At 44.4% G+C, this 57,671-nt stretch carries 48 protein-coding genes, 1 tRNA gene and 1 riboswitch (2 of these 50 cut by a window edge); of the genes, 14 read left to right on the top strand and 35 right to left on the bottom strand.

What is annotated here, in order from left to right; translation table 11 throughout:
• Window positions 1-744, bottom strand: the 5' portion of a protein-coding gene (locus D8S85_RS11035; RefSeq protein ID WP_106480761.1) for a phosphoglycerate kinase. 450 nt of this gene lie to the left of the window's left edge; the window shows 744 of its 1,194 coding nt (coding positions 1-744); its start codon is at window positions 742-744; its stop codon lies beyond the left edge, outside the window.
• Between the two features lie 16 nt (window positions 745-760).
• On the opposite strand from D8S85_RS11035, the gene D8S85_RS21510 reads away from it, so the two are divergent.
• The 7 genes from D8S85_RS21510 (at window position 761) to D8S85_RS11005 (ending at window position 7,351) form a co-directional block, all read left to right on the top strand.
• On the top strand, window positions 761-898 hold the full coding sequence (locus D8S85_RS21510; RefSeq protein ID WP_158641556.1) for a hypothetical protein: 138 nt from the start codon (window positions 761-763) through the stop codon (window positions 896-898).
• Window positions 899-991: 93 nt separating this feature from the next.
• Entirely contained in the window at window positions 992-1,426 is a 435-nt protein-coding gene (locus D8S85_RS11030; RefSeq protein ID WP_106480760.1) for a nucleoside deaminase, read from the top strand.
• A gap of 160 nt (window positions 1,427-1,586) precedes the next feature.
• Window positions 1,587-2,612 carry a Holliday junction branch migration DNA helicase RuvB gene (ruvB, locus tag D8S85_RS11025; protein ID WP_106480759.1) on the top strand — a complete coding sequence of 342 codons (1,026 nt, stop codon included), beginning with the start codon at window positions 1,587-1,589 and terminating at the stop codon, window positions 2,610-2,612.
• Between the two features lie 209 nt (window positions 2,613-2,821).
• Window positions 2,822-4,366 (top strand): sensor histidine kinase, encoded by a 1,545-nt coding sequence (locus D8S85_RS11020; protein ID WP_127075059.1) that lies wholly within the window; start codon window positions 2,822-2,824, stop codon window positions 4,364-4,366.
• Window positions 4,367-4,422: 56 nt separating this feature from the next.
• A complete protein-coding gene (gene rprY / locus D8S85_RS11015) occupies window positions 4,423-5,112 on the top strand; it encodes a response regulator transcription factor RprY (protein ID WP_106480757.1) in 690 nt (229 codons plus the stop codon).
• A 142-nt stretch (window positions 5,113-5,254) separates the two neighbouring features.
• Window positions 5,255-5,686 (top strand): ribose 5-phosphate isomerase B, encoded by a 432-nt coding sequence (gene rpiB / locus D8S85_RS11010; protein ID WP_106480756.1) that lies wholly within the window; start codon window positions 5,255-5,257, stop codon window positions 5,684-5,686.
• A gap of 321 nt (window positions 5,687-6,007) precedes the next feature.
• Window positions 6,008-7,351 carry a TlpA family protein disulfide reductase gene (locus D8S85_RS11005; RefSeq protein WP_106480755.1) on the top strand — a complete coding sequence of 448 codons (1,344 nt, stop codon included), beginning with the start codon at window positions 6,008-6,010 and terminating at the stop codon, window positions 7,349-7,351.
• 4 nt (window positions 7,352-7,355) lie between these two features.
• On the opposite strand, the gene mutL is transcribed toward D8S85_RS11005, so the two are convergent.
• From mutL to aspS, 10 genes are all read right to left on the bottom strand, one after another.
• On the bottom strand, window positions 7,356-9,221 hold the full coding sequence (mutL, locus tag D8S85_RS11000) for a DNA mismatch repair endonuclease MutL (RefSeq protein ID WP_127075058.1): 1,866 nt from the start codon (window positions 9,219-9,221) through the stop codon (window positions 7,356-7,358).
• A 10-nt stretch (window positions 9,222-9,231) separates the two neighbouring features.
• A complete protein-coding gene (locus D8S85_RS10995) occupies window positions 9,232-9,540 on the bottom strand; it encodes a hypothetical protein (RefSeq protein ID WP_106480753.1) in 309 nt (102 codons plus the stop codon).
• Between the two features lie 27 nt (window positions 9,541-9,567).
• Window positions 9,568-10,662 carry a lysylphosphatidylglycerol synthase transmembrane domain-containing protein gene (locus D8S85_RS10990; protein WP_106480752.1) on the bottom strand — a complete coding sequence of 365 codons (1,095 nt, stop codon included), beginning with the start codon at window positions 10,660-10,662 and terminating at the stop codon, window positions 9,568-9,570.
• A 292-nt stretch (window positions 10,663-10,954) separates the two neighbouring features.
• Window positions 10,955-11,028 (bottom strand) — tRNA-Ala (locus tag D8S85_RS10985).
• Window positions 11,029-11,094: 66 nt separating this feature from the next.
• The gene (locus D8S85_RS10980; RefSeq protein WP_228423193.1) at window positions 11,095-12,117 is read right to left on the bottom strand and encodes an endonuclease/exonuclease/phosphatase family protein; all 1,023 of its coding nucleotides are present in this window, start codon (window positions 12,115-12,117) and stop codon (window positions 11,095-11,097) included.
• Between the two features lie 22 nt (window positions 12,118-12,139).
• Entirely contained in the window at window positions 12,140-13,066 is a 927-nt protein-coding gene (locus D8S85_RS10975) for a rhomboid family protein (protein ID WP_106480749.1), read from the bottom strand.
• A 12-nt stretch (window positions 13,067-13,078) separates the two neighbouring features.
• On the bottom strand, window positions 13,079-13,720 hold the full coding sequence (locus tag D8S85_RS10970; RefSeq protein WP_394345045.1) for a rhomboid family intramembrane serine protease: 642 nt from the start codon (window positions 13,718-13,720) through the stop codon (window positions 13,079-13,081).
• 179 nt (window positions 13,721-13,899) lie between these two features.
• Window positions 13,900-15,321 (bottom strand): PSP1 domain-containing protein, encoded by a 1,422-nt coding sequence (locus D8S85_RS10965; protein ID WP_106480747.1) that lies wholly within the window; start codon window positions 15,319-15,321, stop codon window positions 13,900-13,902.
• Between the two features lie 107 nt (window positions 15,322-15,428).
• Complete coding sequence (locus D8S85_RS10960; RefSeq protein WP_106480746.1) at window positions 15,429-16,553, bottom strand: DNA polymerase III subunit; 1,125 nt, start codon at window positions 16,551-16,553, stop codon at window positions 15,429-15,431.
• 101 nt (window positions 16,554-16,654) lie between these two features.
• Complete coding sequence (gene aspS, locus D8S85_RS10955; RefSeq protein ID WP_106480745.1) at window positions 16,655-18,400, bottom strand: aspartate--tRNA ligase; 1,746 nt, start codon at window positions 18,398-18,400, stop codon at window positions 16,655-16,657.
• 224 nt (window positions 18,401-18,624) lie between these two features.
• On the opposite strand from aspS, the gene D8S85_RS10950 reads away from it, so the two are divergent.
• Window positions 18,625-19,122: a CvpA family protein gene (locus tag D8S85_RS10950; protein ID WP_106625078.1), complete on the top strand. Its 498-nt coding sequence runs from the start codon at window positions 18,625-18,627 to the stop codon at window positions 19,120-19,122.
• Between the two features lie 77 nt (window positions 19,123-19,199).
• On the top strand, window positions 19,200-20,492 hold the full coding sequence (tyrS, locus tag D8S85_RS10945; RefSeq protein ID WP_106480744.1) for a tyrosine--tRNA ligase: 1,293 nt from the start codon (window positions 19,200-19,202) through the stop codon (window positions 20,490-20,492).
• Between the two features lie 50 nt (window positions 20,493-20,542).
• Here tyrS and D8S85_RS10940 read toward each other — a convergent pair whose 3' ends face one another.
• Complete coding sequence (locus D8S85_RS10940) at window positions 20,543-21,253, bottom strand: energy transducer TonB (RefSeq protein WP_106480743.1); 711 nt, start codon at window positions 21,251-21,253, stop codon at window positions 20,543-20,545.
• 797 nt (window positions 21,254-22,050) lie between these two features.
• On the opposite strand from D8S85_RS10940, the gene D8S85_RS10935 reads away from it, so the two are divergent.
• Window positions 22,051-23,049 carry an IS110 family RNA-guided transposase gene (locus D8S85_RS10935; RefSeq protein ID WP_106625029.1) on the top strand — a complete coding sequence of 333 codons (999 nt, stop codon included), beginning with the start codon at window positions 22,051-22,053 and terminating at the stop codon, window positions 23,047-23,049.
• 127 nt (window positions 23,050-23,176) lie between these two features.
• On the opposite strand, the gene hflX is transcribed toward D8S85_RS10935, so the two are convergent.
• From hflX to D8S85_RS10920, 3 genes are all read right to left on the bottom strand, one after another.
• A complete protein-coding gene (gene hflX / locus D8S85_RS10930) occupies window positions 23,177-24,409 on the bottom strand; it encodes a GTPase HflX (protein ID WP_106480742.1) in 1,233 nt (410 codons plus the stop codon).
• A 62-nt stretch (window positions 24,410-24,471) separates the two neighbouring features.
• Window positions 24,472-25,164: an energy transducer TonB gene (locus D8S85_RS10925; protein WP_106480741.1), complete on the bottom strand. Its 693-nt coding sequence runs from the start codon at window positions 25,162-25,164 to the stop codon at window positions 24,472-24,474.
• Window positions 25,165-25,434: 270 nt separating this feature from the next.
• Window positions 25,435-26,133, bottom strand: coding sequence for an energy transducer TonB (locus D8S85_RS10920; RefSeq protein ID WP_106480740.1), 699 nt, complete (start codon window positions 26,131-26,133; stop codon window positions 25,435-25,437).
• A gap of 221 nt (window positions 26,134-26,354) precedes the next feature.
• Here D8S85_RS10920 and D8S85_RS10915 point away from each other — a divergent pair, with 221 nt between their 5' ends.
• The gene (locus tag D8S85_RS10915) at window positions 26,355-27,035 is read left to right on the top strand and encodes a 4'-phosphopantetheinyl transferase family protein (protein WP_106480739.1); all 681 of its coding nucleotides are present in this window, start codon (window positions 26,355-26,357) and stop codon (window positions 27,033-27,035) included.
• A 21-nt stretch (window positions 27,036-27,056) separates the two neighbouring features.
• On the opposite strand, the gene D8S85_RS10910 is transcribed toward D8S85_RS10915, so the two are convergent.
• From D8S85_RS10910 to cobI, 13 genes are all read right to left on the bottom strand, one after another.
• Window positions 27,057-28,133: a thioredoxin family protein gene (locus tag D8S85_RS10910; RefSeq protein ID WP_106480738.1), complete on the bottom strand. Its 1,077-nt coding sequence runs from the start codon at window positions 28,131-28,133 to the stop codon at window positions 27,057-27,059.
• Window positions 28,134-28,135: 2 nt separating this feature from the next.
• Window positions 28,136-29,029: a TlpA family protein disulfide reductase gene (locus tag D8S85_RS10905; protein WP_158641555.1), complete on the bottom strand. Its 894-nt coding sequence runs from the start codon at window positions 29,027-29,029 to the stop codon at window positions 28,136-28,138.
• Between the two features lie 279 nt (window positions 29,030-29,308).
• Window positions 29,309-29,833, bottom strand: a complete 525-nt coding sequence (locus D8S85_RS21505) for a hypothetical protein (protein WP_172726505.1) — start codon at window positions 29,831-29,833, stop codon at window positions 29,309-29,311.
• Between the two features lie 11 nt (window positions 29,834-29,844).
• On the bottom strand, window positions 29,845-30,144 hold the full coding sequence (locus D8S85_RS10900; RefSeq protein WP_172726504.1) for a FliH/SctL family protein: 300 nt from the start codon (window positions 30,142-30,144) through the stop codon (window positions 29,845-29,847).
• A 421-nt stretch (window positions 30,145-30,565) separates the two neighbouring features.
• Entirely contained in the window at window positions 30,566-32,131 is a 1,566-nt protein-coding gene (locus tag D8S85_RS10895; RefSeq protein WP_127075057.1) for a RagB/SusD family nutrient uptake outer membrane protein, read from the bottom strand.
• An 11-nt stretch (window positions 32,132-32,142) separates the two neighbouring features.
• On the bottom strand, window positions 32,143-35,733 hold the full coding sequence (locus D8S85_RS10890; protein ID WP_106480734.1) for a SusC/RagA family TonB-linked outer membrane protein: 3,591 nt from the start codon (window positions 35,731-35,733) through the stop codon (window positions 32,143-32,145).
• A 47-nt stretch (window positions 35,734-35,780) separates the two neighbouring features.
• Window positions 35,781-36,911 (bottom strand): FecR family protein, encoded by a 1,131-nt coding sequence (locus D8S85_RS10885; protein WP_127075056.1) that lies wholly within the window; start codon window positions 36,909-36,911, stop codon window positions 35,781-35,783.
• Between the two features lie 82 nt (window positions 36,912-36,993).
• Complete coding sequence (locus tag D8S85_RS10880; protein WP_106480732.1) at window positions 36,994-37,560, bottom strand: RNA polymerase sigma factor; 567 nt, start codon at window positions 37,558-37,560, stop codon at window positions 36,994-36,996.
• A 97-nt stretch (window positions 37,561-37,657) separates the two neighbouring features.
• Window positions 37,658-39,022 carry a peroxiredoxin family protein gene (locus D8S85_RS10875; protein WP_127075055.1) on the bottom strand — a complete coding sequence of 455 codons (1,365 nt, stop codon included), beginning with the start codon at window positions 39,020-39,022 and terminating at the stop codon, window positions 37,658-37,660.
• Window positions 39,023-39,191: 169 nt separating this feature from the next.
• Complete coding sequence (locus D8S85_RS10870; RefSeq protein WP_106480730.1) at window positions 39,192-40,181, bottom strand: aspartate-semialdehyde dehydrogenase; 990 nt, start codon at window positions 40,179-40,181, stop codon at window positions 39,192-39,194.
• 167 nt (window positions 40,182-40,348) lie between these two features.
• Complete coding sequence (locus D8S85_RS10865; protein ID WP_106480729.1) at window positions 40,349-42,109, bottom strand: lipid A phosphoethanolamine transferase; 1,761 nt, start codon at window positions 42,107-42,109, stop codon at window positions 40,349-40,351.
• A complete protein-coding gene (locus D8S85_RS10860; protein ID WP_106625076.1) occupies window positions 42,054-43,226 on the bottom strand; it encodes a BamA/TamA family outer membrane protein in 1,173 nt (390 codons plus the stop codon). Before D8S85_RS10860 ends, D8S85_RS10865 begins: the two co-directional genes overlap by 56 nt.
• Window positions 43,227-43,284: 58 nt before the next feature.
• Complete coding sequence (cobI, locus tag D8S85_RS10855; RefSeq protein WP_127075054.1) at window positions 43,285-43,989, bottom strand: precorrin-2 C(20)-methyltransferase; 705 nt, start codon at window positions 43,987-43,989, stop codon at window positions 43,285-43,287.
• Between the two features lie 185 nt (window positions 43,990-44,174).
• Window positions 44,175-44,361: riboswitch (cobalamin riboswitch) on the top strand.
• Window positions 44,362-44,382: 21 nt separating this feature from the next.
• Here cobI and D8S85_RS10850 point away from each other — a divergent pair.
• Genes D8S85_RS10850 through D8S85_RS10840 form a run of 3 tightly spaced genes read left to right on the top strand, consistent with a single transcriptional unit; the run spans window position 44,383 to window position 47,629 of the window.
• Complete coding sequence (locus D8S85_RS10850) at window positions 44,383-45,534, top strand: ABC transporter substrate-binding protein (protein WP_106480727.1); 1,152 nt, start codon at window positions 44,383-44,385, stop codon at window positions 45,532-45,534.
• Between the two features lie 4 nt (window positions 45,535-45,538).
• The gene (locus D8S85_RS10845; protein WP_127075053.1) at window positions 45,539-46,585 is read left to right on the top strand and encodes an iron ABC transporter permease; all 1,047 of its coding nucleotides are present in this window, start codon (window positions 45,539-45,541) and stop codon (window positions 46,583-46,585) included.
• A 24-nt stretch (window positions 46,586-46,609) separates the two neighbouring features.
• The gene (locus tag D8S85_RS10840; protein WP_106480725.1) at window positions 46,610-47,629 is read left to right on the top strand and encodes an ABC transporter ATP-binding protein; all 1,020 of its coding nucleotides are present in this window, start codon (window positions 46,610-46,612) and stop codon (window positions 47,627-47,629) included.
• A gap of 37 nt (window positions 47,630-47,666) precedes the next feature.
• On the opposite strand, the gene cbiD is transcribed toward D8S85_RS10840, so the two are convergent.
• The 7 genes from cbiD to D8S85_RS10805 form a co-directional block, all read right to left on the bottom strand.
• Entirely contained in the window at window positions 47,667-49,457 is a 1,791-nt protein-coding gene (gene cbiD / locus D8S85_RS10835) for a cobalt-precorrin-5B (C(1))-methyltransferase CbiD (protein ID WP_106480724.1), read from the bottom strand.
• Between the two features lie 92 nt (window positions 49,458-49,549).
• Entirely contained in the window at window positions 49,550-51,361 is a 1,812-nt protein-coding gene (cobM, locus tag D8S85_RS10830) for a precorrin-4 C(11)-methyltransferase (RefSeq protein WP_106480723.1), read from the bottom strand.
• Window positions 51,354-52,562, bottom strand: coding sequence for a precorrin-6y C5,15-methyltransferase (decarboxylating) subunit CbiE (gene cbiE / locus D8S85_RS10825; protein WP_127075052.1), 1,209 nt, complete (start codon window positions 52,560-52,562; stop codon window positions 51,354-51,356). Before cbiE ends, cobM begins: the two co-directional genes overlap by 8 nt.
• A gap of 69 nt (window positions 52,563-52,631) precedes the next feature.
• Window positions 52,632-54,038, bottom strand: coding sequence for a precorrin-3B C(17)-methyltransferase (gene cobJ, locus D8S85_RS10820; protein ID WP_106480721.1), 1,407 nt, complete (start codon window positions 54,036-54,038; stop codon window positions 52,632-52,634).
• A gap of 40 nt (window positions 54,039-54,078) precedes the next feature.
• Complete coding sequence (locus tag D8S85_RS10815) at window positions 54,079-55,572, bottom strand: PepSY domain-containing protein (protein ID WP_106480720.1); 1,494 nt, start codon at window positions 55,570-55,572, stop codon at window positions 54,079-54,081.
• 6 nt (window positions 55,573-55,578) lie between these two features.
• A complete protein-coding gene (locus D8S85_RS10810; protein WP_106480719.1) occupies window positions 55,579-56,505 on the bottom strand; it encodes a sirohydrochlorin cobaltochelatase in 927 nt (308 codons plus the stop codon).
• Between the two features lie 8 nt (window positions 56,506-56,513).
• Window positions 56,514-57,671 carry the 3' portion of a TonB-dependent receptor gene (locus tag D8S85_RS10805; RefSeq protein ID WP_106480718.1) on the bottom strand. It continues 1,083 nt past the right edge of the window, so only the last 1,158 of its 2,241 coding nucleotides appear in the window; its start codon lies off the right edge, out of view — the gene reads right to left on this strand; the stop codon is at window positions 56,514-56,516.

Genomic DNA, 57,671 nt, shown 5'->3' with positions numbered 1-57,671 from the left:
AAGAGCCAAGTCGAGTTTGTCTTCTTCGCAAATGGAATTGCCGACATGACCACCCATTGCTTTTTTGAACGTGTAAGTCATTCCTCCGCCTAGGATGAGGTTGTCCACCTTGTCCATGAGGTTCATGATGATGTCGATTTTGGATGAGACTTTGGAACCTCCCATGATGGCCGTGAACGGGCGGGTGGGGTTGTGCATTACTTTGTCCACGCTTTCCAGCTCTCCTTGCATGACGTAGCCGAATAGCTTGTCGTTCGGGAAAAATTTGGCAATGACAGCGGTAGACGCGTGAGCCCGGTGGGCTGTCCCGAATGCGTCGTTGATCCAAACATCGGCCAAGGATGCCAATTTGTGGGCGAAATTTTCGTCTCCCTTTTCTTCCTCTTTGTAAAAACGAAGATTTTCCAATAGAAGAACTTCTCCCGGTTTTAGGTCTGCAGCAGCTTTCACCGCGCTTTCCCCGATGCAGTCATCGGCGAATTGCACGGGAGTCCCTAGCAGTTCTTCCAGGTGTTTCTGGATATGTTTTAATGAAAATTTGTCTTCTGGTCCGTTTTTCGGGCGTCCGAGGTGAGACATTAATATTACGGAACCTCCTCCCGCCAGCACTTTCTTGATCGTGGGAACGGCTGCCCGCATACGGGTGTCGTCAGTGATCTCGAACTTTTCATTTAAAGGTACGTTAAAGTCTACGCGGATAAGCGCCTTTTTGTTTTTAAAGTTGTAATTATCAATTGTCTGCATAGCAATTGTTATTTTAATGAGTAAATTACTTATATTAAAAGCTAAAGGTAAGGATAAAATTATTCAAACCAAAAAATATGAAGGATGGAATTTCACGTGTAGTGTCTTGGTTGATGTAAGTCAAATGTTGATCGTGCTTGTCGCGTACGTGTAAGAAGAAAAAATGTGGAAGAAAATTTGTAACCTTCACGAGAAATGTGGATTTTTGTTCTCGTTGTCTTCTTGTCGGAGAATAAAAATAGTATTTATGGATAAACACGAGATGTTCATGCGGAAAGCCTTGGAGGAAGCCCACTTGGCAGAAGAAGAGGGGGAAATCCCGGTTGGAGCGGTAGTCGTTTGTAAAGGTCGGGTGATTGCCCGGGCTCATAATCAAACCGAGCGACTGAATGACGTGACCGCACACGCGGAGATGCTTGCCATCACGTCGGCAGCTTCTTTGTTGGGAGGGAAGTATTTGAATGACTGCACGTTGTATGTTACGTTGGAGCCATGTGTCATGTGTGGTGGTGCGCTCGCTTGGGCTCAAATCGGAGAATTGGTGTACGGGGCAGCCGATCCGCATCGGGGATATGCTCGGCTTTCACCATCCGTGTTGCACCCGAAAACGAACGTGGTTGCCGGTGTTTTAGATGATGAGTGTGGGGAGTTGGTGAAAAGCTTTTTTGCCAGGAAAAGATAGTTCGTGATTCTTGGTTTATGACGGCATCCCGCGGATTTGCATTTGTTTATCCGTGAATTGGAATTCGTGAATCGTAAATTAATTAATTCGTCATTTTCAATTTTCAATTGTTTTGTTGTACATTTACGAATTGAATAGATTGTTATAAATAAAATAGTACATGGGTAATTTCGATATAAGGACCGGGAATGTGCCAGATAGTGAGAAAGAGCTGGAGAAGGCTTTGCGTCCGCTGAGTTTTAGTGATTTCCAGGGGCAAAAGAAGATCGTGGACAATTTGGAAGTTTTCGTGAAGGCGGCGAAGATGCGGGGTGAGTCTCTGGACCACGTCCTGTTGCACGGCCCTCCCGGGTTGGGCAAGACAACGTTGTCGGCTATTATTGCCAACGAGTTGGGGGTCGGGATTAAGATTACCTCCGGTCCGGTGTTGGACAAGCCGGGTGATTTGGCCGGGTTGTTAACGAATCTGGAGCCGAATGACGTGTTGTTTATTGACGAGATTCATCGGTTAAGTCCGATCGTGGAGGAGTATCTTTACTCGGCGATGGAGGATTTCAAGATTGATATTGTGATAGATAAAGGGCCGGCAGCCCGATCCGTGCAGATCCAGTTGAGTCCTTTCACGTTGATTGGGGCAACCACCCGTAGCGGGTTGCTGACGGCACCGTTAAGGGCGCGTTTCGGAATCAATAGCCATTTGGAGTATTATGATCTCGACGTGTTGACGGGAATCGTGGAGCGTTCGGCAGCTATTTTAAGAACGAAGATCACGAGTCAAGCCTCGAAGGAAATCGCGTCCAGGAGTCGCGGAACTCCTCGTATTGCTAATGCCTTGTTGCGTCGGGTACGGGATTTTGCCATGGTGAAGGGAAACGGGGTAGTTGATCTCGAGATTACGACTTTCGCGCTGGAGGCATTGAATATTGATAAGTTCGGGTTGGACGATATGGATAATAAAATATTGTTGACGATTATTGATAAGTTTAAGGGAGGGCCTGTCGGTTTGACGACGATCGCTACCGCGGTCAGCGAGGATCCGGGAACCTTGGAAGAGGTGTACGAGCCGTTCCTGATCAAGGAAGGTTTTCTGAAAAGGACTCCCCGGGGGCGTGAAGTGACAGATTTGGCCTACAAGCATTTGCGGAAGAATCGACGAACAGATGACTGGCAAGCCACGTTGTTCTAGGTGATTCCGGTGGGTCGGGGAAACGGGAAGTGTTGGATAAAATAATAAATTCAAAAGTTTTATTAACGTTAAAAGAGAGTGGAAGCGGGGACTTGATTGGGTTGATTGGGGGGATTGAATGAGATTTTAAAGAGGATCAATGAGTTATATTTTTGTTAAATAGTATTAAGCTTGCTAATTGTTAAAATGGATTTGTTAAATTTGCATGTATGAGAAAGCAACAGATAATCATATTAGGAATTGTGTTTGGTATATCCTTGCTGGGATTGATTATTCTCCAGACCAGTTATTTCCAAACGGCCTACGAGGTGAAGAAGGAGCAATTTTTCTACTCGGCTAACCGGGCGATGGATGATATGGTTGATTATATCCGCAAGCAGGAAGAAGCGGGCAGGCTTTCTGAAAACGGGAATCTGACAGAGGTTAAAAATCGGGGAGTGGAGATTGATGCCCCGATCTATATTGATCCGAAACGTCCGGTTGCCGTGAAAAATGACCCGTCGGCGGTTGCCAACTCCATGCTTAATTTGATTGATGACGATTCGGAGGTGAGGGATGTCAGTGAATTCATGGGAAGTAAATTCAAGGAAGATAATTTGGCTACTTCTATCTCCAAGTTGCAACAAGCTATGAAGGAGCGAACCGGGGAGAATTATAGGTTCGTGCCGGAAGGGAAAGAGGATAAGCACGTGATCGAGGGACGGGTAAATTTGAATAATCTATACGGTTTTATCGGTAACACGCTGACGGATGCAGGAATTCGTTCCCGGTTTGAATTCGGTATCAAGGAAAATGGTAAATTTATTTTGTCATCCAAGAATTTTTTGAGTCATATGTCCGATGATGTGACTCTTAGCCGGAAGATATTCCCCGGTGAAAGTTCTTCTGCCATCTTGTACTTGAAATTTCCGGATGCTTCTTCCGACACGGCAGGTTCCGTGTGGATGGTTCTGCCCGGGGTGCTGATCACGATTGCTATCGTGTTCTGTGCCGTGTTCTGTCTGATCGTTATTGTTCGACAGAAGAAGTTGTCGGTTATCAAGAATGATTTTATTAATAATATGACGCACGAGTTCAAGACTCCGATCGCGACAATTTCTTTGGCATCGCAGATGTTGAAGGACGGGGCGGTGACGAATACCCCGGAAACGATAGACCGGGTGGCCACGATTATCCGAGACGAGAGTAAGCGTTTGACATTCCAAGTGGAGCGCGTGTTGCAAACGGCCTTATTCACGGAGACTCGGATGAAGTTGAAGCTAAAGAATATAAATATGAATCAGTTGATTGAAGATTTATTGCCTAAATTTAGCTTACGCGTGGAGGATAAAGGGGGAAAATTCTCTGCTTATCTCGAGGCGGATCAAGATGAAGTGCTTGCAGATGAGGTGCATATAACAAACGTGATTTCTAATCTCGTGGATAACGCGATAAAGTATTGTGTGAAATCACCGGAAATTACCATTTACACTCGTAATAAAGATAAAGAAATTGTAATAAGTGTCATTGATAATGGCATAGGAATTGCTAAGAAAGATCAGAAGTTGATCTTTGAAAGATTCTATCGTGTATCCACGGGGAATTTGCACGACGTGAAGGGATTCGGCTTGGGGTTATCATATGTGAAAAAAATTGTTGAGGCTCATGGAGGGAGAATAGATGTGGAAAGTTCTCTTGAGAAGGGAAGTTGTTTTGACATCATTTTACCTTTAACCGTGAAAAAACAAAAAATAAAGAGAACCTTATTTTTTTAAATTCGTATATTTTTACTGAGAATTAAAGAATAAGAATTATTTAAAACAACATAGCTATGGATGAGAAAATTAAAATTTTATTGGCAGAGGATGATACCAACTTGGGTATGCTTCTTAAAGAATATTTGAGAGCTAAAGGTTTTGAGACCGTTTTATGTGAGGATGGAGAGATTGCATATGAAAGGTTTTTGAACGAACCGTTTGACATTTGCATTTTCGACGTGATGATGCCTAAAAAAGATGGTTTTACGCTTGCGAAAGAAATCAGACAGATCAATAGCGAAATTCCAATTATTTTCTTGACAGCTAAGTCGATGAAAGAAGATGTGTTGGAAGGATTCAAGTTGGGAGCCGATGATTACATGAGTAAACCTTTCAGTATGGAAGAGTTATTGCTGCGTATCGAGGCTGTCCTGAGAAGATCAACCGGGTTGAAGCCGGAAGATGAACAAGAAATCTTCAAGATTGGTAAGTTAACATTCAATTCTAAGAAACAGACTTTGTTTGACGGGGAAGAAGAACAAAAATTGACCACGAAAGAGTCTGAGTTACTTCGTTTGTTGTGCTTGAATGTGAACAAGGTATTGGAGAGAAACTACGCTTTGAAGAATATCTGGGCTGATGACAATTACTTTAATGCCAGAAGCATGGATGTTTATATCACGAAATTGCGTAAACACTTGAAGAAAGATCCGTCGGTGGAAATTATCAATGTTCACGGAAAGGGTTATAAATTGATTCTTTGATGATAAAAAGGGGGTTCGGAAGAGTCCCTTTTTTGTTAGAAGTTGGCAGGTTACAAGTTGCAAGTTAAAAAGTTTCTATGTAAACTTGCAAATTATAACAAGTCAACTTTTATTTTGTAGTTAAGGTAATAATTTTAAAGAGATGAAAATAGCGATAGCATGTGACCATGCCGGTTACGAGTATAAGGAACGGTTGGTAAAATATCTTCGAGAAAAAGGTCATGAAGTAAAGGATTTTGGTGCTTATTCTGCCGAGAGTATGGATTATCCGGATACGGCTCATCCGATGGCTGTGGCCGTTGAGTCCGGCGAGTATGAAAGGGGAATTGCTATTTGCGGAAGTGGCAACGGAATTTCTATGACAGCCAATAAACATCAAGGCATCCGTTGTGCTTTGTGTTGGAATATGGAACTTGCCGCTTTGGCCCGTCAGCATAATGATGCAAACGTGGTGGGATTGCCTGCTCGTTTCATTGCTTACGAAGAGGCCCAAAATGTGGTAGACGTTTTCTTGTCAACCGATTTTGAAGGTGGTCGTCACCAGAGAAGGGTAGAAAAGATTCCGGTAAAATAATTTGTGATTTCAGTTTTAAAAACATATCCAATTTAAAAACATATCCAAACACCCTCCCCCTTTCGGGCATTGATTCCGGAAAGGGGGAGGGTGTTTGTTCATACGGAAAGTTGGTGGGGGTAGTCATTCTTTCCTAAAGGGATTTTTCCATTGCTTTCGCGAATAGGCTCGTGAAAGATCATTTTAAGCGTATGTAAATCTATTTCGGATTTGATTTAAATGATGGGATGCAATACGTTAATAAAAAGTTAAAGTCTTCATATCAACTCGGGTTAAAAGAATTTATAATTAATTTAGCAAATTGTAACATTGGCGCATTAGATGATGGGAAAATTTGGTGGTATAATATTGATCTTGATATTATTGATGTGGTGTTGTAATACCCGGAAAACAGTTGTGGAATTTAATCTTATCGGGTCTTCGGGGGTGCAGCCAGAGTTGGTAGTTAACGGGGAAGAACGGGAAATTGGAGTGGATGATTCGGGGTATGCCAAATTGATGCTGACAGAAGGCGAACATGGGTATGCAACGTTAAAGTATGGAAAGGATCGTCTCCCATTGTTTATCGAAGACGGAACAACATTACGTATATATATTTACGGGGATCATGCTAAAGGGAATATTCGTTTTGAAGGAGACGGCGCTCCCAAGAATTGTTATTTGAACAGCCAGATCATGAAGAATCTGTCCTTCGATTACGAGCTGGATGGTCCGGAGTTTTTAGGGCAGTTGAAAGACTTGATTCAAGAGCAGTTTCATTATTTGGATACCATGGGATTTGATACCGCTTTTACTGAAATGGAACGAAATAGAATTAAGTTTTCTACTTATAAAGCATTGGAAAATTATCCCTTGTATCACGCTTGGAGTACGGGAAATATGGATTATCAACCGGATACCGTTTATCTTTCTTGTATCAGGAAATTGATTAAGGAAGATGAGAAGTTATTAGTGCTCAAGGAGTATCAAGAAGGGATGGCGTCCTTGGTTTCGTTGATCAGTACTTACCATATGAAGGAGCTGGATGCCTACAAGCAGGTGATGGCGCAGTTTGATTACGTGATTCACCATTTGACAAATGAAACGTTGGTAGAGTTTTTGATCGATCATTACGCTTGTGTCTATTTGCTTGGTGTAGGAATTGACGAGCATATTGATGATGTATTGCGTGTGTATGATTTTTACGTGAAGGATCCGGTATTACGGAAGCGGTTTCAAGAGATTTATGACCGTTGTGCAAAGATTGTTCCCGGTAGTCCCGCCTTTGATTTTATGTTTACGGATATAGCCGGACAAGCTGTCAAATTGGAAGATTTTAGAGGAAAATATTTGTTTATCAACGTGTGGACAACTTGGGGTGTGCCTTGTCGTAATGAAAATGTGGCTTGGGAGAAACTGGAAAAAGAGTTTGAAGATGATAATATCGTGTTCGTGGCTGTTTCTTGTGATAATGACCGGGCAGTTTGGGAAAAGCGGGTGCGGGAGAATCCCAAGGGAGAGGTGCAGTTATATATGGGGAATGATCATTCTTTCATGGATTTTTACATGATCCGCGGAATCCCTCGTTTCATTTTGATCGCTCCGGATGGACGTATTATTAACTCGGATATGTCGCGACCTTCTGATCCCGAAACGACTAAAACATTGCGAACTTATCTGAAGTAGTTTTTTATTTAAACCACTGGGTTACATCCTCGTTTTTAAGGATATGAATGATTATTTTGCCGTCAGCCGTGTAATTGGGGTGTTGGCAAGCGAACAGGTTGTCAAATAGGTCGTTCATTTCTTGCTTGTCCAGTGAGGTATTGTAATCCAGTGATGCCGCCTTCGCGAGAGAGAGGGCTATGCGCTCCCTCATTTTATCCCGGATTGAACCTTCCGTGTTCTTGTAGTGTTCAATCAGGCTGATAAGTACTTCTTTCCCGCGAGAAGTGGATAGATCGGGTGGCGTGGCGTAGATGGCGTAACAATTCTTTCCGAATTCCCCGAGTTCAAAACCTAGCATGGCAAGATCATCCATGATCTCTTTCACGAGCAAGAAATCTTCAGCCGAGAGTTCCAGTGTTTCGGGAAACAAGCTTTTTTGTCCGCAGATTTGTTGGTGTGACAAGGTTTCTAGATAACGCTCGTATAGCACTCGTTCATGTGCTCGTTTCTGATCGATAAACATTAAACCGGAATGAACTGGTGTGACGATAAATCTGCCTTTCATTTGTACGAAAGAGATAATTCCTTCGTGATCTTCTTGTTTTGCTGCCATTTCAGGAATTTCTGTTTGTACTTCTTCTGTTTTATCTTCCAATCCGGCAAAGAGAACATCCCAGTTTGCGGGAACTTGTTCCTTGTGTCGGGGTTCGAAGTTTGGGCGGAAACTGTTACTGCCTGACTGTTCGAAGTCTGAATCCTCTTTCGAGATCGAGGAGGAATAGTTAAACGGGTTGTAATGGGGGTTATAACTAACCTTGGGGACCTTTGGGAGAATCGGCGAGTCTGGAACTGTAAAATCGACTTTATCTTCCGTGTCAAAGTCTATTGTCGGGGTTACGTTGAATTTTCCCAACGCTTCTTTCACGCTCGCCAGTATAATTTGAAATATGGCGCTCTCGTCTTGAAATTTGATCTCCGTTTTTGTCGGATGGATATTCACATCGATGATGGAAGGGTCTACCGTGAAATAGAGAAAATACGAGGGAATCATGTCCCCGCTAATCAGTCCGGCATAGGCTTCCGTGATTGCTTTGTGGAAAAAGTTGTGTTTCATGAACCGGTGGTTTACGAAAAAATACTGTTCCCCGTAAGTTTTTCGGGCGTGTTGGGGAATGCATACAAAGCCGTTGATGGTGACGATTCCCGTTTCACAATTCACCGGGAGTAATTTGGTATTGATCGTTTTCCCGAAAGCATTTACGATTCGCTGGCGTAATCCGGATGCCGGTAGGTTATATATTTCATTTCCGTTGTTGACAAGCGTGAATGCGATGTCCGGGGTGGTGAGGGCTACCCGTAAGAATTCCGTGGTAATGTTACGGAGTTCCGTGGTATCCGATTTTAGGAATTTTCGCCGGGCGGGGATCGTGTAGAACAAGTTTTTAACCAGCATGTTCGTTCCCCGGGAACAATTAATGTTCTCTTGTTTTTTTAGTTCTGAGTCCGCCACGAAAAGATAGGTGCCCAGTTCGTCCTCTTCCCGTTTGGTACGTAATTCCACCTCTGCCACGGAAGCAATCGAAGCAAGGGCCTCTCCGCGGAATCCCATCGTGCGGATGTTGAACAAATCCTGTGCGTTGGATATTTTGGATGTGGCATGACGTTCAAAAGCCATACGGGAATCTCTTGGGGACATACCTTTTCCATCGTCAATGACTTGGATAAATCCTTTGCCCGCATTTTTCAAGATAACCTGTACTTTTGTTGCCCCGGCATCAATGGCATTTTCCATCAATTCCTTCACCACGGATGCCGGACGTTGTACGACCTCTCCTGCCGCAATCTGGTTCGCTACCGAGTCGGGTAATAATTGAATCACGTCTGCCATGCCGAAATCCTTAGAATAATTTCATGATAAGATCAATCTTGTATGTCGCCAGGTAGAAAATCCCGATCAGTATGATAATAAGAATCATAAAAAGCCGGGTTGAGTAACCGAGGCGCAGACCGGCACGATCGCCTTTACGTTTGGCATATTCTTTTTGTAAGCTGGCTCTAACATCGGGAATGTATTCGTTCCCGTCTTCCGCGAGGCCTAATTCCGCGCGGATGCGTTTTTCCCGTTCTTTTCGAGCCTCGGCTTCCGGATCCCAGTAGCGGGGTTTCAAGTTGAAACGGCGATATTCAGGTTGTTTAAATAGTCCCATGATTTCTATTCCTTAACGCATTAATCTTTAATTGTTCGTTTTCGTTTGTTTCGATGTCTTGCCAAAACTACGGGCAATCCATTTCGGTACGATAAATGCCCCGATAAACAGGTAAGGGTAATAGCTGATGAGTCTCCATAAAATAGCCATCGCTATGGCAACCCCGGCGCTCGGAAGAAATTCCCCTAGATACTTGGAGAATACGAATTCCGCAAAACCGCTACCACCTGGTGTCGGGCTTACCAGCATCATGATCCACATGACGAGTTGTCGTGCAAAGATAAGAAAATGTTGCGCCCAATCATAACGTCCGAACCAAAAAGCCACGAGAATGGCATTCACCACCCAGTAACGTGCTGTCCACGAGAAGAAGGTGGCCCCGAATGTTTTTAGCCAAAAGGAGAACGGCATACTTTTTAATTCATGAGAATTCCGGATAATATCGGTCCCTGCTTCATTGGCATCATGACGCCATTTCCGGAGAATGCGCCATTTGAATAGTTTCATGATCAGCCATTTTAATCCTCGCGGATTCATGAATAGTCCGTAACTTAGCACAAGCAGGTAGGCGAGCTTCACGCAGTATCCAATGACAGCCACGAGAATCAACCCGTTGGCCACGGCTTTCGTGGTGTCCGGCATTTCCCATAAAGCCTGGTGGTTGACGAACAGTAGTATGAGTGGAAACATGATGATGAAATATAATTCATCAAGAAAAGAGGTTGCCATGACCATAGCAGAACTTTTCCCGACCCCAATTCCTTCTTTATGCACGAAAAGAATAGCTAGGCTGGTACCTCCGATAGCGGAAGGGGTCACTGCCGAGGTGAATTCCCAAAGGAATATAATTCGGAGAGACTGAAACCAGTTTAGTTTTCCTCCCGATAGAATCTTGATTCGAATCACATATCCGAAATCCCGAATAGCCATGCATAGAACAGCAACAAATAACCAAAACACGGTACTCCAAGTAAAGGTGATCAGATCAAATGCTTTGGGGTCAAATTCTTTATATAACATGTAAGAGACCACGGCCAACCCGATAATGATAGGATATATGATTTTGTATGGGCTGATCTTCTTTGTCAGTTCCTGGTTCTCTTCTTGTCGCTCCTGTTCCATAAAATCCGTTTTTTATTTGTGGCTAATTTACAAAAAAAAGGGCAACGTGTTTAATACGCTCTCCTTTTTTTCGGGAAAGAGTCGTTAATTAGGTTACGATGATTCTTTCACGATGGGAGAGATTCTCGTGGAAGCAAAGGGACCACCTACTTTTTCACGTGGGACGATAAAAATGACGATTATCGAACTTTTTCAGAGAATGAAGTGTTTCGTTTATTTCGTAAAATATCAACGACTTACAAGTACGAAAGCAAAAAAAATACTCCACTTTTCAGTGAAGTATCCGCTTTAGTGGAGAATATCGGAATCGAACCGACGACCTTTTGAATGCCATTCAAACGCTCTAGCCAACTGAGCTAATTCCCCATTTCCGGTTGCAAATATAGATAAATATTTGAAAATAAGAAATGGTTGTGGGGTGAAATTATAAATCTAAAAGCGAATATCGCTTTGCACCGGGTAATGATCGGAATATTTGACGGTATCGCGGGTATAGGATACGGTGCTGAGTGTTGGTGCGTGCAGAATATGGTCGATGCGGAATGAAGGAAATTCCCCGATATACGTGTTGCCGAGACCTCGTCCTTTTTCGATGAAACTATCTTTCATCCCCTCGGACAACGTGTGGTAGGCAAAGGAAATAGGGGTATCGTTAAAGTCTCCGCAAATAATAACCGGGTAAGGGGATTGTTGTGTGTGGTCTTTTATTATTTGTGTTTGTTTTGCCCGGTTACGGTTGGCTGTAACCAGACGAGAGGATATGGTCTTGACACCTTGAGTGGCATTTTGTGTATTACCACTGGTGAGCTCCTTGTATATCTGTTGTTCATTTTTACCTAACCGGTAAGATTCAAGATGCACGGAATATACCCGAATCGTGTCTTTACCGATGGCAATATCTCCATAAATGCAGGCAGCCGAGTGTCCCTTGGCAAAATTGATTTCGCCCTTATTAATGATAGGATAGCGGGAGATGAGTGCTACATCCCGATGACGATAATGGTACGGATAGGATGGAAATTTTTGAAAAGAAGCTTCTCGTTGGGGAAATTCTTGTATACAAACAATATCATTACCACTATTATTAATATAATCCACAATTTTTGAGCTAGCATCCTTCCCGGGAGCCCTTAGCATCTGGATATTGTAAGTCATGATGGAAAGATCGTGGGGAGCATTGGGAGTGGTTTTGGAATTCAACCCATAGTAAGTACTAATTAACGGGTACCCGGCAGCAATGATCAAGATAGACAGGATGGCTATCTTTTTCAAACGAGCTATCCAATAGAGTAATAGAATAATATTTACAATCAATAGATAATGGTAAGTATACCCTAGCAGGGACGATAAATAAAACACATTAGGATTGACATAGGGGGCCGTGTAACTCCCAAGTAATCCGATCATGGCAATGATCGTGACAATTCTCATAATAATATCAAACAATCGACCCAATTGATTTTAGATTTATGATTTTTCAATTGTTTTTTGATTTGAACAATATCTCCTTTTCCTCTCTCGTCAGACTTTCATAGCCGTATTTGGAGATTTTGTCTAAAATGCTGTTGATACGGTCACCTTTTCGTTTTTTATATTCATTGTATTCCATGTCATTCATCTCGGAAACTTTCTTTTTGTATTTGACTCTCATCGTCTTCTTCCGGAACAGGAGGCTGTTACCTAACTTGGTGAAGAGCAATGACAATCCTTTGGTCAAGTCGAGATTGCGGCGGAGAGACAAGGTGAAAAGATAGCCAAACAAGGCTCCCCCCAGGTGGGCAATATGCCCTCCCGCGTTACCGCTGGGGATACTTAGAAGGTCTATCACTGCCGTGAAGAGTGCCAAGTGAATAAGTTTCACAGAGCCGATCAGAAACACGTATATCTTGTAGTTCGGGTGATAAGTACACACGGCGAACACGATCGCCATGACGGATGCCGAGGCCCCGATGGCCCACGACTGGTAACGTTCAATCTCGAAAGCGGGAAACAAGGCGTAGGCTGCCATGTAAATGATTGCCCCGGTAATTCCCCCAAGGAGATACACTCCCGTAAGTTTCTGGCTGGAAAACGTGTTTTGGAAGATAGAACCGAACCAATACAACCAAAGCATGTTAAACAGCAAGTGTAGAAAACCGAACTGGGTGAACATATAGGTAATGATTGTCCACGGCGTGTAAAGCAGACGTTCCGGCAGCGCGGGAACACCCACGTAAGGCAACAGGAATTGTTCGAATCCCCGTTGTCCGGCCAGCACGAAGAATACCTCCAATATCTTGATGATGATAAATACACCGATGTTGATATAGATCAGGCGGGTAAGTGCCGTTCCTTGTTTGAACGAGTTCTTTATCCCATTCCAGATTCCACCTGAAAAATTCGATCCATATGCCCTGTTGTACATAACCTGTCTTTTCTAGTAAAACTTCTTGCTGTGTTTTCGCCAGTAAAGGATTAGGAAGAAACCGAAAAGCATACCACCCAAGTGTGCGAAGTGAGCCACGTTGTCACCTACCGAATTCTGTAAACCGAAGAACAATTCGGCAGCACCGTACAAGAGCACGAAATACTTCGCTTTAATAGGGATCGGGATGAACATCAAGTACAACTCCGTGTTCGGGAACAACATACCGAATGCTAGCAATATGCCGAAGACAGCACCGGATGCTCCGAACGCCGGGGCATTGGTGTAGACTTGAATTATACCTTGCATATAATATTCTGCCTGTCCGGCAAATTGGGCACTGGCAGGAGCGGCATTCCAGGCATCAACGAATTGCATGAGTTCCGAGAGCAATTTAGGATTACTTACATGAGAACGCACGAATTCCGCGAAGACTCCTGCATCGGGAGTACTTTGGAATGCGTAGAATTGTTCCTGCATATTGTGCAGACCGTACAAGCTTACCAGCGAGTGGAGTGCGGCAGCGCCTAATCCGGTAACAAAATAGTAAATAATAAAACGTTTGGTACCCCATACCGATTCCAATATCCGCCCGAACATGAACACCGCAAACATATTGAAGAAAAGGTGAGTAAGACCTTCCTGCGTGAACATGTGCGTGATATACTGGTAGATATGGAAATACTGGGATTGCGGCAAGTGCATTCCAAGTATATAAACCAAATCGACATCCGACCGTTTACCGATCATGTTAATGGCCAGAAAAACGAGCACGTTGATAATGATGATGATTTTTACCGCCGGAGTGATCCCGGCGAAGGGCCTATAATTGTTCATTGTTCAGCAGGTTTATTATTTTCCTTGTTTTCCGGTTTATTGTTTTTGTCTTGTTTACGCAACACTTTCGATCCCTCCGGACGATTAGCCGGTTTCTCGTTGGAACGATTGCCCTGTTGATTGTTATTCCGGTTTTCGGGCCTGCGCTTAGGTCTGTTGCCTTGCCTGTTTTCGTTTCTGTTTTCAGGTTTGTTTCCCGTATTGTTCCCCGGATTCTCCTTGGGTTTGTTCTCGTTATTCGTGTTACTGTTTTCCTTCTGGTTATTTTTTCGATTATTACGATTTCTCGAATGATTTCGTTTGCTTTGATTTTGTTTTTTCTCGTCAAAACGATTCAAACTTTCTTCTCCCACCCCGTCCGTGTAGCCGATACTCACTTGTTCCTCTTTTTCCGCTTCGATGGCTTTTGCCGGAATTTGTCCCCGTTTATTCATGGCAATGATCTCCTTCACGCGGGCAACGGACAATTTGATCAGCGTACCGCGTCCTTCTTTGTCGAAAGAGTAGGACATATTGCGACCAAAAATATCTGTTTTTTGGTGATAAAGCATCCCTTCACCCGTGTTCAGCCAGATGTTGGTGGACGGGAAATCTTTTTGCTCGTCAATATAAGCGTCTACCTCGTAGTTCAGACAACATTTCAACTTGCCGCATTGGCCTGCCAGCTTTTGCGGGTTCAAGGAGATGTCCTGATAACGGGCGGCTGAAGTGGAAACGGAAATAAAATTCGTGATGAACGTGGAACAGCATAATTTACGTCCGCACGACCCGATTCCCCCGATACGTCCCGCCTCCTGACGGGCTCCGATCTGCTTCATCTCGATCCGGATGTGGAAAGTTTCTGCCAGAATCTTGATCAACTTCCGGAAATCCACGCGGTCATTGGCAATGTAGTAAAAGATGGCTTTTGTCTTGTCCCCTTGGTACTCCACGTCCCCGATCTTCATGTCGAGTCCTAAATCGGCGGCGATGACACGTGACCGGATCATCGTGTCGTGTTCCAAGGCGATAGCCTGTTGCCATTTTTCGATGTCGTGAGGTTTTGCCTTGCGGTATATTTTCCTCAAGGGATTACGTTCCAGATCAATTTTTTTCAGCCTCATCTGTTCCCGCACGAGTTCACCCGTGAGAGATACGATCCCGATGTCATGCCCCAAGGCGGCTTCCACGGCCACGATGTCCCCGATGTTCAGCTTCAGGTTGCTGTTGTTTAAATAAAAACCCTTCCTTGTATTCTTAAACCGGACTTCCACGATGTCAGAAGGAGCGCATCCTTCCGGGGTATCTTCCATCCAGTTATAGACCGTGAGTTTCCCTGCCAGCAGGCGGTGGTCAATCACGGGGACAACCTGTGGTTGTTGCTTTATATTTTTATTTTCGGAGTTATTTTGTACTTCTTCTTCGTTAATCTCGCTCATACTGTATTCATTGAAAATTGAAAATTGAAAATTGAAAATAGTGTGATGTTTATTTTCGGGTTTCAATTGTTCAATTTTAGTTTATATCTTTTCATTCTTTATGTTTCTCACGGTCTGATGTTTTGCATCACCTTGATACAAAGATCCGTGAAAATTATTTTCCCGTTCCCGTTCCGGATGATGTCGCTGTATGCGCGTTCGAATTCATCGAAAAGGGGAATGATGTTGCCTTCATGAACGTAGGGAGAGAATCTCGTGGAGAAAGTTTTCTCCCGTTCCGTCATGTATACTATTTTTTCAATACCAAAGTTTTTGACAAAGTTTTCCCGTAACATACGGATGCAGTGCATCAGGAAACTTTTTTGCTTTTCTCTTCCGAGAGAAGCGAGTTCGTTGACAAATTCGTTGACGGGAAGCATTTTCCGTTCCCAGCAGAGACGCATCATCTGCACGAATTTCTCTTGGTTGTATATAGATTCGTCGGTCTCGTTCAGCATACGGAGGGCTCTCAACCAGCTACCGGATGCCACGTGAGCGACTTGGTCAGCCGACTCCCGAACCAAGTGTTTTTGAAGAACCAGTTGTTCCGCTATGTCTTCTTGGGTCAGAGGGGGTACATTAATCCGCTGGGTACGCGAGAGAATCGTGGTGATAATCTCCTCGGCGTGTTCGGTGACTAACAGAAATAGCGTGTTTGGATAGGGTTCTTCCAATATCTTTAAAAGCTTGTTGGAACATTCCGTTTTCATCTTTTCGGGTAGCCAGATGATCATAACCTTGTAGTCCGATTCGAAGGATTTCAAGTTGAGTTTTCGGAGAATATTCCCGCTTTCTTCCGTGTATATCAAGGCTTGGGCATTTTCGTCGCCCATCGCTCCCAACCACTCTTCCATGTCGATGTATGGACTTTTGAGCAGAAGATTGCGCCATTCGTTGATATACTCGTCACTGATCGGTGTTTTTATTTTGGCAGATTTTACCACGGGAAAGACAAAATGTAAATCCGGGTGGATCAATTTCTGCATCTTCTTGCACTCCGGACATACCCCACAAGCATCTTCATGTTTGTCGCCCGTGCAGAAAAGGTATTGCGTGAAAGCTAACGCCAGGGCCAGCGACCCCGCTCCCGTATCGCCGGAAAAGAGTTGTGCATGACTGATTCTTCCCGTTTGCAGGGAAGTAATCAGTCGTTGCTTTATCTCTTCATGTCCTATGACGTCTTTAAAAAACACCGCTTATCAATTTTAGATTTAATGATTTTAGATTTTAGATTGGGGAATCAGTAATTTTCGATTTAGTGATTCTATTCATTCTAAATTCTAAACTCTAAATTTTAAATTTCTAATTTAATTCCCAGTTCCTTGAACTGCTCCGGAGAGATTTCAGCGGGGGAATCAATCATCACGTCACGCCCGGAATTGTTCTTCGGGAAAGCAATCACGTCGCGGATGGAATCCAACCCGGCAAACATCGAGGCTAACCGGTCGAAACCGAACGCGATACCACCGTGAGGAGGCGCCCCGAACTTGAATGCTCCCATGAGGAACCCGAACTGAGCCTGTGCGGCCTCGTGAGTGAAACCCAGGCAATCGAACATCTTGGATTGTAATGCCGAATCGTGAATACGGATAGAACCGCCACCAACCTCCACGCCATTGATGACCATGTCGTAAGCATTGGCTCGAACCTTACCCGGATCGGTATCCATTAATGGAATATCCTCCGGCTTCGGGGAGGTAAACGGGTGGTGCATGGCATAGAAACGCTGGGTTTCCTCGTCCCATTCCAACAAGGGGAAATCTACCACCCACAAGGGTTTGAATACATCCTTATCCCGTAATCCCAGCCGGTCCCCCATTTCCAAGCGTAATTCGCACAATTGGGGAAGAGTCTTGAATTTCGGACCGACTAGAATCAGGAGCAAATCCCCCGGTTCTGCCTCACAGGCTTCTGCCCATACTTTCAAATCGGCTTCCGTGTAAAATTTATCAACAGAAGATTTGAAAGTCCCGTCCTCGTTGTATTTCACGTAAACCAAACCTTTGGCCCCGATTTGCGAGCGTTTCACGAAGTCCGTCAATTCATCCAGTTGTTTACGGGTATATCCGGCACATTTAGGTGCGCGGATGGCCCCGATATATTCTGCATCGTTAAACACGGCAAAATCCTTCCCTTTGGCAACAGCGGTCAAATCCACGATCTTCATCCCGAAACGAAGATCCGGTTTGTCGCAGCCGTATTGTTCCATGGCATCCATCCAGGTCATTCTCTCCAATTTGGGAATGTCAACACCGCGAACTTCTTTGAACAAGTGACGGATCAAACCTTCGAAAATCTCCAACACGTCTTCTTGCTCCACGAATGACATCTCGCAGTCGATCTGCGTGAACTCGGGTTGACGGTCAGCCCGTAAATCCTCGTCCCGGAAACATTTCACGATCTGGAAATAACGGTCGAAGCCGGAAACCATCAACAGTTGCTTGAACGTCTGCGGACTTTGCGGCAGGGCATAAAATTGACCTTGGTTCATACGGGAAGGTACCACGAAATCACGGGCACCCTCGGGCGTACTCTTGATCAATACCGGGGTTTCCACCTCGATAAAGTTCAAGTTACTCAAATAATTCCGGGTCAATTGTGCCATGCGGTGGCGTAATTCCAAGTTCTTGCGAACACAAGAGCGACGTAAATCCAGGTAACGGTATTTCATCCGGATTTCATCTCCCCCGTCGGTTTGATCCTCGATCGTGAAAGGCGGAACTTCCGATTCGCTCAGAATATTCAATTCTTTCACGATAATCTCGATATCGCCTGTCGGTATTTTATTGTTTTTGCTGGCTCTTTCAATCACCGTACCCTTTACCTGGATCACGAATTCACGTCCGAGCCTTGCCACGTTAGCTTTAATCTCTTCGGGAGCCGACTCCTCGACCACCAATTGGGTAATCCCGTAACGGTCACGAAGATCCACGAAGGTCATGGCTCCAAGTTTCCGTACTTTCTGTACCCATCCGCTAAGACAAACGCTTTCATTCACGTTCTCCATTCTTAGCTGCCCACAAGTATGTGTTCTATACATAAATTCTCAATTTTAATTCTGGCATAAACATTGTGCGAAAATAGTAAGAATTTGTCAGTTTAAGGCATAAATAATTGAAAATTGAAGTATGGATACTGAAAATGAAGTGATCAGTGAAAGATCGACAGAAGCTGAGAAGGAAATGTTGTCGGATTTTTTCAATATTATTATCCCGATTTTGTGTTGAAACGTGGACAAATGCTTATCTTTGAAATTTGAATAAAGTGATTAATAATTTAACGGTGAATTACATTGATGTGATTATATTGCTGCCGTTGCTATACGGGGCGTATAAAGGCTTTAGCCAGGGGTTGATTATTGAAATGTCAACGTTATTTGCGTTGGTGCTGGGAGTTTTTATCTCGTTGAGATATGCCGTGAACGTGGAGAATTTTTTGAAAGATTTCGTGGTCTTGCCGGAATCTTATGCCTATTACATCGCTTTTGCCGTGACCTTCCTGCTGGTTATTATCTTGATGCACCTGCTTGGGAAATTGTTGACCAAGTTGATAGATATGGTTTCATTGGGATTGTTTAACAAGTTGTTCGGGATCGTGATGGGGGTGTTGAAAGCGGCCATCGTGGTGAGCGTGGTACTTTTCATCGTGAACGCGCTGGACGTGCGTTATGATTTTATTTCGGCAAAAACGAAAAGTGATAGCTTGTTGTACAAACCTTTTGTTAACTTTGCAAATGGTGTTTACGAAAACACGATAAAATAAGATAAAAGATAAGAGTTGAAAAACGCATAACTTGTTAACCTATAACTCGCCAAAGGCGAATTAAAAATTAAGAATCGATGAATTTTGTTGAAGAACTAAGATGGAGAGGGATGATCCATAACATCATGCCGGGAACCGAAGAACAATTGGCAAAAGAGCAAACGACGGCTTATGTCGGAATTGACCCGACGGCTGATTCCTTGCATATCGGTCACCTCGTGTCGGTTATGATGATGAAACATTTGCAGATGGCCGGGCACAAACCGATTTTCGTGATAGGTGGAGCGACGGGCATGATTGGAGATCCCAGCGGTAAATCCTTAGAACGGAATTTGTTGGACGAGGATACCATTCAGAAAAATATGGCGGGAATTAAAGCCCAGTTGTCCAAGTTTATTGATTTCAATTCCAGCGAGTCGAACGCGGCAATCATGGTGAATAATTATGACTGGATGAAAAACTTCTCTTTCCTCGATTTTATTCGGGAAGTGGGAAAACACATCACCGTGAATTACATGATGTCAAAAGATTCCGTGAAAAAACGCTTGAGTGCCGATTCAACGAACGGCATGTCGTTCACGGAATTCACTTATCAGTTGGTGCAAGGGTATGACTTCTTGTACTTGCGTCGTAATTATAACTGCTTGTTGCAAATGGGTGGTTCCGACCAATGGGGGAATATCACCACGGGAGGAGAGTTGATTCGCCGGAAAGATGGCGGAGAAGCTTATGGTTTGACTTGGCCATTAATGACCAAGAGTGACGGGAAGAAATTCGGGAAAACAGAGTCCGGTAACGTGTGGTTAGACCCGCGGCGCACGTCTCCATACAAATTCTACCAGTTCTGGCTGAACAGCACGGACGAGGATGCTGCCCGGTATATCAAGATTTTCACGATATTGCCACCGGCCGAGATTGATGCCTTGATTGCCGAGCATCAAGAGGCCCCGCATTTAAGAAAACTGCAGAAAGTGCTGGCAAAAGAAGTGACTTGCTTGATTCACGGGGAAGAAGCTTATAATTCGGCTTTGGAAGCCTCGCAAATCCTTTTCGGTAACGCGACATCCGACGTGTTGAAACGTTTGGATGAAGACACGCTATTGTCCGTTTTCGAGGGGGTTCCTCAATTTGAGGTGGCACGAACGGATTTAGAGGCTGGGATTCCTATCGTGGACTTGATGGCAGAGAAAACTTCCATGATGTCTTCAAAAGGCGAGGCTCGGCGAGCTTTGAAAGGAAACGCGATCAGTATAAATAAGGAAAAAGTGCAGGATCAAGAATTAGTCGTTACTCCCGAATATTTGATTGACGGCAAATTTATCCTTCTACAGAGTGGAAAAAAGAATTATTTCTTGATTACGGTAAAGTAAGCGAGTTGATGGGATAAACGAACAAAGGCTGCAACGCAGCCTTTGTTCGTTTATTGTAATTGGAAATTAATAGGAACCGTGAAAGACACTCTCACCGGTTTCTTTCGTTGCTTTCCGGGAATCCATTTCGGCATGGATTGAATGACACGAATGGCCTCCTTGTCGAGGGAAGGATCCACGGATCTGGTGACATTCACGTTTGAAACGCTACCGTCTTTCTCGATGACAAATTGTACAAAAACTTTGCCTTGGATATTATTTTCCTGGGCAACCATCGGGTATTTGATGTGTTTGGTAATCCATTTCTGTACATTGCCTCCCGGGAATCTCGGCATCTCTTCAACAACCGCGAATACTTCGGATTCTCCGGAATATTCATCTCCATACCCGTATTCACCCTCGTACCCGCTACCCGTACCGCTAAAGTCGTAGACTCCGTGATTGGCAACGTTGGCTTCCGCGTCTATGATGTCCAGGTTGTCATCTAGATTTATCTCTTCATCTACGATCTCTATCAAGTCGGTTAACCGAGGTGCGGGAGGTGGTGGCGGAAGTGCTTGTTGCATCCGTTGCGTAACGGGTATGATTTCCTCGTCCAACTGTTCTTCCGTGTTTATTACTATGAAGCCTTCTTCCATCTTCACGTCGACTTTCCACTCGAAAGCAAGGAATATGCAGGCTAACGCTACGATTAGTCCGATCTCGAAGAAGATTCCTTTTTTGTTTTCGAGGTTTGCCTTTGATGATTTTTTCACTTCCATAATGTTTATTTATGATGGTTAAGCTTATACCTCTAAGGTACAAAAAAATAGCTGAAAATCAAAATGAATGAATGGGAGTTTATCGGGAAATAATCCGGTATTACATCCGATTTAACACGCGATGTCAGGATTAATACATACTTGCATCCGGATCACTACCGTGTAAAGCGCTATTAAAACGCTATTAGAACGCTATTAAAACGCTATACGGAATAGCGTTTTAATAGGGTTTTATAAGCATACTGAAAACTTTATATTCGGAAGTGATCCACTAGTAATAATGATTTGTAATTCTATTGTCCAATTAGAAGTTCATTGTAACCCAAGATAATGCGATTGATATTGAATACTTTTAGTGCTATATCCGTAATACTCTAGAAAGTAATTTACGTCTTCTATTGAATTTGCATTAATTATATATGCGGTTGATTTTCAATATAAAAAAAAGGTGTGTATAACAAGTCAGTCTTTTAATGACTACCTCCCCTAACCCCTCCTTGCACAGGAGGGGAAACCGCTTGGTAATCAACGCTCCCCCTGTGTAACCTTAGCTTTGTATCATGAAAAGTAAATGGAATAAAAAAGTAATATTTATATTTGTAAAGTATGAACTAATTTGAAAGAAAGGAAACCGAGGTGTGAACCGTGAGCTGTGTTTGAAAACAGCTTCATCCCCCTATTTGGACACCTTGGCTTTCTTGAACGGGGACCTGTATAAGAAATTAACTTTCTTGTTGTTAAGGTTTTTAGGTGACGTTCAATATCCTTTCCCTCTTCAAATTGCTAAACACAAAGATATGGAAAACTTTTATTTTATCGGGGTAGACGTTAGTAAAAAGAAACTTGATTTTTGCGTGTTGCTAAACGGCACGATAGTTCTTGAAGAAGTAGTAAACAATAACATCCCGTCGATACGTCGTTTCCTGGAAACGTTCTTGGTTGATTTTAAAACCTCGATCGATAACCTGCTAGTCTGTGCCGAGCACACGGGGCAGTACACCTTCCCCCTGTCAATCGCTTGCCAGTCTCTCTCTTGTGGTTTATGGCTTGAAAATCCAGCGCAGATCAAGTATTCTTCGGGCTTCTCACGTGGGAAGAATGACAAGGTCGATGCTCACCGAATCGCTCGCTACGCCTCTCGTTTCAGTGACAACGCTCGTTATTACCAGCGTCCTCGGGAAGAGATCGAGCGCCTCAAGCAGTTAAGGAACGAGCAAGACCTTTACAAGTCGGACTTGGCCAAGTACAAGGGGCAACTCTCCGACCAACGAGAGTTCATGCTTGATCGAGTCTATCAAGAGAAGGCTCAAAGACTGGAACGGTTGATAGAAGAGCTGGAAAAATTGATCAAAGATATCGATCTACTCGTCGAGACAATTATCCGTTCCTGCCGTGTTCTCTGGCGTCAGCGGGAGTTGTTGCTATCAGTCGAGGGGGTTGGGCCGAGTGTCGCCCTTTGCTTGATCATCGAGACAGAAGCGTTCACGCGCTTCGATGATCCCCGCAAGTTCGCCTGTCATGCCGGGGTAGCACCTTTCCGTTACACCTCGGGAAGCAGTCAACATTCCAGGAACAAGGTATCCCAGCGGGCGAACAAGCAAATCAAGACGTTGTTACACATGGCTGCCTTGTCGATCACGGGAAGGAAGTCTGGTGAGTTAAAGGCGTATTACGAGAGAAAGGTTAAGGAAGGAAAGAACAAGATGACGGTCATTAACGCGATCAGGGCAAAGCTGATCGCGAGAATGTTTGCTGTCATCAAAAAAGATCAATTTTATACCCCTGTTTATTCATGAAATATTTGCATAAATCATAAGAATAGGGGGAGTTGGAGGGGGTAGCTTGTTGATAGGAATAAGACTTGTTAGACTGTCCCTTGAAGGGGGAATGGTCAAATCCCTCTGTTTTTTGTCTTGTTCGTGCTTACTTGCCCTCTTCGTCCAACTCGAAGTCTTGATACAAGAAATCGTTGAACGGGAAGCGTGCCGAATGGATGTCTTTGACTATATCGTATAGCTTTTCTTTCAATTCCTCGATATTTTCTTTGGATTTAGCCGAAATGTACACGGTTTCTCCCTCCTGTTTGGACATCCACATTTGTTTCAGGTCCTCCAGGCTATAGTTTTTCCGTTCCATGGGGGTGAGGTCGTCCTCGTCTTTTTTCGTGTACGTGAAGGCATCTATTTTATTGAATACCGTGATCGTGGGTTTGGAGTGATTCATTAATTCGCCCAGAGTTTCGTTCACGACCCGGATCTGATCCTCGAACTGGGGGTGGGAGATGTCGACTACATGCAAAATGACATCCGCTTCTCTTACCTCGTCGAGCGTGGATTTAAATGATTCTACCAGGTGATGGGGAAGTTTACGGATGAACCCGACCGTGTCGGCCAATAATAGCGGAACGTTCTTGATGGCGATTTTTCGTACCGTGGTGTCCAGGGTTGCAAAAAGTTTGTTCTCGGCGAATACTTCCGATTTGCTTAGCAGGTTCATGAGCGTGGATTTGCCCACGTTGGTGTATCCCACTAAGGCTACTCGCACGAGTTTCCCGCGGTTTTTACGTTGCGTGACCATCTGTTTGTCAATCTTGGCCAGTTGTTCTTTCAAGCGAGTAATTTTGTCCCGGATGATACGTCTGTCGGTTTCGATTTCGCTTTCTCCCGGACCGCGAAGTCCGATACCTCCTTTTTGTCTTTCCAAGTGGGTCCACATACCCGTCAGACGAGGAAGTAAGTATTGGTATTGTGCCAGTTCAACTTGGGCTTTTGCTTCCGCCGTACGGGCTCTTTTGGCGAAAATATCCAGGATAAGGTTGGTACGGTCAAGGACTTTTCTTCCTTTTAGTTCTCTTTCAAGATTTCTGATTTGTGTCGGGCTTAATTCGTCATCAAAGATGATCAAGTCGATGTCGTTTTCTTCGACGTATGTTTTGATTTCTTCCAATTTCCCTTTACCGATAAAGGTGGCCGTTACCGGCTTATCCAAGTTTTGCGTGAATATTTTCACGGTTTCCGCTCCTGCTGTTTCCGCTAGGAACGCGAGTTCGTCCAAGTATTCACACATTATGTCATAGCTGATGTTTTCTGATTGTAGCGCTACACCTACAAGAATGGCTTTTTCTGCTTCTTTCTTCGTATAAAAATATTCGCTCATAAATAGGAAAAGAAGGGGCTGACGATGATCGACAGCCCCTTGTTATGATTTAACATGTCTTTTTACTGTAACTGGAAGTTGATAGGTACAGTGTAAGATACTCGAACCGGTTTACCTCTCTGTTTTCCAGGTTTCCATTTCGGCATGGCTTTCACCACGCGAATGGCTTCTTTGTCCAAAGATGGGTCAACGGATCTGGCAACTTTCACGTCGCTAACACTACCGTCTTTTTCGATCACGAATTGTACGAAAACTTTACCCTGAATGTTATTCTCTTGCGCGATCATCGGGTATTTTACGTTTTTCGCGATCCATTTTTGCACGCTACCTCCGGGGAATTGCGGCATATCTTCTACTACTTGGAAGATGTCAGCTTCTCCGTCGCTCTCTTCTTCACCCCAGCTGTCTCCGTCGTAATCAAAGTTGTAATTGCTTTTGTTTTCAACATCAGCTTCCGCATCGTCGATTTCAAGTTCCTCGTCAATACTTAATTCGTCTTCCACGATCTCGATCAAGTCCGTCAATTTAGGGGCTGGAGGAGGTGGTGGGGGTGGTTTCATCATTTGTTGAGTAATAGGAATGATTTCCTCCTCAACCTGCTCTTCTTGGGTAATAACAAACCCTTCTTCTACTTTCGTGTTGGTCTTCCAGTTGAAAGCACTCAGTAGAATCCCTAGAGCTATAACAAAACCGATCTCAAGAAAAATGGTCTTTTTCCCTTCAAGATCTGCTTTAGGTGATTTTTTTACTTCCATGTTATTAGTTTAATATTATAGTCTTGTTTTTCTCACAATTTGCGTGGGTAAAAATAGTCAAATTCATAATAAACCACAATATTTCTCCCCTTTTTTTTGAAGAAAATGTTAAAATGATCACTAAACTTCATTAAAATCTTCTTAAAAGTTTTGATTGTTGTTTTTGTTTCGAGTGGGGTGATGCACGATGTTTAGTGAAAAAAAGGACAACCTTTGCAGGCTGTCCTTTTTCGGGATGTTCGTATTGTATGTAAATCACTGTATGTTTTCTTATCTTAATTGGAAGGTAATCGGGATGGTAAACCGAACTCTCACGGCTTTGTCCCGTTGCATTCCCGGAATCCATTTGGGCATGGCTTTTACCACGCGAATGGCTTCTTGTGATAAATCCGGGTCGGCAGAACGAACGACGTTGATGGAACTGATGCTACCATCTTTCTCTACCACGAATTCAATAAATACTTTCCCTCCGATGCCCATTTCCGCGCATCTTGCTGGGTATCTTAAATTTTTCCGAAGCCATGTGTTCAAATCTCCGTTGAAACGAGGCATTTTTTCAACTGTAATAAACGGTATGTCTCCATCTCCTTCTCCCGTTTCATCCGTGTTACCGTATTCACTTTGCCAATCGGTAGCCTTACCTGTCAAAGAACCTTTCGTGTTCTCGTTATCATCCACAACGTCCATCTCGTTTTCGAAATCCATTTCGTTCTCCACGATTTCGATGAAATCCAACGGTTTCACGGAAATTTTGGGAAGCGGTTGGGAAGCTCTTTGGGGAACAAAAACCGGAAGAACTTCTTCTATATCACTCGTCTCCACGGGGAAAGAGATTTCTTTAGCTTCTTCCTGGTAGTATTTTGTTTCAAAGGCAAAAAACACCATCGACAAGGCTACGATGAAGCCAATCTCGCGGAAAATGAACCGCTTGTTCTCAAGATTGGAACGGGATGTTTTCTTTACTTCCATGGCGTTTATTCCTAAATGTTATTTAAACGTTAATTTGATGTTTCAAAAATAGAGGATAAAAATGATATAAACAAGTTTTTCATGGAGAAATGTGAATATTTTCTTAAATTTTTTAGGAGATATATTTAAAATAACGTTAAGATACCCGTTTTTATTAGGTTTTCTGGATTATTTGTTTTTGGGAAGAAATTAGTTGTTTCTAACTTTTTTACCTTTGTATCATGATAAAGGTATTGTATATTCGGATTCCGGAGCATGTAGAACAAGAAAATTTGTTTGTTTGCTTACAAAATTTTGTTTCCGGTGAATGTTATAATGAAGTCCTGGGGTATAAAAACGGGAAGGCGGCTCTTCGCCGTTTGTTGGGGGAAGCATTGGTCGGTTTTGCTTTGCGGGAATATTGGAATTTGCCGTTGGGAACTTACCGGATAGCCCGGGGTGAAAAAGGGAAACCTTTTATTGTCGGACGGGAGGATGTATTTTTCAATCTCTCTCATTCGGGAGATTATGTGGTTTGTGCCGTATCGGATCGGGAGATCGGGGTTGATATTGAAAAACGGGCCAAGGCTCGAATGGAAGTTGCCGGACGTTTTTTTCATGAGCGGGAAGTGCGGGTGTTGACCTCCTTGCATGGAACAAAACAGGATCAGTTGTTTTTTAATTACTGGTCTGTGAAAGAAAGTTACCTAAAATATACAGGGATGGGATTAACTCGTCCGTTGAATAGTTTTTTCGCGGAGTTTGTGGGAGAGCGTGTTTCCTTGTATGAGGGAGAAAACGAGTTACCGGTGTATGTAAATTCTTGTCCGGTAGATGCGGAGTATGCCTGTTATGTTTGTGGTGAATACGATGGTTTATCGGGGATTCGGGAAGTTGCTTTTGAAGAGATCACCTGTTGTTAGTCAGGTGACCTCTCGGAGGGATTATTTGTTTATGCGTGCTATCAGTTTCTGCACATAGTTAACATGGTTGGGTTGGAGGTTATTACTTATTTTTTGTAGGTATTCGCAAGCTTCCTTTTTTTGCTGTTGATTGGCTATCCGTTCGAAACCCGAAAGTTCCCGTAGGACAGCTATGCGGTCGTCTTCGTTCGGGAGTTTTTTGTTCATGTCCTGGAGGGTTTTAAGAATTTCGTTGACCCGATCTTTTTGCTTTTGAGAAATGATGGAATAAAAGAGCATGCGGTATCTTAACGGAAGGGCGTTTTTGTACCGGTCTTTTTCAAATTGTTTTAAGTCTGCCATTCGTTTTTCGAAGTCGATGCCCATCATTTTAAATAACCGGAATTCATTCAAGTAGACGGACATGATTTTGTTTTCAATTTCCTGTTGACCGAGGATTTTGCTGAATGTTTTCCGATTTGTCACTAGATAGCGGAATAGGGGAGTATCCACTTCGTTTATTTCAGTCTTGATTAGATTCCAGTTTTTCGGTTCGCATAGTTTGTTCACGCCTAGTTGGATCATGGTTTCGCTCATGACGCTTTGTAATTGTTTTTTGTCGTGAGTTTGTAGAATGCTGATATATTTTTCCAAGAACGCCTTATCTCGTTCTCCCGCTGCATATTTCCGGTTGGCTTCTGCCAATTCAATGGCATCTTTGACTTTTTGGACGAAGTTTTCTTTCGGATTGAGTACGGATCCCCCATCCAAACGGCAATATACGGTTCCGTCGTGGTTGAGTATCAGGTAAGTTGGGTATATTCGTACGTTGTATTTTTGAGCAATATCAATACCTTCACCTTCTTCCATGTCCTTCATGATACAGACGTAGTTGCTGTTGAAATAGTCACCACATTCCTTCAATGGGAAGATGAATTTTACCATATATTTACATGGTCCGCAGGTTTTCGTGTAACAATCTATGAATAATTTTTTGCCGCTGTCTTTCGATTTTGCCAATGCTTCTTTAAAGGTAAGATCTTCAAAGTTTGTTCCTTCTTGAGCTAGACAATAACCTGTAAGGAAAAATAGTAAACTAATTAAAAAGATGCGTTTCATAATTATTGTTTTAATGTATTTTGGATTAATGTTTTCATTTCTTCTCCGGGACCGGGGGCAAAAACCGTTACGATTTTTCCTTCTTTGTCTATAATGAAATAACGAGGAATTCCGGTTATATGGTATTCTGTTTCAAAGTGGGAATTTGCTGTCGGGTCTGAAATTAAATTCAACATGTCTGTCATGTTGTTTTCTTTGATGGCTTTTAACCATTTGTCTCGGTTGCTTTTCCGATCAATAGAGATGGTTAGAAATAGGATGTCTTTATATGGTTTGAATTCATTTTTTAATTGCATGAATTTGGGCATTTTTTCAATGCAGCTACAACACCATGTAGCCCAAACATCCACGATAACCACTTTCCCTCTGAAATCAGCGAACGTGTAATTTTTGCCATTTGTATCTTTCAATGAAGATAATGGTGCCGATTGGCCTTTGCTTAAAGTTTGGTATTGTGTGTATAGTTTTAGTATTTCTTGTTTTAATGGGGAGTCTTTCACGCATGATTCTATGGTAAGGCGTAATGCTGCAATTTCTTCCGGGCATCCATTGTTTTGGAAGAGAAATTTCATTTTTTCCAGGTAGGTTTCATGTAGTAGTTTATTGTTACAAGAAAAAATATTTTTTAATTTGGCGTAATCGTTGTGGTTGAGTGGTCTCGCGAGGAATTGTGTGGACATGGAGATCCCGTCTCTTGCGGCATCGAAAGTTTCTCCCTTTTTTAAGGCTTGAATCATATAATAATAATCTGTCCATTGGCCGGGAGAGTTTTGTTGCATGAATACGATTACGGTAGAATCGTTTAAATCAATGGTAGGTGTTTGGCGGAGTAAAGATTTTATATCTTTTTTTTCTCCTTTATGTTGTGTGATGTATTTCCCACTTTTTAAAATCATGAAACAATTATTTTGAACGATTGAGGGGATGTTTTTTTTGCCTAGTCGTTTTATATTATCATGATAGGTCGTTGTAATATCTTTAGCAGAGGAAAATTCTTTCGACCATGTTTGTTTGAGATATTGATAAATATTTTCGTCTTGTGCGAAAAGGGGGAAATAGAGGAACTGTAGGAATATGAGGATTCTTATTTTCATGTTTTTGAAATATGAAAAATGTGCAAGGAAATGCAGTGTCAAAAGTTTTTAAGACTTTTGACACTGTTTTAGTTATGATGTTTATTTTTGAGGGCCTTTAGCTATTCCTTCAAGGTCAATACCATAGTTGTTTTGTATGTGATTTATTACGATTTCATATCTTTGATTAATGAGTGGATAGGTTGTTGGAGAATATTTCTCTTGAAATTCTGTTTTTGTGTAAAACATAGCGGCTCTTACGTAACTGAGGAAATCTCGATATGGATAAGCTTCTTTTTCCCAGCTAGGATTTGTGTATTCACTTATAGAAGAGGGAACCTTTTCACGGCTTTTAAAGTTTCGGTTGACAATATTAATAAAACCTCTAGTCATATAGTAATTCGGATCATCTTTTTGATCATTCGCCTTAACGATTTTGGTAGTATAATCAATTCCATTTTTGAAATCATTTGGCTCGGTGATGATTCCGTTTTGTAAGGCTGCTTCGATCATTAGATAAAGGAATACTGCTCGTCTGATTTTAAGTGTTTGCTGATTTGGATTTGCTATTTCATTATCTGTAAAACTGATTGCCCAGTAATCAAAACCATCTGTTTTTAATTCCACAAAATTTGGATCTACTGTTCCGGTCCCCGTTCCAGTCCCTGTTCCGGTCCCCGTTCCAGTCCCTGTTCCGGTCCCTGTTCCGGTCCCCGTTCCAGTCCCTGTTCCGGTCCCCGTTCCAGTCCCTGTTCCGGTCCCTGTTCCGGTCCCCGTTCCAGTCCCTGTTCCGGTCCCCGTTCCAGTCCCTGTTCCGGTCCCCGTTCCAGTCCCTGTTCCGGTCCCTGTTCCAGTCCCTGTTCCGGTCCCCGTTCCAGTCCCTGTTCCGGTCCCCGTTCCGGTCCCTGTTCCAGATCCCGTTCCGGTTCCACTATCATCTGGATCTTCTCCTGGTAATAATCCCCTTAAATGATCAAGCATATATATTTTTACAGGTAAGACTGTTTGTGCGATTTCGGTAGACACGTAATTGAGAACGTGCTTTTTGAAAAAATTGAGATAATATGGTACTTGCTCACTAGTGAGGTCGTTGCCGTAATATAATTTACCTGTTCCTAAAGAGGTCCATTTACGATTAAGATCTTGAGCCGTAACATTTTTGTATATTAGATACACGCCATATTTATTATGAATTTCTTCAATTTCTTTATCCCATGAATTATCTCCTTGAGGAAATTCAAATCGAAGGACCGAGTAGTTCCCGGAAGGTGTCACATCATCTTCGTGATAACAGCCTGTCATCATGAAAATACAACTTAATGCGATTATAAATAGTTTTTGTTTCATGGCAATTGTTTTTTAATTAGAGGTTAAACTACCGTTGCGAGGAGAGGGTGCCAGCGGATTTTGTTCCAGCAGGTTATTTAACTCCAACGCATCCGGAGGTAAAGGTAGGGTGTACCCGAGATCATTCTTTTGTAATGTGTAGACGATTGTAGAGGTTGCATCCGGAAACCATGTGTGTTTAATTTCTTTCATTCCCCAACGGCGTAAATCAAACCATCGGTGATCTTCGAAACATAATTCTCGACGTCGTTCGTCCTGTATAAACGTGATTAATTCATCCGGATCAGAAATGTTTTTTTCCTGATAATCTGAAGGGAAGCGGTATGTCCGAAGTTCATTTAGTAAACGTAGTGCTTCTCTTCCCGCATTTGCATTTCCTCTAGACTTATTTAACATGGCATTTGCTTCACAAGAATTTAAATAAGCCTCAGACAGGCGAAAACTTCTACCGAAGATGCCGGTTCCTCCCGTTGGTTGATAATATCTGGAAGGACTTACATTCACTTTCCCGAATGCAGAAGGCATTGCTTCTACTTCATTGTTTGCGTTAGTGATTTCATACGAACTGCGAATAATGTAACGGTCTTTACGTAGGTCTCCTGCTGTTTCGTCAAAACTTTTCATCAGTTCCTCCGAGGCTCTGAAAAATGGACGTCCTTCTTTTCCCGCGCTTATATTGTAAACATAACGAGTAACGTCTGTTACATTCCCGTATACCCAAATCACTTCGGTTGAGTTGGTGTAGGAGTGGTAATTTATATAAGAGGGAGAGGCAGAATCGAAGTCAATTGTTTTTAGATCCAAGAGACGAAAATTCTCGTTCTGGATAACGTTGTTGGCGTAAGTTGCTGCTTTTTCCCATTGTTCCATGTATAAATAGACTCTGGAAAGGAGTAGTTGTACCATGGGAAGACTTGTTCTATAGTTCGCTTGCCATTGTTGGTCTGTGGGTAATGACTGGTACAAGCGTTCTGCTTCTAGAAGGTCATTTAATATTTGTGTATAAACTTCTTCTACTGTATTTCTTTTTAATTCGGATTCTTCAATTCCACTGTTTAATTTTAGAGGAACTCCTAATGCTTTTTTATTGCTATTATAAGGTGCTCCGAAAATGTTGACCAAGTTGAAGTAAAAGTATCCACGAAGAGCTAATGCTTGGGCCTTTACGGAATTAATCGTGTTTATATCATCATTTATGTCAGCAATGTAATCCAAAACGGCGTTGGCTCCCAGTATTAAAGTGTAATAACTTTTATAAATATTGAATGTGGTTACCCCGGCTTCATCCATGACCTCGTACATGTTCGATTGCCAAGAATAAGGAGCCCACCAGGCATTAGCGTCTGAGCCGATATTGAGTTCTTGATAAGGAGCAGAAGTAACATCGTCATCTAATAGATAAAGGAAAATGTTTAATCCCGTGATGTCATTGCGAGGGTAAGCTTCTCCCAATAGAAGTTCATGCATGGAATTTGCATCCTTGGGTACAAATTCACTTTTGGATTTGGGTTCTAGAAAATCTCCGCACCCTCCTAAAATCAAACTGATAATAATGATAAATATGATTTGTTGTTTCATAATGATTTTTTTTAAAATCCTACACTTAAACCGAACGAGAAGATTTTGGGCATAACACTATCTCCTAACTCTGGGTCAAAACCATTAAAACGGCTACTACCTATAACAAACGGGTTATTCACGTTTGCACTGATAGAACAATTGGTCGCTCCGAATTTGGAACATATTTGCTTGGGCATGTTCCAAGATAGGGAGATTTGAGTACAACGTAAAAAAGAAGCATTAACAACCATGGCGTCAGATTGTCCCCACATGTCATAGATGGAATTTGACATGGTACCGTCCGGGAGTTGAATATTGTATAGATCTTCGACAGATGTATATAAGGCCGGATAAATCGTGTGTTTTTCGTCTCCCGTTTTTTGCCACCGTTTTAACAGGTCTTTCGATAAATTGTAAAAAGGATCAGGCAATTTCCCGTGACTAAAATTCTGATAAGGATTAGGAAGACGTTTTTTGGCTCCAAGTAACACGGAAAAATTTACTCCTAATGAAAAACTCTTGTAACGGGCACGTGTGTTGACACCTCCTGTGAAGTAAGGATCTTTTTGACCGGAATAGACCAAGAATGTAGTGGGATCAATGTCCGGATCTGCTTCTTCGAAATCAATCAGATTAAATGTCGGGTAACCTGTTTCCGGGTCCAAGCCGGCAAAAGAATATGACCAAAATGCACTAAGCGGGTAACCTTTCTTTAAGAAACGATCACTGCTACCCGTGAGGAAATTACTTTTGGTTATTTTATCTGCCTTGGTTCGAATGTCATTATTTTGAGTTCTGTTCCAGTTTTTAGATGCATTGATACCTATTGTCCATACGAAATCTTTTCTTTGATAGGGAGTTATATTCACGGAGTATTCTAACCCGTGATTGTGAATGCGTCCCCCGTTCAATTTCATGGCGTTCATACCATATTCTTGGGCAATATCTTGATTGATAATGGCATTTGAACGTCTACCGTAGTATTCCAAACTCATGCTTATGCCATTAAATAATTGTAGATCCAGTCCCAAGTTCCAAGTCTTTGTCCGTTCCCATTTTAATAGAGGGTTGGGTAGGCTTGATATGGTTAAATAGTATTCGTTGTAACCAGGCAAAATTCCTTGGTATTGGGTGATAAGGTCCGGACTTATAGAGGTCACAACATTTCCTTGAACCCCATACGTGGCACGTAAATTCAGTTGATTGAGCCAGGGAAGATAAGTTTTAACAAATTCTTCTTCAGCCATCCTCCAGGATATACCGAAAGAATAAGTGGGGTCGAATTGTTTGTTGGCATCTTGTCCGAATCGGTTTGATGCATCCGACCTAACATTAGCGTTAAACACGTAGCGATCTTTTAGAGAGTAGGCAAATGTGACGAAAAATGATACATAGTTGTTTGTAATCGTCGTATTTTTCCAACCACCTTGGTATAGTTTATCTAATGCTCCCCAGGAAATGGGAACGGTTCCGCCAACAGGTGTTATTTCTGTCGGGTACGTGGGACTGACAAGGATTTCGCCTCTTTCGGGTACGTATCCCCAAACCGTGTTTGTATTATTTTTATTCTCTCCAGAGCGGATTTCCATGGCTGCCATGGCGTTGAGCCGATGAATTTCGTTGATGGTACGAGAGAATACAACTTTATGTTGCATATTGTAAGATGTGTTATTTATTACGTTGGTTGCCAATTCTCCTCCGAATGGTAATAATGCTGCATTGAATCTGGCAGATCCAGAAGGCTCCGTTCCATAGGCGTAACCGCGATAGTTTCTCTCGATGTAAGAAGTCTTTTCTCCCGCGAATGATTCTGAATTATTGGTACTGTATGCAATACTCCCGACGAATTGGTATTTTAGCCAATCTGTGATACTCCAATCTGCGTTGATAGATACGTTAAAATTCTTAGAGTTGTTTTTAGAGTAACTGTTCTCCATTTCGTTCAGGATATTGTATCCGTATTCGAGTTGTCCGCTTCTATTTAATTGATACTCGTAATATCGTTTATAAAATACTCGTTTCCCATTTTCATCGTAAACGGGGATAGCCCGACTTGTCTGATTTGCGTAACTTTGAGGGTTAACTCCCGGACCGTATCCTTTCTTGTCGCTGAAAGAACCGCTCAAGTTAAAGGTAATTGACAAAGATTTAGTGAATTGTGTATTGACATTCAATCGGGAGGTGAATTGTGTCATATCATCCCCTTTTTGAGTACCATGGCTTGATGAGTAACCGAATGAAGCGTTGTATGTTACTTTTTGTGAACCTCCGGAGATGCTTAGGTTGTGATTATGGCTGAAAGAATTCCGGCACAAAATATCGAACCAATCCGTATTGCACGTTTCCAGTTGTTCCATTTGTTTCATGAAGTCATTTTCATTGATCAGCCGTTTGTTGTACATGGCCATCAATCCTTCGTAAGTATATATTTGTGGAAGAGGGTCTGATTGGTACCTGACCCCCGCGTCATAAGCTTCTTTACTAAATTGAATTCGTTCTTTCGAATTCATGTAATTGAACATGCCGTAATTCGGACGGGTTCTAAACGAAAAATGGGTTGAATAACGAATACTTGTTCTCTCGGCACTTCCTTTTTTGGTTGTAATTACAATAACCCCATTAGAGGCTTTTGAACCGTAAATTGCCGTGGCCGAGGCATCTTTTAAGACGGTGATGGTTTCGATATCGGATGGATTTAGCCATGATATCTGATTTCCGATTAAATTTTTCATATCTTCCGTGACGGCAGAGCTGGCATCTATCGGAAGTGGGTCCGGTTGGATGATACCGTCTACGACCCATAACGGGTCTGTGTTCCCGAAAATTGTCGATGTTCCCCGAATGGTGATTTTAGGAGTACTACCGATACGGGAAGATGAGTTGACAACAACCATTCCCGGGATTTTCCCTTGTAGCATCTGGTCGATGGAATTATACGCCGGCATCATAATGTCTTCCGCTTTCACCGTGGTGTATGCCCCAACCATGTCTTTACGGGGAAGACTACTGTATCCGGTTGATATAACAGTTACTTCTTCCAATTGGGAGGCGTCGGTCTTCATGGTAATTTTTAGCGGTTTGTCATCGGTACATTTTATCACCTGGGTTTGCATCCCGATGAAAGAGAATATCAAGGAGTTGTCCTTTTCACCGGGTAACGTGATGCTGAAATTTCCCTTTACATCTGTGGAGACTCCAATGGTGGTTCCTTTGACGAGTACCGTTACACCGGGAAGAGCACTTCCGTTTTCATCCAATACGGTTCCCTTAATGGTCCTAGGGTTTTGTGGTTTTTCCGGCTGCTCTTTGACCACGACAACTCCTTCAACCATGGAGTAGGCTAAGTTGAAATGTTTCAGTACAATGTCAATAGCTTGTTGCGTAGGGACGTTTTTAACAACGAGGTCTTTACATCTTTTGTTTTTCACCTTTTCCAAGTTGTACATAAATTTTACACCGGTCTGTTTGCGGAACTCGTTAATGACCTCCACAAAAGAAGCATCTTTATAGTTCAGGTTTACTGTACTATTTTGTGCATATATTGTGCTACTGCACAATAATGAAACGGATAAGAATAGAAAACTAACAAAAGTGTACGCTGTTCTTTTCTTTTTTTTCATAATGCTAGTAATTGAGTTTAGTATAATTGTTAAAGCCAGTTTATTTTTTACATTCCAATAATCAAATTTTTCCCTTGAACCTCTATTTTTAAATCCGAGCTTTTCTCGAACATCTCGATGAATGTACCGATATTCTTGAAACGACTTAAATCACCGGAGAAGTGTAGATTTTTAGCTCTTTCGTGCGTATAGAAAACATGGATGTCATACCATCTTTCAAGTTGGTTCATGATATCTTCCAGTCTCATTTCTTGGAATAAAAACATACCGTTTTTCCAAGAGGTGGCATATCGCATATCTACAGTCTTAATTTCTGTTTGCCCGTTGGCGTTTATGGTAATCTGTTGGTTCGGGGTCAAGATAAGTTGCTTCCCATCAGGTAAACAATAGGCGATTTTCCCGTTGACAAGAGTGGTCACGGCTTCCCGGCTTTTGGGGTAATTGTTCACGTTGAATTCTGTTCCAAGAACACGAATATCACCTTTGTCGGTTTTTACGATAAAAGGAGTGTCCGTGTGGTTTACCTCAAAATATGCTTCTCCGGATATAGTTACTTCCCGTACCGAATCGGCGAAATTGACGGGATATTCTAGCCGGGAATCGGAGTTTAACCATACTTTTGTTCCGTCGGATAAGGTTAGGAAAAATTCTCCACCCCGTGGAATTACTAATGTGTTGTAGATAATTCCCGTCGGGACTTGGGCTGATGGGGTATAATGTAAACCTGTTGTGTCGATTTGGATGATGGTCCCGTCTTGCCTTATTATTTGCCTGGAATCCCGATTTAATTTTACTTTTTGTCCATCGTGCGTGATTAGTAATGCTTGTTGCTTCCCGGGATGTATATCAGTAAAATACATTTCGTTACCATATTGAGGGGTATTTTGTTTTTGCCAAATATACAAGAATGTTCCCGAGCCGATTAGAAGCAAAAGAATGCAGGCAATCTTGAGATAGGAGGATATGATTACTTTTTTCGAGGTAACAATATTTTTATGGTATGCTTTGAGATAGTCAAACCGTTCTTGTTCCTCTATCCTTTTGTGAAGATACTGATCGTCTGATAATTTTCGAGCAAGATCTTTCAAACTAGAATCCTCGCATGGGATTTCTTCCTCCTTGTTTAGGAGTTGTCGAAATAGCCATTCGGACTTATCAAATAAAGAGTTCCATTTCATGATATAATCTTTTGTTGTCAATTATATCCGAAAAGTGGTTTGGCGGGTGACAGTAGTTATGAAAATTATTTGTGGTTCTGGGTTATTTCAAGATTTCCAGTAACACGAGTAGGCTGAAATAATGCTTCAAGTTTGCTTTTAAAAACGCGTATGCTCTTTTTTTCTGGGTTTTTACCGTGTTGATACTTATTCCTAATCGCTGGGCAATTTCTTGAACAGATAATCCTTCGAGGCTTAATTGTAATATTATTTTTCGTTGATCGGGCAGAAGGGCTATCACAGCCCGGAGTTGACGAATGACGTCTTCTTCTACCGCCATGTAAAAGAGATCATCTTCGACTTCTGATAGTGTTAAACTCCATTCTGATTTTCGTTTGTCTTCAACTTTTTTGTCCCGGATGTATTTTAATGTATTATTGTAAATGGATTTGTATAAATAGGATGTCAGTATTTTAATGTCTTGGAAATACAAATCCGATTTCCAGACCATAATCAAACATTCTTGAACGATGTCTTCTGCGACACTTGCTTCGTTTATAATAGAAGAAGAGTAATTACATAATGCTCCGTAATAAAAACGATATAGTTCCTTCCAGGCACGGGGATCTTTATTGTTTATTCCTTGTATAAATTTATCGAATTTTATCATGATGATGGGAGCTTTGATTCACAAAAAAAGCAAAAAATAGTTGAAATAACAAAGTACAATCATATAAATGACTGTACTTTGTTATTTCAACTATTTTCTAAATCTGTTCTGTCAGATACTTTTCCAGTTTTCCGGAAGATGCTTTAGGAAGATGTGATTCCACGATTTTCCCGTCTGGGGTAATTAGTATAAATTGATACATAGTTTCGGAGTTGTAATGATAATTTTTCAAGAATTCTTTTTCATTCTTCAAGAAAAAGTGTTTCCCTATTTGAATATCTTGGTTCCTGATCGCTTTTTTCCATTCGTCAGGTTTTGGTTCAATGGATAAATTTATCCATTGAATGTTTTTTTCTTCCAATAGGGGGATTAATTTTTTCAGGTGAGAAAATTCAACCATACAGGGATAGACGTTTTGCCAAATATAGAGGCAAACGTATTGGTTTTTGAAGTCCTTTAACGAGAATTCTTTACCCGTGGAATCTTGGGCATGGAAATCTATCGCTTTGTTGCCCGGGGCAATTCTGGCCCAACTGTCATAAATTTGTTCGTAACGAGATAAGAGTTTATTGTCGGTAAGTTTTTCCTGCGTGAATTTATTTAGTTCATCGATTTGTTTTATTCCATTATTCTGCACGTATTCATTTGCCCAAAGGGAGATAAATCCTTGTTTCACGTCTTCTTGTTTGAAGTTTTGGTCAAGGTAATACATTTGTTCCAAGATTTTTTCGTAGTATGTTGTCGTATTTTTTCCCTCTTGAGAGGCAAGGGTAGCACAAGCTAGTGCGACAAATGTCCTGTATTCATTTAAATTCAGGTAATCTTTGTCCTCTTCAATCCAGTTTTTAATGGTTGTGTAATAATCATCTCTGATTTTTTCTAAGTCTTCCCCACCATGGACTTTTGGATAATTTAGAAGAGCCGGGGCGAATGAATACTTTATGCGGGCACGTTCGAGTTTTATAAATTTCTCACTTTCATTTTTCAATGTGTTTTCGCAGCTGTCCAATAGGCGACTATTCTCTATTATTTTCTCTTTTAAGACGGATTCGAATTCGGGGAATTGCAGGGAATAAATGTTGCGATTGTAAGGTGTTGTTTTTTGGCGGGACAGGTATTCGGTGATTCTCGGGTGATCTCCGGTAATTTCTAAAGATTCTTTCATACTTTTCCCGTCAAATGTAAGATGGATATGGTCTCCTTGTTTCGCATAAATCCGTTTGCGTTCACTAAATCCATTGTGTAGGGTTATATACGCTGCATCCATATTATGTATGACATATTCGCCATGTTTATTCGAGTCGAAATTAACGAGTTGAATATCATAGTCCGTTGTTGATATTGCCAGGCCGATCGACGGTAATTCATGAACATCAATGGAAATCTTTATACTGTCTTCTGAAGAAGATGGGGTAGCACAAGAAACTAGTGCGAATAACAAAATCGTTAAGAAGCATTTCATGTTTTGGGTATTAATTAAATGGTTTTTCAATATACTAATCCCAAAAAATGTTCAAGGGTGACAGAAATGAAAGAATATTTTTTCAATAAAGAAATTCGCCAGAGAGGATATATCTTTGGCGAATTTCTCTTTAATATAAAATACCACAAAGGGATATTCTGTTTTCTAGTTATAATAATTGATGTTTGTATAAATATTCCGCAATTTGTACGGCATTTGTGGCAGCTCCCTTGCGCAGGTTGTCGGAAACAACCCACAAGTTAAGGCTGTTGGGTTGTGAGAAATCCCGACGGATACGGCCCACGAAAACCTCGTCTTTCTCGTTTGCGGTGATGGCCATCGGGTAGAGATTCCGGGCAGGATCGTCTTGTACGACAATGCCTTCCGAGTGAGCTAAAAGCTCCCGAAGTTCGTTTAGGTCATAGTCTTGCTTGAATTCGATGTTTACACTCTCGGAATGGCCGCCCATGACGGGAACCCGTACGGCAGTGGCGGTTACTTTTATCGTGTCGTCGCCTAATATTTTGCATGTTTCGTTAACCAGTTTCATTTCTTCTTTCGTGTACCCGTTGTCGGTGAATGAATCACAGTGGGGCAGGCAATTCCGGTCAATCTGATGGGCGTATGCTTTTTTCACTTCTCGACCTTCCCGTTCGCCTTCAAGCTGATTGATCCCTTTCAGCCCGCTTCCGGTCACGGATTGGTACGTGGACACAACCACCCGTTTAATTCCGTATCTCTTGTGGAGGGGAGCCAAGGCTACCAGCATCTGTATAGTAGAACAGTTCGGGTTGGCAATGATCTTGTCTTCTTTAGTTAATACATGCGCATTGATCTCGGGGATTACCAGTTTCTTGGTCGGGTCCATTCGCCAAGCTGACGAATTGTCTACCACGGTGGTACCGACTGCGGCGAATTGTGGTGCCCATTCCAGTGAAGTGTCTCCTCCGGCAGAGAAAATAGCAAGTTGAGGCTTCATACTGATTGCGTCCCGCATACCCATGACTTTGTAGTTTTTTCCTTTGAAGGATATTTCTTTACCTACCGAACGCTCGCTGGCTACCGGCATTAACTCTGTTACCGGGAAGTTTCTTTCTTCCAGAACCTGCAACATTTTTCTTCCAACTAATCCTGTTGCTCCTACTACTGCTACTTTCATTGCGTGTAATTTGATTTAATGATCACATACCTTTCTGGTATTGGGTTATAATTAACGCCTCAAAAATAGTGAATAAGCCTTGCTTGAGCAATAGGACTGTGTTATTTTTTCAACAAGCATCCAGCACGTTAAATTTTCAACAAAACGGGTGCCGTTGAAATCTAAAATCATTGAATCGAATGATCCATTCCTCTCTTGAGAATCATCTCCTTGTCTTCTTTCTTCAAGCCCACCTCGTAGTAGTTCACGGGTTGATCGTGATCACCCAGGTACATGCGCGGTCTTCTGACAAATTCGGGATTAACCAATGAATAGGAGGCATCGAAATAAGGCGTATTGATTTCTGCCATTTCCAACAGGGTATGGAAAATAGAGGCATTTGATGAAATCGGGGCGTTACTGTTATAACGGGCCACTTCGAACTTCTCTGGTCGAGCCTTGATATAATTATCCGAAAACCACATCAAGAATGGAATATGTATTTGATAGTAGGTCGGGATGGGCGAGGCGTGCAAGAATCTCTTCCGGTTGTCATCCAACAAATCTTCCCCGTGGTCGGGCGAGTAGATCATGGTAGCATCAGCCCCCGAGTTCTTTAATATCCCGATGAGGCTGTGCAGGAAATAATCCGTGTACAAAATACTATTGTCATAAGCATTAATCAGTTGGTCTTTGTTCTTATACTCGACTTCCGTGGCATTTGCCGGTTGGAACCGGGCAAACTCTTCCGGGTAACGTTCTTTATAATTAAAATGCGAGCCATAGGAATGGAATACGACAAAGAGATTTTCTTGCAATGAATCCACGTATTGTTGCAGCAGGGGAAGCATTTCTCCGTCAAATTTGTTGACCGTGATCAGTCCCCCGTCAGCCTGTGGACGCACGTTGACATGAATATCTGCTTCTTCGGCAAAGTAATCGGTGAATGACCGGTTGGGAGTTTGATTCGACAGGAATATAGTTTTAAATCCGGCTTCCTTGAATGCCGTCACGATACTTTTATGCGTGTACAAGAATTCGTAGTGACATGCATCGGCGGCAGATAGAATAAGGGGTACACTCTTGTGCGTGGTATTGGATTGCGTCAGGGCATCCTTGTATAATACCAAATTGTCTTCTGTCTTTAACAACGGATTGGTTTCCCTGTGATATCCCCACAGGTTCCAATTTTCGGCTCTTCCGGCTTCTCCGATGACCAGTACGTAGATCTCCCGACGTTGGTGAACGGAGTCTCTGGAAGCTTCGAACGTGAAATCCTTGGAAGTAATCGGATAGTTCATGCTACGGTTCCATTTCACGCAGGCATAATATAAATTGTACATCACGTTTGCCGGGTATATATCTGTTTTTACCTCGTAGGAATTGTCCCTGTGTTTTTCAAAAGCAACAAGCCCGGAGCCGACAATGAAGAAAATAATACCCCATGTGATCATCTGTTTTCGGAATACTGCCGTGCGTTTTACCTTGTGATGTACGGCAATGGAAGCCAGCACAATGACCGGAATATACAGAACGCACACGATAATGATGGAGGGCCATATGTTTCCCAATAGCTCTCCAGCCTCGGAAGCGTTCGTGGTTGGCAGGTTCAAGAACATATCGACAGCGATCACCGATTCCCCGAAAAGATAGAACAATACAAGTTGAAAAGCATGTAGAACAAGTACTGGGATAAGTATCAATTGCATGATTCCTGCCCTCTTGAATAGGGAAAAGAGAATCATGTATATGCTTAACGGTACTAAAATTAGGATCAGTTTGCCTAATCCGGAGAGAGGTTCCGTGAACAACAAACAAAAGTTCGGGACTAAATTCAATGCGATAAAGAGCCAGAATAATAATTTTGGCTTTTTCACGAAATTCACGATCCCCCTAGAAAGCTTCGTTAATACCGAAGTAGAATGCGCTGACACCTTTACCGAATCCATAATCTAATCTTACGTTTACTCTGTTTTTAAATTCCCAACGATAACCTATCCCGTACGTGGGTAAGGTTTGCTTCCATTTGAATTTGTCCATGTCCGGGAACACGTTTCCCGCACCCCCCCATACCACCATCCCATGGCGGTTATATATTTTTTGACGATATTCCACCTGAAACTGAATCAAGTCGTTATCCCTGTATCGCCCCTCGTAGTATCCTCTCATGCTATACGCCCCCCCCATGAGAGCCACCATGCTCCACGGGGTATCTCCGTAGTTGAATATACCTTGAACCTGGGAGGCCAGAATCGCCCCTTTCCACATCCTTTGGTAATATCTGAAATCTATGCTCGTGCGTTTGAAATCATAGTCGTTCCCCAAAAATCCGGGAAAGAATTGTTGCTCGAATTGGGCGAAGAAACCTTTTGCCGGGTTGGGAATAAAATCTCTCGAATCGTAGGAGATTACTAGCCCCGGGCCGAATGAGACAACATTTTTCTTTTCCCCGTTAAGGAATGAAATATCGTCAAAGTCTTTCACGGCAACATTTCGGAACATGAGATTCACTCCGGCGTATAAATTGGGGGCGAGTCGACACAGAAAATCTACTTTTACTTGTTGCTCAAGCCTTTTGTAATCCGTGTAATGATCTTTGTCTTTGGCGTTATCGTAACCGATTCCCCAATATTGGCTGGGAAAGGAGAAAAAATACATGTTAATATTTGCCCGGAAACGATCTTTCGGGAAAATGGTATTCCCCCGGATACCCAGCAGGTAGAATCCCGTGGTTGTGATATCTCCGTAGAGAGAAATATTCGACGGGGAGATGGATTTATCTTCACGGTCAATGCGGTATAATCCGGATGCAACCACACCGAGTCCCAGCTTCGTATCGCTTGAAAAGTGCGGTCCCCCGATAACCGAAAAGTCGAATTTCTTTTCTTCGTGTACCTTGTTCGATTGTTGAAAATAGCGGTAAAAACGGTGAAAGAAACCATCTTTCAACGTGTCGGTCGTATTCTTCAACGAATCTCTCGTCGTGAGATTCTCCGCCATGGAGCCATGAAACGGGATAAACAAAAGAATACACAATGACAAAGCATATATTGTCCGTCGAACCATATAATTGATTTGTATAACGTTTATAATCATTCATCTTGCGCTTCTTTATACGCAATATCTATGCCAATTGTTTGCCGGGACGAATAATCATTAAGGAAAAATAAGGATAATCTTTTTGTGAAATATTCTCGTAATCTGTTGAATGTAACTCGTTTATTGTTCCCACGTTTTCGTAGTAGTGGAACTCGTGCTGACGGTTTGCCTGCATGAAACGATGTATCTCTTCCGTGCATTGTGATAGTTTCATAATCACGACAACAACATGGCCGTCGGTGAGGAGTGTAGCCAGTTCTTCTGCCGTGACAATTCCCGGTAGGACAACGAGTTTTTCTTCCTGTTTCACGATGTGGAGCCCGGAAATAGCTCCAGCTGCGATAAAGGCCGGAACTCCCGCGATCGTGGAAACCGGGAGCCCCATGCCGGCGAGCTTGTCAAACATATAATTCACGGAAGAGTAGAATCCGGAGTCCCCTTCAGCCGTAATAGCTACGTTTTTACCTGTGGCAACAAGGTCAGCTATCTCTGTACAGATGACATCATACGCTTGATTGGCTAACGTGCGGTCCTTGGACATGGGCACGTGGAAAAGCCGCACCCGATCCATCTTGATCGGTAATGCTTCTAGGATATCTCGTGCTCGGGATTTTGCCTGCGTCCCCGGACAATATATAACATCCGCTTCTTGTAAAGCTTTCAATGCCTTCAACGTGATCAGTTCCGGTTCTCCCGGCCCCAATGAAACTCCTGATATGTTGCCTGTCATCTTTAATTTGTCAGTTATGAGATTTTGTTGAATTCCAGATTTAAACTCCCTCCCGGCTTCGCCGTACTCCCTCTATAAACAGAGGGAGAGTTGGAGGGGTTAAGTAATGAGTTTTATCAACCCCTTGTCACCCCCTTCCCTTTGCAAAAGTCGCTAAAAAAGGGATAGCCTCAAAATAATATTCCTATATTTGCAGGCGTCTTGGTGCTTTCATGTTGAAAGAAAAGGGAATCCGGTGAAATTCCGGAGCTGTCCCCGCAGCTGTAAAGTCATTTTCCGTCGTATGGGCGGATCTTTTCATAAGACCACTGGTGAAACCGGGAAGGGGAAAAGATGACAAGCCAGAAAACCTGCCAGTTGACGCGATGAATTAATACTTTCGGAGGAAAAGAGATGAATGTAGTACGTTTTTTTTATCTTTTATGTGTTTGTAGTGTTCTCCTTTGTTGCAAATCGGCTTCGCGCAAGCAATCATCGGGAGATCCAAAAACGAGTGAGGGAATCGATACCGTTTCCCGGATTTCCATTAAATACGCTAAGGGCTTTTGGTTGGAAGAACGTGACGGGTGCGTGGTGTTAAATATCAAAGACCCGCAGGAAAGCAGTCACACTCATTACCAATATGCTTTGATACCGAGGGGCGTGAATATACAACCCCCGGAGAATATGCCGGTGGTGCAATTGCCCGTGAGGAGTGCCATTTGCATGACTTCATTGCAGTTGTCTAACTTTATCAAACTGGGAGCCACAGATCGGGTCGTGGGAATCACGAGTACCCGTTTCTTATTTAACCCCGAAATGCAGAAAAGAGTGGAGGAGGGGAAGACTCTCCGCATCGGTATCGAAGGGAATTTTGACAACGAGGTCATCATGAGTATCAATCCCGACTTGATGCTGATTTCCCCCTTTAAGCGCGGGGGATATGATGCCGTGAAGGACATAGGCATCCCGCTGGTTCCCCATTTGGGTTACAAGGAGATGACACCGCTGGGGCAGGCGGAGTGGATCAAGTTCGTGGGATTACTCCTGGGTATGGAAGATGTGGCTAACCGGGAGTTCGACCGCATCGAGCAACGCTATAATTCTTTGAAAGCGATGGTGGGTGAGGTGAAACGTCGCCCCGTTGTGTTCAGTGGCGAATTGCGGGGAGGAGTATGGTATGCCGTGGGTGGCCGAAGCTTTTTGGCACAATTGTTTCATGATGCGGGAGCGGATTATTTCTTGAAGGATGATCCCCGCTCAGGAGGTGTGACCCTCGATTTCGAGACCGTGTACAATCAAGCGGAAAGTGCCGACTACTGGCGTATAGCGAATAGCTTTGCCGGAGAATATTGTTATGATGCCCTGAAAGCACAAGATGAACGTTACGCAGATTTTAAGGCATTCAAGGAGAAACACGTGATTTATTGTAACATGAGGCAGAAACCGTTTTACGAGAGTATGCCTGCCGAACCAGAGATCGTTCTGGCGGATATGATCAAGGTGTTTCACCCGGAAATCCTTCCCGACCACGAACCGGTTTACTACGACATTTTAAAGAAATAATCTGATGAAGAGAGGTAAATATACGATACTCATTCTTGTGATCACGGCATCCATCATCGTATTCCTGTTATTGAACCTACTGTTGGGATCGGTGTCCATCCCGTTTGCTTCCGTTTGGAATATCTTGACGGGAGGTGAAGGCGATCCGGTCGCTTGGCAGAATATTATTCTGAAGTCTCGCCTACCACAAGCTTTGACGGCTTTGGTAGCAGGGGCCGGGTTATCGATTAGCGGTTTGCAAATGCAGACCATCTTTCGCAACCCGTTGGCCGGACCCTCCGTACTGGGAATCAGTTCTGGGGCAAGCCTCGGTGTCGCGTTCGTGGTGCTGCTTTCCGGACAATTGGGGGGTGTGGCATTGAGCCGCCTCGGTTTTATCGGCGAGGTCGCCCTGTCGATTGCGGCCATTGCGGGTGCATTATCGGTGATGGGATTGATTGTTCTTGCCTCCCGGAAAGTGGCGGGTAGTGTGACTTTGTTGATTATCGGGGTGATGATCGGGTACATTGCCAACGCGGTAATCGGGGTGTTGAAATTTTTTAGCGTGGAAGAGGACATAAAGGCGTACGTGATCTGGGGATTGGGAAGTTTCGCCCGGGTATTGGGTAACCAGATGATGTTGTTTGTCACGATCATGGCCGTTATCATACCGCTATCCTTTTTGTTGATCAAACCCTTGAACTTATTGATGTTGGGTGACGGTTACGCCCGCAACCTGGGGTTGAACATCCACCGGGCCCGAGTATGGGTAATTACTTGTGCCGGGGTATTGACGGCTATCGTAACGGCATATTGCGGACCTATTATCTTTCTGGGGCTGGCAGTACCACATCTGTGTCGTGCTATTTTTCAAACATCCGATCACCGGATTCTGATGCCGACAGCCATGCTCGTCGGTGCTTCACTGGCGTTACTTTGTAACTTGATTGCCCGTTTGCCGGGATTTGAGGGGGCATTGCCCGTGAATTCGGTGACGGCACTCGTCGGTGCTCCTGTTGTGGCCTCGGTATTATTTGGCAAGAGAAAACGAAAAGATGCTGTTGAATTTTAGATTTGTCGTAAATCATACATCGTAATGGAGAACAAGAAACAGGCGACCATCCGGTTAAAGAATTTAGCTATCGGTTACAAGGCGAAAAACAACACGAAAGTGGTGGCCAGTGGCCTTTGTACGGAGATTAATAGCGGGGAACTCACTTGTCTGCTGGGAGCGAACGGGGTCGGGAAGTCCACCTTGTTGCGTACCTTGTCGGCATTTCAGCCGAAATTGGAAGGGGCGATCTACATCATGGACCGGGAGATCGAGACATATTCTGATAAAGAGTTGTCTCGCACGATCGGAGTGGTGCTGACGGAGAAATGTGATGTTCGGAACATGACGGCCCGGGAGTTGATCGGGATGGGGCGTAGTCCTTACACGGGCTTCTGGGGCACGTTGCGCGGGGAAGACCGGGAAATTGTTGAACGGTCAATCGCTCTCGTGAAAATAGAGAACCTGGCAGATCGCATGGTTCACACGCTCAGTGACGGGGAACGCCAAAAAGTGATGATTGCCAAAGCGCTGGCCCAGCAAACACCCGTGATCTTTCTCGATGAACCGACGGCATTCTTGGATTTTCCAAGCAAGGTGGAGATCATGCAATTACTCCATCAGTTGACACGTGAAACGGGTAAGACCATTTTCCTCTCTACTCACGATTTGGAACTAGCTCTGCAGATTGCCGATAAAATCTGGCTCATGGATCGTCAACATGGCATCACGATCGGCACGCCGGAAGATTTGGCATTGGAGGGGCATTTAAGCGGATTCTTCGCTCGCAAGGGGATTGTTTTCGATATGGAGACAGGATTGTTCCGCGTGGAAAATCAATATTCATCCCAAGTTCAGCTTGTGGGTCATGGTCAAAAGTACGCCATGGCTCGGAAAGCCTTACAGCGTAATGGTATTCTGGCCAATCGTAACGTGGTATCGGACATATGTGTGGAAACAGGCAACCTGGCCACTCCGGGATTCGGCATATGTCGTGATGGAAAAGTTGTAATCGAGGCAAAAACTATTGAAGAACTTTTAGAGCAGTTGAAGGTATTATTTTGAACCACCTCACCAGCTTCCCCTTATACCGGGGAGAGGGTTATTGCGGACTATGTTCGGGCACCAGTATGATATCCAGGTCAGCGTGGGGAAGTTGCGGACGGCAGACGGCCAGACAACGATCGACGAGCCGGGTGAAGAATGCCGGGGTGTCGGCAAAAATTTCCCACAGCTCGCGGGCTAGGGTGATTCCGGCAACCTTGGCGATATTTTCTGGGGGACAGTGGCTCTCGGTGGCCAGGGCGGTGATAAAATCCCGGTTCATGACGACGTTGCGGCTGTGGGTGTCCAAGTGCCCCTCGGCAAGTTTGACTGCTTTGCCAATCATGATTCCCATGGTGACACGGGTGATGCCTTCCTCTTCGGCCAGGCGGAGAGTCTCTCCGATGTAATTGCCGTAGTGAATGAACGCTTGTGGCGGGAGATCAGGGAAGCGGGTGCGAAGGTAGTTTTCACTTTTTGCCCCGGAATTAATCACAATGTCAGTACATCCGAGAGCCCGTGCGACTTGTATTTCTTTACGGATGGAGTTGACAAAAGCCTCCGAGGAGAAGGGACGGACGATGCCGGAAGTACCGATGATGGAGATTCCCCCGATAATGCCTAGCTTGGGGTTGAATGTTTTTTGTGCCAGTTCGCTACCTCCCGGTACGGATATGCGGACGGCGACGCCGGAATGAAGCCCGTGTGAGTGAAGCAATTGCTTTACCTCGTTAGTGATCATGCGGCGGGGAGTTTGGTTAATGGCGGGTTCCCCGACGGGTATGCCGATGCCGGGTAAAGTAACGGTGCCAACGCCCTCGCCGGGAAGAAAGTGTACGCCGGGAGCATCGGTCAGGGAAACGGTGGAAAGGATCGTGTAGCCGTTCGTGACGTCGGGATCGTCTCCCGCATCTTTGGTCACCCCGCACGTGCAATCGGAGTCAGTAATGACACAAGTGCTGACGGGAAGTGTGACCGTTTCGCCATCGGGCAGGGCGATCGTGGCGGAGTTCTGTATTTCTTGCGTGAGAAGTCCAAGCAATGCCGCCCGGGTGGCTGCGGTAGCACATGAGCCGGTGGTAAAACCGCTGCGGAGAGGATAGAATCCCGGCAGAAGTCGCTCGACTCGGTAACGCAAGCTGTGTTCGCCGTTCACGGTGTAAAAACTGTCGGGGAGGGGTGGGCGACGGATCACGATGACGGGGATGCCGAGCTGGTGGGCGGCGTCGATCTTTTCCTCGTAGTACCCGGATTCCCCGCTTTCTTTGGTGAGAATGGCCCCGGGATGCAGTTGGCGAAACAAAGCCAGTTCATCCTGTCCTTCGTGCCAGAAAAGGAGATTTTTTTCGGGAAATCCAGCTTGTCGGGCAAGGGTACGGGAGTCTTCCCTGTCCAATACTCGGAAGTGACAGGGGTGTTTTTCCCAGTAACGGCGTAATTTACCGATGGTTTGCACTCCGCTCAAGGCTAATAAATGGTTTATTTCATGTGATTCGAGGTAGTCGATAGCGTCGTCGAAGGTATCGCACCACACGAGCGTTTCGTCTCGCGGCGGGTAACGGCGTTCAAGACGGATGACGGGGATATCCAATTGTTCGGAAACGGAGGCCACGGTGGCATGAAGCAGAGAAGCGAAGGGATGGGCAGCGTCGATGATGAGACGGATGTTGTGGGTCATGCAGAATTCGAGCATGGTGTTGCGGTCCATGCCCCCGGTCACGCGGGTTCCGTGTTTGCATTCGATTTGCTGGGCGTTGCCGCGGGTTGAGTAATAATAGGGACTGCCTGCCTCGTCGAGTACTTTTGCGGCTGTTCTGCCTTCTGTTGTTCCACCGAAAATGATGATCATGCTAATTTTAGATTTAATGATTTTGACTACCCCCTCTAACTTCCCCTACACAGAGGGAGAGTTGAGTTACTCCTTGTTTCAATTTTCCATTTTCAATTCCTAAAGAGGTGTTTGAACTGGTGCGAGTAGAGTTTCGACAGTCCTTGGCGGTTGTCGATGGCATCTCCCACAACGATCATGGTGGTGAGGGTGAGATTGTTTTCTTTCACGATCTTTGCTAGGTTTTGCAGTTCTCCCCGGTATATCCGTTCGTCTTTCCACGTGAGGTGGTAACAAGCGGCAACGGGGGTTGTCGGGGGATAATGTTGCATCAATTCGGATTGGACCTGATCGACGATGGAGGCACTGAGGAAGATGCACATGGTGCTTTGTGAACGGGCGAGCAGGTGTAATTTCTCTTTCTCCGGCATGGGGGTACGACCTTCTCCGCGGGTGAGGATGATGGTCTGCACTTTATCCGGGATGGTAAATTGGGACTGCAAGGCGGCAGCGGCGGCAAGGAAGGAGGAGATGCCCGGTGTGATATGGTAGTTCATCCCGTATTCATCGAAAAATGCCATTTGTTCCTGTATTGCCCCGTATATACAGGGATCTCCAGTGTGGAGACGGACGATGAAAAGTCCCTTGTCGTAGAATGCTTTCATCAAGGCGAATTGTTCTTCCAAGGTCATAGAGGCGGAACTGCGAACAGTTGCACCGGGTTTGGCGTAATATGTGAGCTCCACGGGTACGAGACTGCCGGCATAAAGGATGAGGTCGGCTTGTTCCAAAAAGTGCTTACCTTTAACGGAGATCAGTTCCGGGTCTCCGGGGCCGGCTCCGACGATCTCGATGAATCCCTGGCGTTCGACAGCACGGTCCATGGCAACGGCAAAAGTAAAGTCATTGCCTTCGCTGAGTTTACCTTTCTGTTTTTCAAGGACAAGCCGGGTGTTGCCGGATGTTTTCAGCGCACAAGCTTCGGCCACCCCGGGTATGCTGGTCACGTCAAGTACTTTTGCGGAAGGGTTGGGGACCTCAATGCCTTGCAGTTCCTCGGCGGTGTAAATGTGGAGTTCAGTGTTGTTATCCCGTACCAGCTCATGGATGAGCGGTTCGTCTTTTTTGAGGTCGATGGTCGACACGCTTTTTAGGGATAAGGGGGATAAGCCTGTGTTTTCAAGGGTGCGGAAGATGTGCTTCTGAATGCCCAACGGGGAACACCCCCGGCGGCAACCGACGCCAAGATGCAGTATGGCGGGACGATAATACAGCGTGGGGATGGAGGTTGGGTATATGTAGGGGGTGACAGCGATGAGGGCTTCGAATTGCTGTTGGTCGATGTCATCGAAGTGGTAAAATAAACTCACGTGTTTCGGGGCGGTACGTTCCATGAAACGGGTTCCTTCGTCTTTTATGTCCAACAGTAACGCTACGGGACGGGTGTTGACGAACGTTGAGATGACAGTGTTCAAGGGAGAGGTGGAATTTGCTTTCCAGCCGTACGTTTGTCCCAGCGTGTCCAAAGCCCAAAGGTCGTTGTTATCGCTTTGCGTGGTGATCACCGGGTTTGCTCCCAGTATGGCGGCCAAGCGAAGGGTCATCCGGTTGGCCCCACCGATGTGACCGGAGAGAACAGATATCACGTGATTCCCGGAGGAATCAATGTTGATGACGGCGGGGTCCGTGTATTTGGAGCGTACACAGGGGGCGATGGCTCGTACGCAGATACCCAACGCCCCAATAAAAACGAGGGCATCAAAACGGGAAAATTGCTCGGAAACGAACGTCTGGATGGAAGTGATCGGGGTGCAGTGTTCCCGTTCCACTGTGGAATAGAGCTCGGCACCGGGAAGTTCCTGTCGTATGGTGAGAGCTAGTTTTGCTCCTTGATCGGAGGCGATGATGACGGCAATTTTATTCATAGGATGATCTTTTTTGTGCTTTCATGATTAATATAGGGTTGTGGTCGTCGATGGTCACGTGTTGGGTTGCGGCAAGGGTAAGCCCGTGGTGCTTAACGGCATTGATGAAGAGCTCCCGACTTTGCTCGGAGACGGAATTGAAGACAATGACGCCATCGGAAAGCAAGTGTTTGCTTACTTTTCGAATGATTTCATCCATCTGTCCCCCGTGCCCCCCGATGAATACGGCGTCGGGGGCGGGAAGGTCGTCCAGTTCCGCCTGCAGAAAATTACCGATCCGGGTGATGATGCCGGGCGTCCCGAAACGCATGCTGTTTAGCTTCATCAACCGTTCACCTTCGGGGCGTTGTTCAAAGGCTGCGATCTTTACATGTGGGAACTGGAGTTTCGCCTCGATGGAGACGGAGCCGGTGCAGAACCCGATGTCCCACAGGGTGCGGCGGGAACGAAGGTCTAGTTGAGCTAACGAGAGTAAGCGGATGGGTGCTTTCGTGATCATGTTGACCCGGCCATCGAGTAACTCAAACTCGGATTCCGGAATCCCGAAAGGACGAGGACGCACGTACGTGCGTTCGAGGATGAGGCAATTGGGATGGCGGAAACAGGTGGCCTGAGCTTCTGCGATGGATTGTGTACGAACGGTTTCCGTGCTGCTGCCAAGTTCTTCTCCCGTGTGTATGATGTAATTGTCGTAGCCGTATTCAAGCATACGTTCGGCGATGCTGGTCGGTGTATGTTCTCGGTCTGTAAGTACGCCAATCTTCTCTTGCCCCTCGATCAGCGCCCGATCGAATTCATGCCACGGTCTCCCGGTGAGAGAAACAACGTGCATATCGTGGTAAGGGAGTAAAAGACGATGAGCCAATGTTTGCAACGAGTTGAACGTGGGAATCACCGAGATCACCGCATCGGGAAGGCGTTTGCGCACCGTGTTGGCAAAACCGAAAAATAGCGGATCCCCGGAGGCAAAAACAACGATGTCGGAATGGGCTTTGTACTGGCGGAACACGTCGTCCAACGGTACGGTAATGTCAATCCACAGGTGGTTGTCCGGTAAGTATTTACGCATGATTTCGTGATGCCTTTTTCCCCCGGAGAACACGAAGCCTCCGGCAATTGCGTTACGTGCCTGTTCGGGAAGTTCCTGTTGGGCATTATCGTCTATGCCGATGATGATGAACGTTGTCTTCGGTGATGTCATGGGTGGATGGGTTGCAAGTTTAAAAAATCGTAAATCATAAATCGTAAATCACAAATCGTAAATCGTAAATCAAAGATCCCTCCCTGGCCTCAACCGAGCAGCATCGTCAAAACACAGAATGGCGTTGACGAGAGTGGCTGCCAGGTTACTCCCTCCTTTGCGTCCCTCGATAACGAGTTTGGGCAGACGGGTAAAGGATTTCAACATATACTTGGATTCCCGTACGTTGACAAAACCGACCGGGGCCCCGACAACCCCGACAGGATGTACTTTGTTCTGACGCATGAGTTTACACAGTTCCATAAGTGCCGTGGGGGCATTACCGAAAACGTAAAGGGCTTCCGGGTGTTCTTCCGCGGCAAGGCGGATACCTGCCTGCGTGCGGGTGATTTTCAGACGGGATGCCATTTCGGCTACACGCGGATCGTCGAGATAACACTTCACTTCGATCCCGAGGCGTTCTAGGGCTCCCTTGCGAATACCGGATGCCGCCATGGTGACATCGGTGATGATCGTGCGGACGTTGCCGTCGTGTAACGCGGCATGGAGGGTTTCCACGGCATTGTTGTCGGTGTAGAGGATATTCTCCATGTCGAAATCCGCGGTGGTATGGATGGCGTGCAACAAGGCCCACTCGCGACCGAGCGGGATGTTCTTGTCCCTCAGTTCGGATTCGATGGTACGGAAACTGCGCATCATGATCTCTTGACCGATGCCGACGTTTTCCGAAGGTTGTTCCCGGTAGTAGCCGCGGGGGGTGATGATTTTATCGTCCCACGTATAGGATTGGGAGTTCCCGATGATAACGATGGTAAACATATCAATCTCCTCCGGGTTGAAATCGAGGAGAGTCGTGACGTTGACTTGCTGTTCCTCTCGTCCGGCTTGACGGATGTACCCGATGGGGGTTTCCGGTTGGCGGTGTTTGAGAAACAGCTCTTTTAGTCGGTACAACTGCCAGTAGCGTCCTTCGCTTTTAGGATTATAAACAGCGGTAACAAAGTCCGCCGCTGCGGCTGCCTCAATCCGGCGTTCTATCTTTTCCCACGGAGTCATCAAGTCTGATAGGGAGATGATGCAGAAATCGTGTCCGATGGGGGCTCCCAGTAGAGCGGCTCCTTTTTGAAACGCGCTGATTCCGGGAAGGATTTCAACCTCTACATCGCACCCTTTTTCCCGTTTCATTTCAAGAACGAGGGGAGCCATACCGTATATTCCGGCATCTCCGGAACTAACAACACAAACAGTGTGCCCCTGTTCCGCGTATTCGAAGGCAAGGGCTGCCCGATCCTTCTCTTTTTTCATGCCGGTGTCGATGCATTCCGTTTCGGGACGAACGATGGACCGGATGAAGTTGAAGTAATATTTATAACCGACCACAACGTCCGATTGCATGATGGCCGTACGAACGGCGGGGGTAATGTCTTCTTCGCTACCCGGCCCGATGCCGGCGACGAATATTTTTCCGTGATTCATTATATGTAGCTTTATTTAGGCAAAATTACGTATTTAATTTTTAGATTTGATGATTTCCCCGCTTTATTCTAGATTTTATCAGCCGGATGATGTATTTCACCGAAAGCACGATTCCCGTGAAGGAAACAACGGCTCCGCCAAGGAGAAGAGTCCAGATGACCACGGTCCATAGCACCGGACGTTCGACAAGAAATTTGAAGTCAAGGGTGTGAAGACCGCGATAGAGCCAGCGTTTCCAGCGTCCATTGGTATCGTAGTGGACAGGACGGAAGGATTCGAGGTTGTAGTAATAACAATCCTTCACCTTGTTGTCAAACGTAACCTTGTAGACGGGGAGCGGCAGAGAATGACGACGGGACAGGTAGTAGTTGTCGTACTCGTTCATCTTGGTGATGGTGTAGTTGGTCGAGTCCCCGGCGAGGCGTTTGACAGCAGCAAAAATCATCTCTTCCGTAATGTGGAAAGGACGGATCGTGTCGGCAGAGGCATCTAAAATCACTTCCCGGCTGACCGTACGGAGGCGGTAGAGAGGAATACCTTGGTAGTGGGTCCACTCGATGCTCTTGACGGGATCACCCGGTGTGGTCGTGAGGGCGATGGCTTTCCGGTAGTCGAGTGCGTAGTCGGCGGGTGACGGGGCTTGTCTGTCAGCCGGGTTTTGTCGGAATCCGCGGGATTCCTGCTTGCCGAAAATCCATGAGGGGAGCGGGGCCATGGACATGTAGCCGCTCAGTATCCACGTGAAGACAAATATGCCAAAGAAAAAACCCGTGATGTGGTGCCACTTGAACCACGGCTTTTTGTACGGGGAACGAAGAAAGCCTTTCCGGCGGGCGAGCCAATAGGAGCGTATGCCAAGAACGAATCCGGTAAAGCACATGAACATACCGAGATAACATGCCCAGTACATGAATTGGGTCCACAAATTCTGGTTGCTCCGGATAACGGTGAAGTACACCCAGTGGGGAATGGCCCCGCACCATGCCCAAAAACGGTTGTCGGAGTTGGTAAACTGCAGGATGTTGGCTGTTCGGGAAGAGACGTAAAGCTGATACTTCTCCGGGCCGTCGAAGTAGAACTTATAGATGGGAAACTCCCGTTTGTATTGGGCGAAAGGAATCCACTGGTCGAGCGCGTGTAGCGTATCCACCCGGGAGATCTTTCGGTCGGCACACCAGCGTTTGGCCCTGCTTTCGCAGAGGGCGTAGTTGATAACGGGAGGTACGACATTCGTATCCGCGTACAACTCGATGCTTTGACGTCCACCGCCTATGCTGAATACGGGATCTCCATAGGGGTTGTTCAAAGAGAGTCCTCGGGTTGGTGTTTTGGCCGGGAAACGGAGTAACACGTCCTGTATGGCCGGTAAGTTATTCGTGTCGAGGATTTCCGCACGTGTAAACCGATCTTCCTGGCTTACCCAGGGAAAGAAGTGATAGATCATCACGATTCCGGATATGAACCATGAAAAACACAGGATACAGAGAAGTAACCCCAGTATCCTGTGTAGATGTATAAATAGTCTTGTGAACATATGATGTTAATCTATATCGTCCGTTTTCTCGTATTTCTTTTTCTTTACGGTAATATCTTCCCGTTGATGTTTGGAAGCGAATTTCACGTGTTGGATGAAAAGTTCCTGTATGGCGGGATATTCACCTAATCCTTTGAGTACAACGTTTACCTTGTATCCTTTCTTTTCCAGTTCTTCTTTCCAATCTCCGGCGATATCATTTTTCGCGTGATCCCCGGCCACGAACATGAACGGGATCAGGGTGACTTCTTTGGCCTTGTTGTTTTCCAATTCTCGGATCACGTCGTCCATCGTGGGATAGCCCTCGATGGTGCCCACGTGATAATTCTTGTGTCCTTGGGCTTTCATCACGTAGTCAAGCATTCCGTAGGTGGAGTTCGCGGGGTGATAGGTGCCGTGGCAAACAAATACGCAATCTCCTTTTGTTTTCCCTTGAAGAGAGGCCGCGATGGCTTTCACGGTGGCTTGATAGTCCTCCGGCGAATGGAGAAGAGCCGTCCCCAGACGGATGTCTTTAAATTTTTTACTGTATAAAGCGACTTCTTTTTGCAGGGCTTCCATTTCAACTCCTACGATGATATTCGTGGGCTGGATGATCAAATGGGTATAACCGTCTGCAATCAGTTTGTCCATGGCTTCCATGGGATTGGGTTTATTCATTCCCTTTTCTTTCAGCCGACGCATAATCATGCGGGAGGTATAGGCTTCGCGGACTTCTACACCGGGAAATGCCTGTGCCACTTTTTTATTGATTGCGTCAATGGTTAATGCCCTGGTATCATCATGAGTCGTTCCGAAATGAACCATGAGAATGGCTACTTTGTCGTTGGGACCGAGATTCTTGAAAATGTCGGAATGTCTGAAACCACCGTCGCCGTGGGCGAAAGTGAATGTGTTTGTCAATAAAAAGAGTGCGATTAATAGGTTCTTCATGATGTTTTTTATTTTGTGAAACGGATAATTAAACTTGCAAATAGTGTTCTGCCCGGGTTTAAGGTGGCATAGTTTACCCCGCTTGGGCGATCGTCGGTCCAATCGAAGAGGTTGTCAATCCCCGCGTTGATTTCGAAGAGAAAATTCCCTACAGGGGCAAAGGTGTGCGTGGTGGCAAAATTCCATAGCTGATACTTGGGCGCACTGACATCGGTGTAGATATCTTCTCCCGTTTTCTTGTCTGTTGTCTTTTTGTAAATGTATTTTGAGCCTTGTATTCTTCCGTTGACGTTAGCCCGAAGGGTGTATTTATTCCACTCGTGACTCCATCCGGCACGGAATGTTGCGGCATGTCTTACCGATTCACTTAAGCGATGGCCGGAATCATCGGCCGCGTAAACGCAGTTGTAAGAACCGGCTGCGGAGAATCCGGCTCCCAGGTAGCTATTGGCCGAGATGTCGAAACCTTTGATGCTGGCTTTGTCTAAGTTTTGGTACATGTTGTGGGTCTTTATCCCGTTGGCTTTCTCTTCGTCCGTGGCACCGATATCGTATTTTTCAATAATGTCTTTTACATCGTTGATGTATCCGTTGGCAGAAATATTCAGGTATTTACCGGCATATTCCACGTTAATGTTGTAATAATTTGCTTTTTCAGGTTTCAAGTCCGGGTTCCCGACCGTGATTGCTCCCCGGTTTTCATAATCGTAATACAATTCTTGAATGCTGGGGGTTTTGAACCCGGCGGCATAGGAAGCTCTGAAATTGAAATTCCCTAAAGTGTACATTAGGGCTATTTTGGGGGTAAAACTGTTTTTGAACATTTCGTTGTACACGTAGCGAAAGCCTGGCAGAATTTGTAAGTTTTTCCAAAGGCGTATTTCATCTTGGGCGTATAAGGCAAACGTGTAAATTCCTTCCGGTTTCTCGAGATTCCCCGGGTTTTTCATGTAATCGTTCGTGTATTCCGTTCCCACGGAGATCTTATTGTAGTCTCCGAGTTTGAATACCCCTTTCAAGTTTGCATTATAATATTTTTGGCGTTTCGTTAATTCTTCATCTCCCACGCGGAAAGTGGTATCCTTTTTACTGACTTGTGCCACCGTGTATAGTTTGTTATACTCGTAATTATCCACGTAAAAGTCGAGAGAGAGATAATCCGTCTC

Origin of the sequence: Butyricimonas faecalis (assembly GCF_003991565.1) — a bacterium.
In the GTDB taxonomy this organism is placed as follows: domain Bacteria; phylum Bacteroidota; class Bacteroidia; order Bacteroidales; family Marinifilaceae; genus Butyricimonas; species Butyricimonas faecalis.
This window is presented reverse-complemented; position numbering and strand designations above follow the sequence as displayed.

What these genes read in the sequence shown, in the direction of transcription:
- D8S85_RS21510 (WP_158641556.1), top strand. Translation starts at nt 761, where the DNA reads ATGAGTAAATTACTTATATTAAAAGCTAAAGGTAAGGATAAAATTATT.
- D8S85_RS11030 (WP_106480760.1), top strand. Translation starts at nt 992, where the DNA reads ATGGATAAACACGAGATGTTCATGCGGAAAGCCTTGGAGGAAGCCCAC.
- ruvB (WP_106480759.1), top strand. Translation starts at nt 1,587, where the DNA reads ATGGGTAATTTCGATATAAGGACCGGGAATGTGCCAGATAGTGAGAAA.
- D8S85_RS11020 (WP_127075059.1), top strand. Translation starts at nt 2,822, where the DNA reads ATGAGAAAGCAACAGATAATCATATTAGGAATTGTGTTTGGTATATCC.
- rprY (WP_106480757.1), top strand. Translation starts at nt 4,423, where the DNA reads ATGGATGAGAAAATTAAAATTTTATTGGCAGAGGATGATACCAACTTG.
- rpiB (WP_106480756.1), top strand. Translation starts at nt 5,255, where the DNA reads ATGAAAATAGCGATAGCATGTGACCATGCCGGTTACGAGTATAAGGAA.
- D8S85_RS11005 (WP_106480755.1), top strand. Translation starts at nt 6,008, where the DNA reads ATGATGGGAAAATTTGGTGGTATAATATTGATCTTGATATTATTGATG.
- mutL (WP_127075058.1), bottom strand. Translation starts at nt 9,221, where the DNA reads ATGGCAGACGTGATTCAATTATTACCCGACTCGGTAGCGAACCAGATT.
- D8S85_RS10995 (WP_106480753.1), bottom strand. Translation starts at nt 9,540, where the DNA reads ATGGGACTATTTAAACAACCTGAATATCGCCGTTTCAACTTGAAACCC.
- D8S85_RS10990 (WP_106480752.1), bottom strand. Translation starts at nt 10,662, where the DNA reads ATGGAACAGGAGCGACAAGAAGAGAACCAGGAACTGACAAAGAAGATC.
- D8S85_RS10975 (WP_106480749.1), bottom strand. Translation starts at nt 13,066, where the DNA reads ATGTACAACAGGGCATATGGATCGAATTTTTCAGGTGGAATCTGGAAT.
- D8S85_RS10970 (WP_394345045.1), bottom strand. Translation starts at nt 13,720, where the DNA reads ATGTTCACGCAGGAAGGTCTTACTCACCTTTTCTTCAATATGTTTGCG.
- D8S85_RS10965 (WP_106480747.1), bottom strand. Translation starts at nt 15,321, where the DNA reads ATGAGCGAGATTAACGAAGAAGAAGTACAAAATAACTCCGAAAATAAA.
- aspS (WP_106480745.1), bottom strand. Translation starts at nt 18,400, where the DNA reads ATGTATAGAACACATACTTGTGGGCAGCTAAGAATGGAGAACGTGAAT.
- tyrS (WP_106480744.1), top strand. Translation starts at nt 19,200, where the DNA reads ATGAATTTTGTTGAAGAACTAAGATGGAGAGGGATGATCCATAACATC.
- D8S85_RS10940 (WP_106480743.1), bottom strand. Translation starts at nt 21,253, where the DNA reads ATGGAAGTGAAAAAATCATCAAAGGCAAACCTCGAAAACAAAAAAGGA.
- D8S85_RS10935 (WP_106625029.1), top strand. Translation starts at nt 22,051, where the DNA reads ATGGAAAACTTTTATTTTATCGGGGTAGACGTTAGTAAAAAGAAACTT.
- hflX (WP_106480742.1), bottom strand. Translation starts at nt 24,409, where the DNA reads ATGAGCGAATATTTTTATACGAAGAAAGAAGCAGAAAAAGCCATTCTT.
- D8S85_RS10925 (WP_106480741.1), bottom strand. Translation starts at nt 25,164, where the DNA reads ATGGAAGTAAAAAAATCACCTAAAGCAGATCTTGAAGGGAAAAAGACC.
- D8S85_RS10920 (WP_106480740.1), bottom strand. Translation starts at nt 26,133, where the DNA reads ATGGAAGTAAAGAAAACATCCCGTTCCAATCTTGAGAACAAGCGGTTC.
- D8S85_RS10915 (WP_106480739.1), top strand. Translation starts at nt 26,355, where the DNA reads ATGATAAAGGTATTGTATATTCGGATTCCGGAGCATGTAGAACAAGAA.
- D8S85_RS10910 (WP_106480738.1), bottom strand. Translation starts at nt 28,133, where the DNA reads ATGAAACGCATCTTTTTAATTAGTTTACTATTTTTCCTTACAGGTTAT.
- D8S85_RS10905 (WP_158641555.1), bottom strand. Translation starts at nt 29,029, where the DNA reads ATGATTTTAAAAAGTGGGAAATACATCACACAACATAAAGGAGAAAAA.
- D8S85_RS10900 (WP_172726504.1), bottom strand. Translation starts at nt 30,144, where the DNA reads ATGATAGTGGAACCGGAACGGGATCTGGAACAGGGACCGGAACGGGGA.
- D8S85_RS10895 (WP_127075057.1), bottom strand. Translation starts at nt 32,131, where the DNA reads ATGAAACAACAAATCATATTTATCATTATTATCAGTTTGATTTTAGGA.
- D8S85_RS10890 (WP_106480734.1), bottom strand. Translation starts at nt 35,733, where the DNA reads ATGAAAAAAAAGAAAAGAACAGCGTACACTTTTGTTAGTTTTCTATTC.
- D8S85_RS10885 (WP_127075056.1), bottom strand. Translation starts at nt 36,911, where the DNA reads ATGAAATGGAACTCTTTATTTGATAAGTCCGAATGGCTATTTCGACAA.
- D8S85_RS10880 (WP_106480732.1), bottom strand. Translation starts at nt 37,560, where the DNA reads ATGATAAAATTCGATAAATTTATACAAGGAATAAACAATAAAGATCCC.
- D8S85_RS10875 (WP_127075055.1), bottom strand. Translation starts at nt 39,022, where the DNA reads ATGAAATGCTTCTTAACGATTTTGTTATTCGCACTAGTTTCTTGTGCT.
- D8S85_RS10870 (WP_106480730.1), bottom strand. Translation starts at nt 40,181, where the DNA reads ATGAAAGTAGCAGTAGTAGGAGCAACAGGATTAGTTGGAAGAAAAATG.
- D8S85_RS10865 (WP_106480729.1), bottom strand. Translation starts at nt 42,109, where the DNA reads ATGGATTCGGTAAAGGTGTCAGCGCATTCTACTTCGGTATTAACGAAG.
- D8S85_RS10860 (WP_106625076.1), bottom strand. Translation starts at nt 43,226, where the DNA reads ATGGTTCGACGGACAATATATGCTTTGTCATTGTGTATTCTTTTGTTT.
- cobI (WP_127075054.1), bottom strand. Translation starts at nt 43,989, where the DNA reads ATGACAGGCAACATATCAGGAGTTTCATTGGGGCCGGGAGAACCGGAA.
- D8S85_RS10850 (WP_106480727.1), top strand. Translation starts at nt 44,383, where the DNA reads ATGAATGTAGTACGTTTTTTTTATCTTTTATGTGTTTGTAGTGTTCTC.
- D8S85_RS10845 (WP_127075053.1), top strand. Translation starts at nt 45,539, where the DNA reads ATGAAGAGAGGTAAATATACGATACTCATTCTTGTGATCACGGCATCC.
- D8S85_RS10840 (WP_106480725.1), top strand. Translation starts at nt 46,610, where the DNA reads ATGGAGAACAAGAAACAGGCGACCATCCGGTTAAAGAATTTAGCTATC.
- cbiD (WP_106480724.1), bottom strand. Translation starts at nt 49,457, where the DNA reads ATGATCATCATTTTCGGTGGAACAACAGAAGGCAGAACAGCCGCAAAA.
- cobM (WP_106480723.1), bottom strand. Translation starts at nt 51,361, where the DNA reads ATGAATAAAATTGCCGTCATCATCGCCTCCGATCAAGGAGCAAAACTA.
- cbiE (WP_127075052.1), bottom strand. Translation starts at nt 52,562, where the DNA reads ATGACATCACCGAAGACAACGTTCATCATCATCGGCATAGACGATAAT.
- cobJ (WP_106480721.1), bottom strand. Translation starts at nt 54,038, where the DNA reads ATGAATCACGGAAAAATATTCGTCGCCGGCATCGGGCCGGGTAGCGAA.
- D8S85_RS10815 (WP_106480720.1), bottom strand. Translation starts at nt 55,572, where the DNA reads ATGTTCACAAGACTATTTATACATCTACACAGGATACTGGGGTTACTT.
- D8S85_RS10810 (WP_106480719.1), bottom strand. Translation starts at nt 56,505, where the DNA reads ATGAAGAACCTATTAATCGCACTCTTTTTATTGACAAACACATTCACT.